At 56.9% G+C, this 57671-nt stretch carries 42 protein-coding genes and 5 pseudogenes (1 of these 47 running past the window's edge); 19 read left to right on the top strand and 28 right to left on the bottom strand.

Annotation, left to right across the window (positions count from 1 at the left end):
• The 6 genes from FGA82_RS22130 to FGA82_RS22110 all read right to left on the bottom strand — a co-directional run.
• Positions 1–70, bottom strand: the beginning of a protein-coding gene (locus FGA82_RS22130) for a MacB family efflux pump subunit (protein ID WP_212760552.1). The gene continues 1916 nt to the left of window position 1, outside the view; only the first 70 of its 1986 coding nucleotides appear in the window; it begins with the start codon at positions 68–70; its stop codon lies off the left edge, out of view.
• A 38-nt stretch (positions 71–108) separates the two neighbouring features.
• Positions 109–1242: an efflux RND transporter periplasmic adaptor subunit gene (locus FGA82_RS22125; protein ID WP_171057340.1), complete on the bottom strand. Its 1134-nt coding sequence runs from the start codon at positions 1240–1242 to the stop codon at positions 109–111.
• 17 nt (positions 1243–1259) lie between these two features.
• Complete coding sequence (locus tag FGA82_RS22120; RefSeq protein WP_141128757.1) at positions 1260–3389, bottom strand: peptidase domain-containing ABC transporter; 2130 nt, start codon at positions 3387–3389, stop codon at positions 1260–1262.
• 3 nt (positions 3390–3392) lie between these two features.
• Positions 3393–4322, bottom strand: a complete 930-nt coding sequence (locus FGA82_RS22115) for a hypothetical protein (protein WP_141128756.1) — start codon at positions 4320–4322, stop codon at positions 3393–3395.
• Positions 4323–4838: 516 nt separating this feature from the next.
• On the bottom strand, positions 4839–4961 hold the full coding sequence (locus FGA82_RS32700; protein WP_283242339.1) for a hypothetical protein: 123 nt from the start codon (positions 4959–4961) through the stop codon (positions 4839–4841).
• Between the two features lie 850 nt (positions 4962–5811).
• A complete protein-coding gene (locus FGA82_RS22110; protein ID WP_141128755.1) occupies positions 5812–5997 on the bottom strand; it encodes a hypothetical protein in 186 nt (61 codons plus the stop codon).
• Positions 5998–7512: 1515 nt separating this feature from the next.
• On the opposite strand from FGA82_RS22110, the gene FGA82_RS22105 reads away from it, so the two are divergent.
• Positions 7513–9717 (top strand): hypothetical protein, encoded by a 2205-nt coding sequence (locus tag FGA82_RS22105; RefSeq protein WP_141128754.1) that lies wholly within the window; start codon positions 7513–7515, stop codon positions 9715–9717.
• Between the two features lie 207 nt (positions 9718–9924).
• On the opposite strand, the pseudogene FGA82_RS32960 reads toward FGA82_RS22105, so the two are convergent.
• Together FGA82_RS32960 and FGA82_RS32695 are read right to left on the bottom strand one after the other, a co-directional pair.
• Positions 9925–10839, bottom strand: a pseudogene (locus tag FGA82_RS32960) (zinc-dependent alcohol dehydrogenase family protein); the annotation flags it as partial.
• 316 nt (positions 10840–11155) lie between these two features.
• The gene (locus FGA82_RS32695) at positions 11156–14047 is read right to left on the bottom strand and encodes an autotransporter outer membrane beta-barrel domain-containing protein (RefSeq protein WP_141128753.1); all 2892 of its coding nucleotides are present in this window, start codon (positions 14045–14047) and stop codon (positions 11156–11158) included.
• A gap of 1346 nt (positions 14048–15393) precedes the next feature.
• On the opposite strand from FGA82_RS32695, the gene FGA82_RS22090 reads away from it, so the two are divergent.
• Both FGA82_RS22090 and FGA82_RS22085 read left to right on the top strand, forming a co-directional pair.
• Positions 15394–16638 carry an NAD(P)/FAD-dependent oxidoreductase gene (locus tag FGA82_RS22090; protein ID WP_141128752.1) on the top strand — a complete coding sequence of 415 codons (1245 nt, stop codon included), beginning with the start codon at positions 15394–15396 and terminating at the stop codon, positions 16636–16638.
• Between the two features lie 593 nt (positions 16639–17231).
• On the top strand, positions 17232–17528 hold the full coding sequence (locus tag FGA82_RS22085; protein WP_141128751.1) for a hypothetical protein: 297 nt from the start codon (positions 17232–17234) through the stop codon (positions 17526–17528).
• A gap of 530 nt (positions 17529–18058) precedes the next feature.
• On the opposite strand, the gene FGA82_RS22080 is transcribed toward FGA82_RS22085, so the two are convergent.
• Positions 18059–18433: a hypothetical protein gene (locus tag FGA82_RS22080; protein WP_141128750.1), complete on the bottom strand. Its 375-nt coding sequence runs from the start codon at positions 18431–18433 to the stop codon at positions 18059–18061.
• A gap of 36 nt (positions 18434–18469) precedes the next feature.
• Between FGA82_RS22080 and FGA82_RS22075 the strand changes: the two genes are divergently transcribed.
• The 3 genes from FGA82_RS22075 (at position 18470) to sodC (ending at position 20087) form a co-directional block, all read left to right on the top strand.
• The gene (locus FGA82_RS22075) at positions 18470–19147 is read left to right on the top strand and encodes a Fic family protein (RefSeq protein ID WP_141128749.1); all 678 of its coding nucleotides are present in this window, start codon (positions 18470–18472) and stop codon (positions 19145–19147) included.
• A 101-nt stretch (positions 19148–19248) separates the two neighbouring features.
• Complete coding sequence (locus FGA82_RS32180; RefSeq protein WP_171057339.1) at positions 19249–19389, top strand: hypothetical protein; 141 nt, start codon at positions 19249–19251, stop codon at positions 19387–19389.
• A gap of 176 nt (positions 19390–19565) precedes the next feature.
• Entirely contained in the window at positions 19566–20087 is a 522-nt protein-coding gene (gene sodC, locus FGA82_RS22070) for a superoxide dismutase family protein (protein WP_141128748.1), read from the top strand.
• Between the two features lie 302 nt (positions 20088–20389).
• Here sodC and FGA82_RS22065 read toward each other — a convergent pair whose 3' ends face one another.
• From FGA82_RS22065 to FGA82_RS32770, 4 genes and pseudogenes are all read right to left on the bottom strand, one after another.
• Complete coding sequence (locus tag FGA82_RS22065) at positions 20390–20623, bottom strand: hypothetical protein (RefSeq protein ID WP_141128747.1); 234 nt, start codon at positions 20621–20623, stop codon at positions 20390–20392.
• A 379-nt stretch (positions 20624–21002) separates the two neighbouring features.
• Positions 21003–21227, bottom strand: a pseudogene (locus tag FGA82_RS32955) (MarR family transcriptional regulator); the annotation flags it as partial.
• Between the two features lie 1101 nt (positions 21228–22328).
• Positions 22329–23561 (bottom strand): hypothetical protein, encoded by a 1233-nt coding sequence (locus FGA82_RS22055; RefSeq protein ID WP_141128745.1) that lies wholly within the window; start codon positions 23559–23561, stop codon positions 22329–22331.
• A 530-nt stretch (positions 23562–24091) separates the two neighbouring features.
• Positions 24092–24466 carry a hypothetical protein gene (locus tag FGA82_RS32770; protein ID WP_141128744.1) on the bottom strand — a complete coding sequence of 125 codons (375 nt, stop codon included), beginning with the start codon at positions 24464–24466 and terminating at the stop codon, positions 24092–24094.
• Here FGA82_RS32770 and FGA82_RS22045 point away from each other — a divergent pair.
• Positions 24465–24692: pseudogene (locus FGA82_RS22045) on the top strand (CopG family ribbon-helix-helix protein). The gene FGA82_RS32770 and the pseudogene FGA82_RS22045 sit on opposite strands and share 2 nt — an antisense overlap.
• Before the next feature lie 327 nt (positions 24693–25019).
• Here FGA82_RS22045 and FGA82_RS22040 read toward each other — a convergent pair.
• The 3 genes from FGA82_RS22040 to FGA82_RS22030 form a co-directional block, all read right to left on the bottom strand.
• Complete coding sequence (locus FGA82_RS22040; protein WP_141128743.1) at positions 25020–25559, bottom strand: bactofilin family protein; 540 nt, start codon at positions 25557–25559, stop codon at positions 25020–25022.
• A complete protein-coding gene (locus tag FGA82_RS22035) occupies positions 25481–26461 on the bottom strand; it encodes a M23 family metallopeptidase (protein ID WP_141128742.1) in 981 nt (326 codons plus the stop codon). Before FGA82_RS22035 ends, FGA82_RS22040 begins: the two co-directional genes overlap by 79 nt.
• A gap of 557 nt (positions 26462–27018) precedes the next feature.
• Positions 27019–28125: an acyltransferase family protein gene (locus tag FGA82_RS22030; RefSeq protein WP_141128741.1), complete on the bottom strand. Its 1107-nt coding sequence runs from the start codon at positions 28123–28125 to the stop codon at positions 27019–27021.
• 423 nt (positions 28126–28548) lie between these two features.
• Here FGA82_RS22030 and FGA82_RS22025 point away from each other — a divergent pair, with 423 nt between their 5' ends.
• From FGA82_RS22025 to FGA82_RS22010, 4 genes and pseudogenes are all read left to right on the top strand, one after another.
• On the top strand, positions 28549–29043 hold the full coding sequence (locus FGA82_RS22025) for a hypothetical protein (RefSeq protein ID WP_141128740.1): 495 nt from the start codon (positions 28549–28551) through the stop codon (positions 29041–29043).
• 194 nt (positions 29044–29237) lie between these two features.
• A pseudogene (locus tag FGA82_RS32525) lies at positions 29238–29627 on the top strand (RHS repeat-associated core domain-containing protein); the annotation flags it as partial.
• A gap of 85 nt (positions 29628–29712) precedes the next feature.
• Positions 29713–30105: a hypothetical protein gene (locus FGA82_RS22015; RefSeq protein WP_141128738.1), complete on the top strand. Its 393-nt coding sequence runs from the start codon at positions 29713–29715 to the stop codon at positions 30103–30105.
• Complete coding sequence (locus tag FGA82_RS22010; protein ID WP_141128737.1) at positions 30089–30370, top strand: hypothetical protein; 282 nt, start codon at positions 30089–30091, stop codon at positions 30368–30370. Before FGA82_RS22015 ends, FGA82_RS22010 begins: the two co-directional genes overlap by 17 nt.
• A 131-nt stretch (positions 30371–30501) precedes the next feature.
• On the opposite strand, the gene FGA82_RS22005 is transcribed toward FGA82_RS22010, so the two are convergent.
• Both FGA82_RS22005 and FGA82_RS22000 read right to left on the bottom strand, forming a co-directional pair.
• On the bottom strand, positions 30502–30972 hold the full coding sequence (locus tag FGA82_RS22005; RefSeq protein ID WP_212760551.1) for a DUF1353 domain-containing protein: 471 nt from the start codon (positions 30970–30972) through the stop codon (positions 30502–30504).
• Positions 30973–31649: 677 nt separating this feature from the next.
• On the bottom strand, positions 31650–32144 hold the full coding sequence (locus FGA82_RS22000; RefSeq protein ID WP_141128736.1) for a glycoside hydrolase family 24 protein: 495 nt from the start codon (positions 32142–32144) through the stop codon (positions 31650–31652).
• A gap of 1172 nt (positions 32145–33316) precedes the next feature.
• Here FGA82_RS22000 and FGA82_RS21995 point away from each other — a divergent pair.
• Together FGA82_RS21995 and FGA82_RS21990 are read left to right on the top strand one after the other, a co-directional pair.
• Complete coding sequence (locus tag FGA82_RS21995) at positions 33317–33952, top strand: response regulator (RefSeq protein WP_171057338.1); 636 nt, start codon at positions 33317–33319, stop codon at positions 33950–33952.
• A 43-nt stretch (positions 33953–33995) separates the two neighbouring features.
• On the top strand, positions 33996–37643 hold the full coding sequence (locus tag FGA82_RS21990) for an ATP-binding protein (RefSeq protein ID WP_171057337.1): 3648 nt from the start codon (positions 33996–33998) through the stop codon (positions 37641–37643).
• Between the two features lie 127 nt (positions 37644–37770).
• Here FGA82_RS21990 and FGA82_RS21985 read toward each other — a convergent pair whose 3' ends face one another.
• On the bottom strand, positions 37771–38565 hold the full coding sequence (locus FGA82_RS21985; protein ID WP_141128733.1) for a response regulator transcription factor: 795 nt from the start codon (positions 38563–38565) through the stop codon (positions 37771–37773).
• A 219-nt stretch (positions 38566–38784) separates the two neighbouring features.
• Here FGA82_RS21985 and FGA82_RS21980 point away from each other — a divergent pair.
• Positions 38785–40214: pseudogene (locus FGA82_RS21980) on the top strand (IS3 family transposase).
• 404 nt (positions 40215–40618) lie between these two features.
• On the opposite strand, the gene FGA82_RS21975 reads toward FGA82_RS21980, so the two are convergent.
• From FGA82_RS21975 to FGA82_RS21960, 5 genes are all read right to left on the bottom strand, one after another.
• Entirely contained in the window at positions 40619–42031 is a 1413-nt protein-coding gene (locus tag FGA82_RS21975) for an efflux transporter outer membrane subunit (RefSeq protein ID WP_171057336.1), read from the bottom strand.
• A gap of 10 nt (positions 42032–42041) precedes the next feature.
• The gene (locus FGA82_RS21970; RefSeq protein WP_141128731.1) at positions 42042–43010 is read right to left on the bottom strand and encodes a hypothetical protein; all 969 of its coding nucleotides are present in this window, start codon (positions 43008–43010) and stop codon (positions 42042–42044) included.
• A gap of 67 nt (positions 43011–43077) precedes the next feature.
• Positions 43078–44514 carry an ATP-binding cassette domain-containing protein gene (locus tag FGA82_RS21965; RefSeq protein WP_249384276.1) on the bottom strand — a complete coding sequence of 479 codons (1437 nt, stop codon included), beginning with the start codon at positions 44512–44514 and terminating at the stop codon, positions 43078–43080.
• Positions 44475–45104: a cysteine peptidase family C39 domain-containing protein gene (locus FGA82_RS32520; RefSeq protein WP_249384272.1), complete on the bottom strand. Its 630-nt coding sequence runs from the start codon at positions 45102–45104 to the stop codon at positions 44475–44477. The genes FGA82_RS21965 and FGA82_RS32520 overlap by 40 nt, the downstream gene beginning before the upstream one ends.
• Before the next feature lie 110 nt (positions 45105–45214).
• Positions 45215–46423 carry an HlyD family secretion protein gene (locus FGA82_RS21960; protein WP_141128730.1) on the bottom strand — a complete coding sequence of 403 codons (1209 nt, stop codon included), beginning with the start codon at positions 46421–46423 and terminating at the stop codon, positions 45215–45217.
• A 946-nt stretch (positions 46424–47369) separates the two neighbouring features.
• On the opposite strand from FGA82_RS21960, the gene FGA82_RS21955 reads away from it, so the two are divergent.
• Positions 47370–47576, top strand: coding sequence for a hypothetical protein (locus tag FGA82_RS21955; RefSeq protein WP_141128729.1), 207 nt, complete (start codon positions 47370–47372; stop codon positions 47574–47576).
• Between the two features lie 1179 nt (positions 47577–48755).
• Positions 48756–49106 (top strand): hypothetical protein, encoded by a 351-nt coding sequence (locus FGA82_RS21950; protein WP_141128728.1) that lies wholly within the window; start codon positions 48756–48758, stop codon positions 49104–49106.
• A gap of 241 nt (positions 49107–49347) precedes the next feature.
• Here FGA82_RS21950 and FGA82_RS21945 read toward each other — a convergent pair whose 3' ends face one another.
• On the bottom strand, positions 49348–49704 hold the full coding sequence (locus FGA82_RS21945) for a histone-like nucleoid-structuring protein, MvaT/MvaU family (RefSeq protein WP_141128727.1): 357 nt from the start codon (positions 49702–49704) through the stop codon (positions 49348–49350).
• Positions 49705–50371: 667 nt separating this feature from the next.
• Between FGA82_RS21945 and FGA82_RS21940 the strand changes: the two genes are divergently transcribed.
• Complete coding sequence (locus FGA82_RS21940) at positions 50372–50869, top strand: Panacea domain-containing protein (protein ID WP_141128726.1); 498 nt, start codon at positions 50372–50374, stop codon at positions 50867–50869.
• Positions 50870–51065: 196 nt separating this feature from the next.
• On the opposite strand, the gene FGA82_RS21935 is transcribed toward FGA82_RS21940, so the two are convergent.
• On the bottom strand, positions 51066–52259 hold the full coding sequence (locus tag FGA82_RS21935; RefSeq protein WP_141128725.1) for a hypothetical protein: 1194 nt from the start codon (positions 52257–52259) through the stop codon (positions 51066–51068).
• 322 nt (positions 52260–52581) lie between these two features.
• Here FGA82_RS21935 and FGA82_RS21930 point away from each other — a divergent pair, with 322 nt between their 5' ends.
• The gene (locus FGA82_RS21930) at positions 52582–53034 is read left to right on the top strand and encodes a cupin domain-containing protein (RefSeq protein WP_141128724.1); all 453 of its coding nucleotides are present in this window, start codon (positions 52582–52584) and stop codon (positions 53032–53034) included.
• A 116-nt stretch (positions 53035–53150) separates the two neighbouring features.
• On the opposite strand, the gene FGA82_RS21925 is transcribed toward FGA82_RS21930, so the two are convergent.
• Entirely contained in the window at positions 53151–53702 is a 552-nt protein-coding gene (locus FGA82_RS21925; protein ID WP_141128723.1) for a glycoside hydrolase family 19 protein, read from the bottom strand.
• A 213-nt stretch (positions 53703–53915) separates the two neighbouring features.
• Positions 53916–54236: a phage holin family protein gene (locus FGA82_RS21920; RefSeq protein WP_141128722.1), complete on the bottom strand. Its 321-nt coding sequence runs from the start codon at positions 54234–54236 to the stop codon at positions 53916–53918.
• 1171 nt (positions 54237–55407) lie between these two features.
• Here FGA82_RS21920 and FGA82_RS21915 point away from each other — a divergent pair.
• A complete protein-coding gene (locus FGA82_RS21915) occupies positions 55408–56052 on the top strand; it encodes a helix-turn-helix domain-containing protein (protein WP_171057335.1) in 645 nt (214 codons plus the stop codon).
• The last annotated feature ends 1619 nt before the right edge of the window (positions 56053–57671 follow it).

The following is a 57671-nucleotide window of genomic DNA, read 5'->3' as shown; positions in this document are numbered from 1 at the left end:
AGCGGCTGACATTGATCAACTTGAGCAGCGGTTCACCGTCCGGCGCGCGGTTCGTCGGTGAACGCTCCACGCGCGCGGCCTCCCCTCCCGCCGGCGGCTGATGAGGACTCATTCGAGAATGACCCGATCATCCAGCTCAAGCCCGGAGAGGACCTGCGCCTGGGTTGTGCTGCGCAGACCGAGGGTGACGACCGTCGGCACGACTTCCCCGGTCGCGGATAGGCGGCGCACTTCAAACTGATGGCTCTCGGACTGTTTTTGTCCAAGCGCCGCAATCGGGATGACGAGGGTTTGCAGGGCACGCGCCTGGATGATTTTGATATTGGCGGTCATCAGGGGCTTGAGCACCCGTTCGGGGTTGTCAATTTCAAAAATGGCGTTGTAGTAGACCGGCGCCGTGGAGGCCACACTGGATCCTGGCGGCACGTTGCTTTCCGTCACCGCGGATTCGGGCAGCAGCTCGACCGCGCCAATGGTCGACTTGAACACCCGATCCGGCGCGCCGGTGACGCTGAACTCCACCGCCTGGCCGACGCTCACGCGCACGATATCGGCTTCCGACACCCGCGCCTTGACGGTCATGCGGTCCATGTTGCCCATGATCAAGATGGTCGGTGAGGCCTGCGCCGACACAATGGTCTGCCCCTCCTTGGTCACAATGGCCATGATTTCGCCGTCGGCCGGGGCCTTGATCTGGGTGTAGCCCAGGTTGGTCACGGCGCTGTCCATCTCCAGCTGCGCCAACAGTATCTGGCTCTCCAGCGCCGAAACTTCCGCCCGGGCGGCCTCCAGATCCACTTCGGCTTGTTCAACGTCGCTTTGGGCGCTGGCGTTGGCCGCGTACAGCGCTTGCTGACGCGCAAAGACCTGTTCGGCGCGTTTGAGCAGGGTGGTCTTGGCCTTTTGTTGCGCCAGCAGCAGCCCGCGATTGGCCCGCGCCTTGCTCAAGGCGTTCTCTTGCAGCTGCGGATCGATCTCGGCCAACAACTGGCCCTTTTTAACCCGCTCCCCCAGGCGCACATGGATCGCTTTGACCTGACCATTGACCTGGGCACCGATGTTGAGCAGATGGGTCGCTTCGATCGGGCCGGTGGCCAGCACCACACTTTCAAGGTCCATTCGCCGGACGGCGGCGGTAATGTGCTGGACATCGGGTGTACGGCCAAACAGCACGTAGAGCAGTGCGAACAGGGCCAGTACGGCCGCGATCGAACAGACGAGCCATTTGAAGCGCAAGAGCATGAGCCCACCCCGAATGGTCATTGAGTCGACGCCGCTGGGCCGAGACGGGAGGAAGCGTCGCCCAAACAGGAGCCGGGGGGCTGGATCTGGCCATCGGACAGGCTGATGACCTGATCAAAATAGTTGAGCAGGCTGTGATCATGCAACGCCATGATCACCGTCTTGGGACTGGCCAAGATGATCTTGAGCGTGTGCTGGGCGCACGCGTGATCCAGATTCGCCGTCGGCTCATCGAGCACCATGATCGGTCGGGTGTTGGCCAGCGCCCTGGCCACCAGCAAGCGCTGACGTTGTCCCGACGACATCAGCGGATTGGCTTCGCAGATGAGCGTGTTCCAGCCATGGGGCAAGCCCTGGATGCAGTCGGTCAGGTTCAGTTGCTCAGCCAGGTGCTCCAGGCGCACCTGCGGGTCGGCCGTGCCAAACAGCGAGAGGTTGTCCCTGACCGACGCCTTGAACAGGATGGCATTGGCCGGCTGATAAAAGGCCAGCGAGCCCAGATTACGGGCGCCCGCCGCCTGGCCGTCGATCGACACCCCCCCGCTCTTGGCCGCATACACCCCGGCCAGCAATTTGATCAGCGTGCTTTTGCCACTGCCAGATCCACCGATAACCGCCACCTTCTCCCCGGGCCTGATGGCCAGCGAGATGTTGTTGACGACCACCTCGGACCCCGCGTACGCAAACTCGACCTGGCTTAATTTAAGCTGGTGCTCAAATCGTACCGGTTCGGTGACCGGCGCAGCGTGTTGGGCCGTCTCTTGAACAATGTCCAGTGCCCGCTCACTGGTAATATCGTTAGCCCGGATCGCCATCAACGCCATGTAGAACTCGGTAGAAGCGCTCAGGGCCACTTGTTTGACAAAGAAAAACGCAAAAAACGTTCCCAGGCTCAACCGGTCGATGGAGAACAGGTACATGGCAATGGCCAGCGCCAGAATGGTTTCCACTCCGCCAATGAACTTGTACCAAACCCGCTGGCGTACCTCCATGAGGCTGAGATCGCACGAAACTGCGAGGAAGCTGGCGTGCTTTTGCGAAAAGTGGGTGAGGCGCTGAACAAACAGGTTGGCCGAGCGGATCACTTCGATGCCCTGGATGGTTTCAAACACCAACGCGTTACGGTCACTGGACAGCTCTTGCACCCGGTGCAGCAGCGCCGTACGAAGGCTGCTGTAGTAGGCGCTGATCAGGCCATAACCGCCAATGGTCGCCACGACCAGGGCGCCCAGCCAGGGGTGAATCCACAGCAGGGCCGCGGTGGCCGTCACGCACACGCTGGCCGACACATAGAGCCCTACCCGGACACCCGACAGATCCCGCACCGCCTGGGCAAAGGACAGCAACCGCTGCGAGATGTCCGCCATCGCGCGCTGTTCAAAAAAGGGGGCGGGATTGCGGGTCATCCTGGCAAACAGTTGCGGGATCCATTGCATGGACAAACCGTTGCCGATCCGCAGTTGCACCTTGGCCAGGTACAACTCGGTCACGCAGGCCATCAGGGTCAGGGCACCCGCTGCGCCCAGTAAAGACAGCATCTCCCCGGGCGGCAAATTCGCCCCACCATCGATAAATCTGGATAACAGCGCCGGCAACAAAAAGCCGGTGGCGCCAATCAGCGAGTTGACGATCAGCATCAGGGGCAAGCGCGGTATTGTCATCGCCCGCAGCGACAGCCACGACGGCTTGGCCTGCGGTGGCATGCCGCGATCGTTCCCCTGCACGGGCATGTCCTGATCGGGCTCCAACAAAATCGCAAATCCGCTCAAATGCGCGCTCAGCGATTTTTCGCTAAAGACGCCACTGCCGGTGGCCGGGTTCAACAGCCGGACATGACGCTGGTAGGCGTCGGCCGCCACCACGAAATGATTGCCGCCGTAATGCAGGATCGCCGGCATCGGCAAATCCGCGACCGACGCTTGCTCGAACTGCACGGGGTAGGCTTTGATGCCGTACGCCTGGAGCATCTCCACCAACTTGGCCAGGGAAGCTCCCGCCGTCGAGACCGCGAAGCGCTCGCGCAACTCGGCCAGTTCGATGTGTTTGCCCACCGACTGGGCGAGCATGGCAACGCAGGCCAGACCACAGTCGGCCACCTCACCTTGGAAGACCATGTGCGGTGAGTGCAAAGAGGACGGTTTGGGCATGGCTTAAGGTTCTGAGGGGTTAAAATAGAACAGCGAGGGCGAGTGCCATAACAACCACTGCTCGGCGTGTTGGCGTATCGCCGCTTCGATCACCCGCGGGCCCTGCTCGGGGAGCTGCTCGGCGGGCACCGATGCCAGAATGTCGATGTCCAGCTGACCGCCCTGCTCAATCAGGCAAAAAAACAAGGCGGTCGCCCCCGCCAGGCGTGCAATGTCATTCAGCCCGCTGTGCAGCTTGGCAGGACGTCCAAAGAGCGAGCAGTCAAAGGTGCGCATGGACTTGCGGTTCAGCCGGTAGGTGATTTCCGGCAGGATGTCTGGAAATACCACAAAATGGGTACGGTCTTGTTTGATGGCCTGAATCGCCGCCTTGAACTCACCGGAGTTGAGAGTCAGTGGATCCAGTTGGGTGAGATTAAGGTTCAGCCCCTTCAGGCTGTCGGCTTCAAAGGGGCCCAACGCGACGCCCTGGCCATGCGAAGAAATGACGGTGGCATGGCTGCATCCCAGATTCATCGAGGCCACCACCAGAACCGGAATGACGTCTGACACGATATGCAGGGGGGCAAATATGATGGGCCGACCACCGAGTCGAATCTGTGCCGCCGCGCGCTCTAGTTTTTGCGCACAGGCCCTGAGTTCGCGTACGTGTTTGGCGCGGTGAAGGTAGATGGATTTTTCCAGATAGTCTTTCTGGCGCCACAGGCTTTTGGGTGAGTAGCGAGCCGCGGTCGGCACCAGTTGCTGAACATTGGCGACGGCATACCGGTCAGTGCGCGTTTCGCACACGCGATCCAGCCACGCAGGCATCCCATAAACCAAACCACCACACACCCGCTGAAACGCGTGAATACAGCCATTGCGTGCCCTTTGCAACGCGCGTCTCGCGGCCTGCCGGGTGCTCGAAAGATGGGCCCGATAAATCAGCTCCATTCGCAGGCAGCCACTTCTGAGGGCGTTATCGCTCAAGAGCGTGATGGGTTTTGATCGATCGAAGAATGGGCGCATAAAGTTGTAAAGATCGTCACGTTAATAAAAACACACATGGGTTCATAAAAAATGAGCGCAACGAACAGTGTATTGATTGAGAGAGAATCGCTCGTCACCTGCCGTACCCGCGGATCAACTTACGAAGGGGCGCCCGACTCTATTTACTGCACCTGACAGCGCACGGGATCATTTAGGCTTTTCGCTGCCCTAGCGTGCCACGCAATATATGGCCGGTATAATCAAGCGGGGTTGCCTTAATGGGGATGGTGTGGCCTACAATTTGTTGACCTTCTGGGCAGCGAAGGCCCGTATCGAATAACAACAACGTTCAGCATCAGTAATGCACAGCAAGCTTTAAGGTGACAAAGGCCTTTCGATTATTGCGCGGGCATGTCGCTACCCACCGCAGCAACGACGGCTCGCTATTAATGCAAACACCGTCGGCAGCGGGCCAGGTCGCTATTTGGTTTTTTTAACTTTTGACTTGGGGCAGGGAAGCAACTGATTTTGCGGGTAATAACAAAGTTGTTCCGCGCCACCCACGACGTGCTGAGCTTTCTGTGCATCAATTTTCTTGAACATATTTTTTCTCCCGGTTCATCATCAAAGTTATTAACACTCACGCCGCTGACACTCCACTCTTGGCGAGGGAAGTGATCGCTGTATGGCGAGCCACAACATTGTCGCTTCGTAATCGAAGCCGCTTCTGAAGGATTCGAAACCGTCAAAACACATTATCTATTCGAAGCGAGCACTACTGATGAGGCGTGCGCTAACCCTAGGGACAGCGGCGGCTCACTATTAATACAGCCTTATGGCAAACTACCTACAAGTTCTGTCAAATGGATTGGCCGCTTTCTGAGTCTGGTGCAGATGCAGTGTGGAGCATGCATGGCGCCTATCCACGCGCACCAGGCACATCGGTCATGTGGGTCAACCGGCTCAACGTCGCCACTGGCGTTAATGCAGCCGACAATACAGACTATTTTGCTCGTTTTTTCACTGGCAAAGCACAGCTCTGCTTGTGGCCGCGTACATCAACGCAATGACCGCCCGAGTTGATCCTGCCGCCGACGACTTGTTTAGCTTTCTGTGTATCAATTTTGTTAAACATGTTTTTCCTCAAGGATTCAATCAATCAATCAATCAATCGCTCGCTCATGACTCATTTTTTTGACGAATCGCTCGGTGAGCAGAGCGGCCGCTGCGCAGACTCATCAACAATTATTCCAATGGTCAATGACCGCCGCGCACGTTTCACCGCGAGCCACTACTGGCCATTTAGACAATCGCAACTTGACGCTCCCATCCATGAACGAGGTAATTTTTAATGTTACACAGTCATGCCCACGCCATCAGGCGTGCCAGGCAACAACCATCACCTAGCTCAGATTAAAGGGGCGTACCTTAATACAGTCCCGACACCGCGGCGTTATTTACGCTGACCACTCCCCTTGCCCCGACCCACTTCCCAAGCGCCGGTACGGCTGTTGGTGCAGCCCGCCGAGTTGGGTTTGGTGTCCCAGTACTCCGTGCCCTGCGCAGTGTAGCATTTGTAAATATAAGGATTGCCACCGACAACTTGTTCGGCTTTGTGCATCGCGATTTTACTGAACATGATCGACTCCTGAATAACACATCAATTTTTACATCTTTTACAGCCACTCTCGATTCTGAAATGAATCGCTGCTCGCAAGTTAGAGCGCCTGCGGTAGGTGAGGGAAGATTAAATAAGGTACGTTTTCGTGATTCGATTGAAGATCCCCTCACGACTCATACGCGACAAACATCACTTGGCGTGAAAGACATGTTGCACACCCGATGGTAGTAACACGCTATCCAGCGCTCAGCGGACTCTCTATTGATGCAACCTGCATACTGGTTTCCCCACAAGGGGTCTTAACCTAAACGCAGCCACACTTTCAAATCAGGTTTTCCTGCAACGGGTATGTAGGGTGATGGTTGGGACACTGCGTGAACTCAAGGCTACGAGTGTGCACTCGGCGAACCCACAACCTTGCGAGAAGCCTGAACCGTTGCAGCATTCTGCCCCAGAAAAATGCATTTAACTATGCAGGGTCTGAATTTGGACTGCTGACAAAGCATTGCCGGTCGGTGCCTACCAGGCTCTACTGCTGAACTCTACGATGGAGGCTATCGCGGGATCCGAGCTTCCATTTGCGTCTTTTGAAGCGTCCGGCCCATTTTGGGAAGGGCCAGCCAACGTAGCGCCTATCCACCTCAGCGCCACACAGAGCCTTGTAAAGACAAGCACACGATTGAGCAGGCCAAGCGCTCTTATCGTGACCGCGTCTGGGGCTCGCTCTGCAATCAACACAGACTGATAGCGGGGATACTGATTGTAGGGCGCGCGCGCTCAGTCCACCCCGGCAGCTGGATCCCTGAAAGCAGGTTCAATGGCCGCAGCCTGGAACGAGACTCTTGGAGCGAACTCTGCCGATGTCCTGCTTACGCAACTAAATACGGCCAGCAGGCGAACGGGGGGCCATGTTCCGCGCCGCCATTAGGCGCCCTTATCCCGGATCTTTCCGTTAGTCACGTGGCCACTGCATAACGCGGGCGGAAGTCGTCGCAGAACCGGCGTCCACTGGTGCGCGTCGCCAGAGCGCAACCTCAATGCTCGAGCCCGGCAATGTAGCGCCCTCAAGAACTTTCCCAGTCCTGTCATGTCGCGCCCGCGCTCATTTCAAGCACTCATTATGAACACGAATCTCAAGCCCCCAACCCTGTCGACACCCTAAAATATGATTTCAGACTTAGGGTTTGCGCTCGTATGTTCTTACTTTATAAGCGTTCAATAGGAAGCGTTTTTTAAACTGGCAAAGCCCTCTATCGTTTTATAGGCGTCACGACAATTGAAACTACCCATTCTGAGCGGCATTCATTTAATTGAAAATCCCCAGCCACCCCCGTTCGGTCGAGTAAAACCATAAACACGGCTCACGCGCCTGTTGGATGAACGATCGTCATGTAGCCTACCCAAAATGACGACGCTCAGTGCTCAGGCCCTGCATGTCATCAAGTCGCTCGAACATTCATCACCTATCAGGCGTTCACTTCAGCGCGCGCAAACGCCCCCCGTCGTACTTTTCTGAGGAACAGGAATAACAGCATGGCACTTGGTATAACCGCAACCGTTACTGTCGCTGACAGGTTGATCGCGGATTTTGGGGGCACTGTGGTCGACGGCGGTGAAATCGCAGCCAGCGCGGGGAAAATTGCGTTCGCTGTCGCGAAGCCCAAAGGAATGGAGCTGACTTACGTCACAACGGACGCCCCCTCCGCCATTCACTACAATAACGTGACGTATGTCTTCAGCCTCAGCAGTGGCTCACTCCAGTACTCTACCTGGAATGAAACCAGCTGGTCGGCCAGTACTGGGGTGGGGGTGGGCGGCCTCATCCTCACACCCTTATCAGAACCCACCGCCTTCACGCCGGCGGTTGGACCTGGTGCGGTGGTGTTCAACGGCCTGTTATATGTTTTCTATCAGGGCACGCCGTCAGGGAGCAAGACGCCGGGACTCTATTACAGCGCGTTCAATGGCACTGCCTGGTGTGAGGCGGCACGCGTGAAAACCGTGGGCATTTCCTGTTCGCCATGCGCCGTCGTGTTCAACGACCGGCTTTACGTCCTCCATCAGGGCGTAGGGTACAAAGGGCAACTGTGGTACAGCACCTTCGACGGCCACCGCTGGGCAGCCGCTAAGCAGCTACCCCACGCCTCAATGTCGGGGTCGCCCGCCGCCGCGGTGTATGTCAACAAACTGTTTGTGCTGTACCAGGACGGCGGCCACAACGGGCAGTTGCTGTACAACACGCTGGGGGAAAACTGGAGCAGCCCCCTTAACACGAACAGCCGTGCCGGCATCCGCGCCGAACCCTGCGCCATCGTCAGCGACGGTGAACTGCTGGTGTTTCATCAAGGCGCTGGGCATTCGCTGAACCTCCATGTAAACACCTTCAACGCCAGCAGTTGGAGCGGCGACGCCCAGTTGGCCGCGATACAACGTACAGACGCTCCGCCCCCCACCAGCGTCAACAACGCGCTGGATGGCTTCGGGCAAGGGGCATTCAACGAAGAGCGCCCCTGCAGCCCGAGCACCGTCGAGTTCAACCATCAGCTCTACGACATGTACCATGGACCCAGCGCAGATGAAGTGCTTGACCAAAGCGAAGACAGCGTTCAATCGAGCGGGGCCTCGCCTGGCGCTGCCCCTGCGCTCCATCTGTGCAGGTCACCGTCTGTCGTTGCTGTGTCCCCCACCCTGCTCTACGCCTTCTTTCAGCAAGACGCAAAGCTTTGTTATGCCACCTGCGACACGACCTGGGATCGCTGGACGTCGCCTTACCTGGTCGCCTGGCCGTCAGCGACCACCCAGTCCAACACCATCGACCTGCTGTACACCCCCTCGGCGGTCTTGTTCACACCCGCCGGGGCGTCGGCGGCCCAGATCTACCTCTTTTATCACGCCATCGATGACACGCTCTGCGCACAGCTGTGGTACGTCATCTTCGATCCGGCCACGGCCAGTTGCTCACCGCCCGTCCAGGTGGCCAACGCCTGCCTGGCGTACTCCCCTGCGGCGGTGGTCTTCAATAACGAGCTCTACGTTTTTTACCAAGGCGCAGCGGGTAGTAAAGGCAACAGCGCCCTGCTCTACGACTGCCTGTCGCCGGCTGGGACCTGGTCTGGCAGCAGGCACGTCCCAGGTGTGGGGATGTCCTTCGCCCCGGCCCCTGTGATCTACAACGACCATTTCTATGTTTTTTTTCAGGGTGAATCCGCCAACCAACCCGATGGGAATCTCTACTACGCCTGCCTGTCGAGCGACGGCACCTGGTCTGGCGCCTCCCAGCTCAGAGGGATTAACCTTTCGTACTCGCCTGCCGTGATCGTTTATAACGAACAGGTCGATGTCTTCTTCCAGGGTCTGGCCAGTGGCAAGCCGGATGGCACTGTCTATTGTGCGTGGCTGACGAGTTCGGGAACCACCTCGTTCCTGGATGATCCGGCGGTCTTTAACCTACCGGTGACACCCTTGTCTCTTGCCTCCTGGGATACGCAGGTCCCAGGGATGCCTATCACCTACTCTCCCGCGGCTGCGGTGTGCCAGGAGGGTATGAACAACGAAAAACTTTATGTCCTGCATCAAGGGGGCAACGGTAATGGGCAGCTCTGGTTCGGCGTATTTGACGGCACCACCTGGAGCGGTGACCTTCAGGTGACCCCGCAGGTCCTGCCCGCAACGCCGCGTGCGGTGGACGTTGGCAACATGATCCACAGCTTTTACAAACAAACGGGTCAGCTGTGGTGAACGGCAACGCGGGTGGGGCGCAGGTCGGGTCACCGTGGATGTCGAATTGACGCCAGTCGCCTAGGGCCAGCGTTAAAAGGGCAGGCGTCTCACTGGTTTTTTGGGGAGCATCTTTTCAACCCCATCGCCCCTGCCGCTCACCGGCTTGGTGCGGCCTGGAGCCATACCCTTCCCCTGCCCGCGCCGATACACGCGTATTAGGACATTCACTACCTTGCCGATCTGCTGATGGGCTTTCCAGAAAGCGAAGAGCCTCCTGAATCTGCTCCAGAGCAAACGTCTTGGCAATCACGGGGCGCAGCGCTCCCGTTTTCAATCCCTCCAGAATAAAAGCCTTGGCCCGGGCGAGGATCTGCTGGTCCGAGACGATTTCCGCGTAGAGGTAGCCTTTGAGCGTCAGGCTTTTCCCCAATACGGTAAACAACGGGAAGGGGGTTGGCTCAGAGCTGAGCGCACCGTATTCCAGCAAAATGCCGCCTCGGGCGGTGATGGCCATGAGACGTTCGGCGATGTCTTCATCATCGCTGACGATCACATCGGCAGCGCCGGCCTCAAGGAGTGCCTGGTTCTTTGCGTGGGTTCGGGTGATGGTGATCGCGTCGCTCCCACCCTCCGTTGCCATCTGTAAGGTCGTCGGGCCGCCGGGCCGACACTGCTCGATGCCGCTGTCACCACGACAACATCGCCCGGGTTCAGTTTCGCCTGCTCAATCAGGGCGCCCCACGCAGTGATGTACTGCATCCAGGAAGCGGCGGCTTCCAAAAGACAGGTTTTTCGGCGTTTGAACCACCACGTGAGCAGGCACCTTCGCCAGTTCCCCATAGGTGCCCCAGCGCGCGATATTCAAAGGAGGGATTCAGGCCAACTGCATCACCCCACCTTGACGGCGGACACCGCGCTCCCGACGGCCACGATGACACCTGCGGCCTCATAATCCAGACGACTGGGAAACTGCGCTTGCTGCAAGTAGGCATGATTGCGGAACATGACTTCAGCACGATTGAGGCCAATGGCTTTGCCTTCAATTTTTACCTCGTCTGCCGCAGGGGGCACAGACCTTTAATTCTTCCAGCGTCAGGACGCTGGCATCACCCTATTATGAATCCGGACAATACGTGCCATGGTTAAAGCCTTGTTCAAGTGAGGCCGATGCAGGGCAAGTGGCCACATTCAGTAGATCCCGATCTGCTTCAGAGAGAACTTGCAACATCCGGGCGGTTCAGTGCTTGGCCTTGACGTTTAGGTCGATCTGTTTAAAGACGCAACGACGCCAAAACAGGGGGCGTTCATCAGTGTGAACGTCTCGCTTACAGCGAACTGGGGCTCGGCCCCGAGTCATACGTCGAAGGCATATGACTCGGGGTCATTCAGTCCCGGTTTGACCAGCGGTATTCGATGACCCGTACAGCGGTCTCGATCAGCATTCTGGCGTCAGCGCTTACCACTTGACCCGCACCCCCATCGAGCCCTGCACCGCGGTGCTGACGTCGCTGTCTCCGCCGGCAGCCCACTGCTTGCCCACTTCGGCGTACACATCGGTGCTGTCGTTGAGCTTGAGGGTCGCGCCACCGGCCAGTTCGCTGGAGAGATAACCGGTACTGCTGTCGATCGCCGTCGTCGCCTGGGCGCTCGCAAAACGTGTCCGGTCGGTGCCGTTGGCCGCGCGGTACAGGTTCACCCGGGTATAGGGCTGCAGCAGGCCGACGCCCGTGGCAAAGTCGCCCTCAAGGCGCGTGCCCAGACGGGCCAACCACTGCTGCTGGGTGTCCTGGCTGACCCGGGTGCTGCCCAGGTGTTCATCGTCGACGCTCAGGTGCTGATGCACCAGCTGCACCTGCGGCTCGATCCGCCACGGGCCACCCAGGGCAAAGGGCTTGCCCATTTCCACGGAGGCTAGCCAGCTGTCGGCCTTACCCGAGATCTTCTGATCATCGGAGTGCGCCTTGTACTGATGACGGCCGTTTTGCAGGACGCTGTCGACGTACAGGCCCGAGGCGTCCGTCCAAGTAGCATAACCACCCAGGTACTGGCTAGTCAGGTCGTTGTCGCCCACCGACAGGTGGTTAACGCCGCGGGCAAAACCCTTGACGTCCTGATGGCCCTTGAGCTGACCGGCAAACACCCCGGCTCGCCAGCTGTCGTCCGCGTACAGGTCGGTGCCTGTCTGAAAACCACTCAGGTGGCCGCTGCTGCTCTGGTTGACCGTGCCGTGCTGCGCGATGCTCAGGTCGGTGCCCAGCGCACGGCCCCAGGCATGACGCTGATCGGGCGCCTTGTCATCCGCCATGCTCGACGCACCCGAGTTCGGGTTGGCGCCAAAACGCTGGTGCAGGTTACCGAGCATGGCCAGGTCGCCCTGACGCAGTTGCTCAGGCAGCCCCGCCAGCAACGGCACTTCGGTGCGGTAGGTCGGTTTTCCGGGTTGACCCGGGATTCCCGTAGTCCCCGGCGCAGGCGTAGGCGCCAGGCTTGAGCGCAAGTACCAGTTTTCCCCGGCGCCCTTGGCGTCCGCCGCGTACAGACGGTACTCGTACGCACCGGCATCGACATGGCCACCGGCCAGGCTAAACGCATCCTTGCTGGTCTGCGCCGTGGTGGTGGCGCCACTCAGAGCACTGACCACGGTGATCCCGTCACCCGCGGTCAAGGCCCCGAGACCCTGCTGGTTGACGACCTGCAGCGCCGTTTGGCCGCTGGCCGTGGCACCGGGGCCGCTGAGCACCAGGCGGTCGCTCGCGCCGCTGCTGTCGCTCAATGCTGTGCCCAGGCGCAGTACACCGTTCTGCCCCACATAGGGACCGGTGACGGTCAGCGTGCTGCCCGGTGCACTGCCCACCAGCGACACTGTGCCGCTGTTGGTCAAACCGGCCACGCTCTGGTTGAAGCCGGCCGTGTCCAGCGTGGCGCCGCTGGCCACGGTGTGCGCCGAGGACGCACTCAAGGTGTTGAACGCATTGGCCTCCAGTGTGCCGGCGGCCACGTGCGTGGCGCCGCTGTAGGTGTTGGCACCGCTCAGGGCCAGAACACCGGCGCCCGTTTTACTCAGTGCGCCCGCGCCCGAGATCGCCCCGCTCATGGCGGTGGTGATGCTCGGGGCGGTGTTGACGGTCCCCCCGTTCGCCCCCAGGGTCACCGCACGGCCAACGGAGAGACTGGTGGTGCTTTGCAGTATGCCGCCGTTAAGCGTCAGGGCACCGCCGGGGGCGCCGAGGTTATTGTCCGACGAGATAGCCAGGGTGCCGCCGAGCACGGACCAAGGAGTGACCGCGGTGGTCGTGCCGGTCAAGGTGTAGGTATTGGTGCCGATCTTCTGGAAGTCGGTGAAATTGCGGTATTGCGCTGCGCTACCGATCTGCGAAGTGTCGAAACTGTCGTCGACCGTCCCGCCCAGGGCCAGGGTGTTGCTGGCGCCGGCAGCGCCCATGACGTTACCGACGATGGTCGAGCCCTTGCGCACCTCCAGAGTGTTGGCCGTGCCCGTGAATTCGATGGCGTTGGCGCGTACCGGCGTCGCATCACCGGAGAGGCCGCCGGTGATGGAGCCGCTGTTGATTACTTGGGTGGCGCCGGTGATGCCTGCGCCGCCGGTGCCAGGGCGGGCCGCCGCGGCAACCTTTGCTGTCCCGCCTTTGCCCCCCTCGATATGACCGTCATTGACTACAGTCAACCCAGCCCCCGACAAACCCGCACCGCCCCCCCCAGCGAAAGAGTCACCGTCCCCGCCATTACCTCCGCGTAATACGCCGCTATTGGTGTTGGTCACCGTATGGCCGGCCGAACTGACGGTCAGGCCATTGCCACCACCGCCACCGTTCCCAATACCTCCGCCTTTGCCTCCTGTCGCCACCAAGGTGTTGGTGGTATCGCTGTCCGTGACAAAGCCGTCACCGCCGCCGCCACCGCCACCCGCAAATCCAAAACTGCCCGCGTCGCCACCATTGCCGCCGGTCGGAGCCGTCGACGTACCACTGGCACCGCCACCGCCACCGCCACCGCCACCGCCAAAACTACCTTGACCACCTTGACCACCGTTTCCCCCAGGGGCTACGCCAGCGGCACCTCCGAAAGCATTTACACCCGTCCCCGCCTGACCCGCGACCCCCGTCGCTCCGCCATTGCCGCTGCCATTGAATCCAGCTCCACCGGGGGCTGCCCAAACGGACCCGCTGGCCGTAGCCAATGCCAGCAGGCAGATCATCGCCAGTCCTGATTTTTGTGGCAGTACAATACCCGTACCGGCTCCACTGCCCTGCGATTTACTGCCCAGTTCGGAGACCACCTGGCACAGCCCGGTGGAGGAGTTGAAGACAAGACGATAGATATGGTTCATAGGATTACTCGTGGTATTTCTTTTAAAATCCCAACACCCTTCCCATGACCCAAATCAAAAGCTGTCAATTTCATACATTGACAGTTCTCTTCACCCCAGAAAAAAAGCCGCGGTCATGATCGAACCGTCGCGCGCAACAGCGCGCCTATGGGAATGTTTGAAATGGCGCGCAAGGCTCAAGGGCGCGGATTGACAACCAAGGCAGTTCGAGCGACACCCCAGCCGGCGTGGCTGTACAGGGTGCATCTATGCCTCAGCCAGCAGGCAGGATCCACCCGCGCTCCGAGCTGTTGCCGGATCAATTGATGTTTTTAATCTGGCCAAAACTCGCCCCGAGTCCGTGCGGACTTCGCCCCATTTCTCCTTGACACTCTCGGATTGAATACACAGGGAAGCCTGGCCAAATGCGCGCCCTCTTCAGGTCGCTGCAGCAGGCAAAACGTCGTTACCCCCGGCATTTGAACGCCTTGCACCTGCCTGCCCAGCGCGAGCCAGGACGGGAACCGCGACGGTACCGGGATCCGTTTACCCAGCTCCATCACTCTGCCCTTGCCCCTCGCCCGGCTCTCGAGCTTTGATCCTGCCGGCCGTTCAGCGCGCCATTGATCGTGCAAGTGATGCCTGCTAACGCATTCGGCGCCAGCAAAGCCTGCCTTCAGAGGCCGCGCCCTTACCCCATCGTCAGGTGAGTATTCACGCTCATGCACCGATACCCCCAGGCCATTCAGACCTGCTGATCGTCGGGTGATAACGATCAGCGTTGTGTTGTCATGCGCCCCCCCCTGCAACGCATCCGCCGAGGCTGCCGTTTGCCTGCGACAGGGCCAACCGCCCGTGGACCGTGCGCCGGCAAGGGTGCACTTCACGATCATTTCGCCGGTGTGTGTTCAGCCTCTATAAGCCCCAACACGCCATCCCACCCGGGCGGGCGCGCAACCACATCCCCTCAAGCCCCCTCGGCGAAGATCGCGCTTGAGCGACGCTCCGCCATAGCCAGACGTTGAATCAGGTCCACCGCACCTTACTTAAGAAACCCCCTACATACGCGCCCGATCGCGTGGCATTTACTGAGCGCTGGCACACACAGTGAATCCACCACCTCATGCCATGTGCAATGGGCTGGTGGATTCGCCAGTGCTTCTTTTTTTCCATGACGTCACTTCACGCAGGCCTGTACTGGCGAAGCCTAGGCCGTTGAGCATTCGTGGAGGCCGCACCTGCCCAACTCCCATTAGCCACCTCGTGACTCTGTCACGTCCGTGCTCTGCGGCCTTTCGGCATGGAGACAAAAACGGGGTGAGTCTTTCGCGGCACATCCCCTTACCGACAACCACAAGGAACAACCTATGAGCGATCAACACCTGGGCCAGTCCTACCAAGGCGACATCGTGGTGATAGGCGGCGGTACTGCGGGTATTGCCTTCGTTGCCAGCCTGCTCAAGCGCGCCCCCGGCTTGAACATCACGGTGATTGAGCCCAACGCCTATCACTATTACCAGGCGGCCTGGACCCTGGTCGGCGGCGGTGTCTATGAGTTGGAAAACACCGTACGACCGATGTCCGAGGTGATGCCAAGCCAGGCTAAATGGCTGCAGGCCGCCGTCAACCACATCGATCCGCAGAACCGTCTGCTGATTCTGGATAACGGGCGCAGCGTGACCTACCAGAACCTGATCGTCTGCCCGGGTTTACGCCTGGCGTGGGAAAAAATCGAAGGCCTGCAAGCCACTCTGGGACAGCACGGCGTCACGTCCAACTACAGCTATCAGCATGCGGCTTACACGTGGCATCGGGTTCAGAACCTGCGCACCGGCAAGGCGATCTTCACCCAGCCCGGCATGCCGATCAAATGCGCCGGAGCCCCGCAAAAAGCGCTGTACCTGTCCTGTGATCACTGGCTGCGACAGGACGTACTGAAGAACCTCGATGTCGAATTCAACCTCGCCGGTGCCGTGCTGTTTGGTGTCCCGACCTTTGTGGCGCCGCTGATGAAGTACATCGAGAAATACCGCGCACGGCTGGCGTTCAACTCGCAGTTGGTGAAGGTCGATGGGCCGTCGCAAACGGCCTGGTTCGAGGTCAGGAACGCCGCAGGGGAAGTCACGCTGCACGCGAAAAAATTCGATTTTTTGCACGTGGTCCCACCGCAGGTCCCGCCGGACTTCATCCGTCACAGTGCGTTGGCCAACGCCGATGGCTGGTGCGAAGTGGACGCTCACAGCTTGCAGCATGTGCGTTATCCGGACGTGTTTGCCTTGGGCGATATCTGCTCCACCGGCAACGCCAAGACCGCGGCGGCAGTACGCAAGCAAGTGGTGGTGGTGGCTGAGAACCTGCTGGCGCTGCGCAAACAGCAGCCCTTTGTGCGCCAATACGATGGTTATGGCGCCTGTCCACTGACGGTGGAGCGAGGCAAGGTGATACTCGCCGAGTTCGGTTATGCCGGTAAATTGCTGCCGACATTTCCTCTGGAACCGACAGTCGCACGCCGGCTGGCCTGGTATCTGAAGGCGAACTTTCTACCGTGGTTCTACTGGAACGGGATGCTCAAAGGTCGTGAGTGGCTGACGCGAACCTCCAAGGTCGACTGACACCTCCCTGCGGGCCGGGGATGGGCCGTGACCAGCCAGCATGCGCTGGTCATGGTTTGGAACCATGCCAACACCGGCTCACTCCCCAGTCCGAACTCGGACTGCAGGTTGCATGCCACGAAAGCTTGGGTTCAAATAAACCAACGGGACAGGTTTTAATTCTAATAACACCAAAAGTCGTTCTGACTTTGTCCAGGCTATTGCCAGCCGCCTCGAAACTGACTGAACAATCGACTGTGCCCCACATGTTCGTGGAGCAGCTGTCTGTGCAGTGACTTTTAACCGGTCAATGAATGGCGGTTAGATGGCGCATTATTCAACGAGCGTCATCCCCTCCTGTTTCGCCGAAAACTTTATCTTACTTGCACACATCGACCTGGGCGTCTGGATGAACAGGCGTTTGTCTGTCGTTGGCAGTCGCTATGGCAGTGTCAATGAAGCGCGTGGGTATTCCCTTCGCCCGAGGCGACCGCTGCCCGTCCACTTATTATTAAATTTCACGAGGCATAAACAACGAGTCAATAGTGCGCACTTCAATCCGACCAGCCCTATTTATTAACGTTTTAATTCAAACCCAACACGGACGTCTTTCAATGCCTAACACTGCTCAAGGTCCCCTTGTCCAACGCATTACACGTTTACTGCAAGAAACCGGATTTACCAACAACTCGACCCTCGCCAATCTGTTGGCCAGTGCCAATAGATTGGTGTTGCAAAGGCCGCCGACTGAACGCGACGTTCTGGCTTTGCTCCAGTTTATCGACAGTCTTTCTTTTTTTATTGAAGAGCAGACCTTTGAATCTGCCCAGACTTATCGCCCTGTACTCAATGGGCTGTGGAGCATCGCGCACAGCCTGTCCGGTGCGCAGGCTCAAGCCCATGTCTGTTAATACAAGCGGACGTTATTGGCCCGATTGACTCCCCTGCCGGTCATAGAACCCACGGACGCCACCGCAACAGCGCCGCCGGCGGATCAGTTGTCCTGCTCCATTTTGAATCCCGCCGTGTTTATTGGTGAGTACATCAACGCCGGGATCCGTCGTCACGAACAGCAAACCGGTCGAGCAACCTATTTGTCACCCGACAGCAATGTCAGCGTGATTTACCACCCCAGCACCTACGACCCGACCCTGATCCCCCCGCATGTCCGTGCACCGAGCAGCTTAACGGTACGCGTACCACTTCGGGACGTCGTGACGGGGCACTATCTCTATGCTTTCAAGCAAGCCCGGGACTCGCTGGGCCGTCAGTACTCCTACCCACTCACCACGTTTGAACCCAGTGACCTCATCCAGTCCCTGACGCAGGACAACCTGCAAACAGTGATGGAAAGTGCATTGTCGACATACCGCGACACACCCGCCAACCGAACTGGCTTGACGGCGCAGTATCAGAACCTGATCAGGCTGCGTTGCCTGGCTTATCTGGATGCCCCAGGCTCCCTGCTGGCGTACCGCCAGACGGTGGAGAGCTTTCTGGCCGGGACTGTCCAGGCCCAGGAGGTGTCCTTTGATGGCGTCAAGGTCAACGGCGTATTCCTGATCCCTGCCAGCGCAACCAGCGGCGTGGTGTTCAACCCAATGGCTGCAAGGGTCAGAATGACCTTGGCCACCTCCAGCAGATGCCCGGTGGTCTGCTCCCACGAGCTGAACACCAGATAGTCGATGTCGGCAGCCAGACGACTCATCAGGCTGTCAAACAACCGGTTGGCCAGATCACGCTGGCTTTGACTGGCGGTGAAGGTCACCGGGCGCAGCACGGACGATGACGGCACCGCTTGCGTACGATCGGTCATCACCTGGGTGCAGAAAATTGAAACAGGGCTGTCTTTGTGCGTTTGCGCAATCGTTCGCTGGGCACCGCCAGAACCCGTTTCGCCTGGGGTGCGTTGGCCTTTGAACAAGCGCAGGTTGAGCGTCGGCGGCTGTCGGACCTGACACGCATGAGCGCAGCAAACAACCACGTTCAAAAGCTGCTGGACTTCCCCCCGGCCGTGCCTCGACAAATCGTGGCGGGCGTTCCTGAACAGGCGGCCGTCAACTGGAACACCGGCAATAGCCGTTCTGATACCGATCCCGAGCCCGTGAATGCATTGCAGGGGCGTATCCGCAGCGCGCTGTCACTCAATCGCCAGGCCGACCTGTTTGATATCCAGACCATCATTCGCCTGCACGATGGGGTCTATCAACCGGCGGTCGGGCAAGTGGAGCGGGTGTTCCGTTCGAGCAGCGATCCGTTGTTCATGGGCTCGGATGTGGCACGCGTCGGTTTTATCAAGGCGCTGGATGCGATCAAAACCAAGGTACAGGCCAGGCAGGTGGATGCAGGTGAGGCGCTCTTCGGCGCCCTGGTTCGCTACCACCCTTTTGGTGATGGCAACGGTCGAACCGCCCGCACTCTGTATGCCCTGGCGCAGTTGAATAAACAGGAGGCAACATTCAAGGCATTGACCCCACTGGCCGAAGACCTGCTCAGCGGGCTTGCCCCCTGGGCATTGACCACGGCCTGAGTAAGGGCCCGGCCTTGCCGGGCCCAATCACCTGCGTTCAAAAGCACGGCGCGGAGGGAACACGCGCCGTTGCCTCACCTGGCCGTGCGCGCCATGAGCCCATGACCGATGAGTGGGTGCGCCTCAGCCTCCTCGCGGACAACCAGGCCGCCTCGATTGTCTATCACGCACCGGCACAGGAGGCCAGCTTGCCTCATCAAGGCTCCACCGCCAGTGGACCTGATCACGACAACAACACCTGAGACCTGCCTTGTATTCAATAGCCCTTTTCTATCGTCGATCGTCCATTTTTTGGTTTGCTCAGAGGGTCATGTTTTTTCTACGCTGGTCCACGGCATCAACGACGTCTAGTTGCTCAGCCGTTCATGTCAGTCCACGTTCATTTTTCGAACGTTCATGCAATGTCAGGAAACCACTTATGAAACACCGTTTATTCTTGAGTTTGGTCGGTACGCTTGCCATGGGCACAGTTCACGCCGCCTCCCTGGAGGTTCCTATGCAGCGGGTGAGCGCCAATGGTGCTTCCCAGAAGATAGGCACGATTACGGTCGATGCGACGCCCTATGGCCTGCTGTTCACTCCCCATCTCCAATCCTTGCCGCCTGGCCTGCATGGTTTTCATGTGCATGAAAACGGCAGTTGTGAAGCCGGTATGAAAGATGGGGTGAACGTCGCAGCAATGGCCGCAGGTGGCCACTTTGACCCGCAAAAAACCGGCGAGCATTTGGGCCCTTACGCCGAGGGGCACCTGGGCGACCTGCCGGCGCTCTACGTGACGGCCGACGGCATTGCCAACTATCCGGTGCTGGCCCCACGCCTGAGGAACGTCGCGCAGATTAAAGGCCACGCCCTGATGATCCACGCTGGCAGCGACAACCATTCGGAAAGGCCCAAAGCGCTGGGAGGGGGTGGTGAGCGTGTTGCTTGCGGCGTGAACTAAACATACGACTCGCCCCTTTCTGAGTCGCTCTTTTCTGGGCCGACAAAGACGGTAGCGTTTGTCTCCCAAACAGGCTGCCAAGTGCCCGCTCAGCCATCCGAGCGGCGATCCTTGTGCAGACGGTCGCGCCCTGGCAGGGCGCGACATCCAGCGCGCCGACAGAGAGGCAAAAATGGCTAACACCAGAAGGGGGCGCAGTCCCTTCCGTGACCAGAAGGGACATTCAGAATCTGAAGAGGAGTAAGCGCATAAACAACCCGCGTCCGAAGTCGGGTTGTTTAAAGCAGAGGAGAAGCCAACGTCTACCTACCCCGAAGTTGTGAGGCCTCATCAACGGTGGCAGTAATCAAGGGGTTTACACAATCAAGTGTCAGCCGCATCAGCCTGAAGGCTCGTCTCAGATTCTCCTTCTCAACGTCGGCCAGATCGTTGGGTATGCCGTGTTGTAAATTCTCGATGGCCAAGTCACCAAATGCGTTGATGGTCTTGCAAGTCATCAAGACATTTTCCAATACACTGTGCGCTTCAGCGTGCATGGAACACTCCCTAATTCGATTTTTATCCTGCGGTTATTCCTCCTGGAAGTTGGCTCCTGAGGATGAAGTAAAGCTGGCGTTACTTCCGCCGACAAGAATCGTTCCCGTGGATTTTTAGATCATTTTTGAATAGGAAAAATCGCCAAACAATGACGTTTTCCACCCTGCCAAGGAATGCACAAAACACGTGTGCGACGGCTGCCGAGGCGACTGCTCACCTTAACGTCGACCGCCGCTCTGACCAGGTACCGGTCGTGGATGGCGGGCTCGTGGAGAGGCGGTGCACAGGTGTGAGCATGGGCCAAGGCGGCCTTGGCGTCGGGCGAGGATACTGTCCCGCCAGGTTGGCTGCGCAAGGTTCGTCAGCGCTCATGGTGGGTCCTATACGCTGAAGCGTGATCGGATCCCGCGCCACCGACAAGATCTTCTTGAGCAGATATTCCAGGGCTTTTAGCTCGTACGGGGTAAGGGCTGTGGCCAGTTCGTTCATCGCATCCGCGCCGTTGTAGGGCAGCCGTCCAACCAGTCGCTGGCCGTGCTCGGTGAACGTCAAATGGATCTGACGACCGTCGATCTGGCTGCGGTGGCGGATCAGAACATTTTTATTTCTCCAGTCGATCCCATCGATTAGGGTTGCCAACGGGCATCGGTAACGCCACAAAGTGGCCGCCGCAGGGAACGATACCGATCATGCCCTACGCTCCCTGGCTGTGATGGGCAACTGGCAACCCGGCTGCGGCCGGTCCTGCAAGGCAACGGGCCGGCGACCCTGGCCAGTTGCTTCAGTTCGGTCGGTGGCAAATATGGCTCCCAGGCGCAGCGCCTGGCCAATTCGCTGGGGCGCTCGGTGACCGGGTTCAGCGGCTATACCCACCCTGGCACCTCGCTCAAAGGCGCCACGGTGTTCTACCCGCAAACGGGCGTGTCAGCCGCCACCACGTACACGGTCAACAATGCGGGAGCCTTTTTCATGAAAGCGTTCCTGTATGGGGTGCGATGACAGGCTGCTACGGGCGGTATCCTGTTCGCATGCTCGGTAGTTAAGGGCAAGGGGGACCGCTCAGGATAAGCGGTCCGAAATAGTGGATGCCGTTTTCCACGCTGTGCTTGAGTCCTGTAAGGCATAGGACTCAGGCCGCTTGAGGGGCGCCGGAGGGGTGAAACGCCGTCGTATCGGTATGCCTTCAGCCCAGTGTCACGTATCAGCGTTCGAGCCCCAAACACACTTTCCATCCGTCACAAACTCAATCGTCCAGCACACGCGCACGCGTTTTGGCGCCCGACCATTCAAGCGAAATGGCGCGGATGAAATTGGTCATTTTTTGTGAGGCAAGCCTCCTCCTGCCTGTCTGGTCGTTCGAGCAATGTCGGATTTCGCAGGATGTCACACAGCATAACGCAGACGAGAAGGCAGCTCCGCCTCTCGCCTGCGCTGTAACACATTGGAATGGGGAATCAGGACTTGAGTGCCCTTGCCTGACGGTTGAGACCTGCAGCCTCCGCGCGGATAGCTGCAGGCCAATTTCAAGGTGGCATTAGGCCATGACAAGGTGCAACCTTTCTAACCTGCGTCTGTGACACTCCTCAAAAACGGGAGCGACGCCCAGGGCGTGCTTATAGATTACATACGCAGCCGAGTGTCGCTCCGCCCTCCTGTACGTAAACGTCAGAATATCGTAGCCAACTGCATTCTGTGTACCGATGATTACCAACCCTTGATTATTCCTTGGATTGAACCATTGGAGTTCGTTGCTATAACGCCACCTTTATCGCGCCTAGCGCGCTCGCCCTCATACGTCAAATCGGAAAAAGGCAGTAGTTGAACCCATTGCGTATCAAACACTGAGTAATACATGAACAGATCTACACGTTTCCCCGTCAGCGTTACTTCAACGTCGACGCAGACGCCTCCCTTCTCATCGGTTCCAACCCGGATGGAGCCGATACTGTAAGTCCCACCTCTATAGACATTGGATAACGAAAGTGAAAACGGATTAGACCGGGAAGTATTGGGCTCGGCACAAAGCGTTAAAACGAACCGCTGTCCGCCAGTTGCCACGATATATACCTGAGCATAGGCTTGTTCCTTTGAATCCTCCTGCGCCGTAGTAAAACGGGGCCCGACTCTCATGATCTGCTTCCAAACGGTGGTCGATGTCATCAAATCGGTTGACAACGTCCTGCGTTGAAAAGCACTGGTCGACACCCCCAATTGGTTGTTGGTGACTTGCAATGTGGAATCGTAGTTGACACCTACCCCCCCACTGCCAACGACGATCGCCCTGGTTGCGTTGGCCGTCACCCCGATACCGGCGGTGTCGACGCTGATGCCATTGCCCGGCTGAATGGCCAGACCATTGACTCCGACGCTCAGCCCCTTGTTAGCTTCGACTTTGACCCCCACCCCCATATCGCCCAACTGAATGCCGTCACCCGGCTGAACGGCCAAGCCATTGGCCCCCACCACCAGCCCCATGCCCGCCTCAGTCGTGATTCCCACCCCGGCTTTGGTGAGATTGATGCCGCTACCTGCCCGGATGGCCAAGCCCTCGGCGGTGATGCTCAGTCCTTTATTGGGTCTGAGCTTGACGTCCACGCCCATGCCGCCGACACTAATACCACTCCCTGCTTGAAGGGCCAGGCCAGCGGCGCCCAGCACGAGTCCCTTGTCCGCCTCGACAGTAATGCCGACCCCCGTGCCATTGACATTGAGTCCACCGGCAGGTTGGGGCAGGACCGCCAGCTTGAGGTGTTCATCCAACTGCAGGCCTTGCCCTTGGCCGGGAAGTTGATCAGGTGACAGGCCGACCGCCTTTCGTCCCACATCGGCGACGTCGATCAGGTCGGAAAAATGTGAGGCCAGTGGCACTTTTTGAGGACCGAATCGGTCCTTGAGCGTTTCTGTTGAAGAACCTACGGACATAGTGGTTTTTGTCACGTCATTACCCTCTTTGGGATGGATGTAATTCAAGGCCGCGCTAATTTCTAAGCGTAAGTAGCGGATGGGCGCGCATCAATTACTTTTACAGTCTGAAATTGGACACCTACCCATTCTCAGCGCGGCACACCGCCCCCTCTCTTCTTTTTAGAACACGTACTCAAGTTGCTCAGCGCTTGCAATAACGCCCCAAACCCCTGCCCAAGTAAAAACTTCCCAACCTCAGCATCCAAAAATTTAAGCAACAACTCCGCCACCGGATTCTCGCGCGGAAGGCTCGGCTCACACGTTAAGATCAATAGCTGAAACGATATAGCCCGTCAGAGACTGCGGTATGTTTGCCGAACATTCACATAACATCCCCACAGACTAACTCTTGAACTGGCGTGCAACTTCGTCAAGCCTCCTTATTGAGTAATCTCAAGCATTGCACTTTTTCGAGAGGTTTTAACCTAATCACATGCTCTTGACGAAGTCGGCGTTCATAGTCCACGCCTTAACGGGGAGCCCACAGAGTTCGGAAAGAAACGCTAAGGTTTTGCGACCTGCCGTAGCGGCCTGAACTTCCCGTCTTTCAGTTTGCGGCTCTGCTGCCAGACGTAATCGCCGGTCAGGTTGTTGTGTTCCCTGCCCAACGGCGCAGGTATTGGAACAGGCGGTGTTCTCCGGCCTTGCGGCGTGATTACCAGCGGTTTCCAGCGCGGCTTGATGAAGGCGGTCGGTGCCTCCGACGGCACCTTGCCTGACATCAGGATAGGGTATAGCCCAAACTGACAATAGAAATAATTAAGATCAGCGCGAAGTAAATCACCATGTATCAACCCATGAACCATTCCAGCCATTTCCGTTGCAGGATCCGGCGACATCAAATTCAAGAAGTAACGGTCAGGAGTAACTCTCATCATGGCAACCACCGCGAAAACCCGATCTATCACAGCTCACGTCCCTGAACAACTTGCCCAAAAGGTCGATTTGATGGCCGAGCGTCTGGAACGCTCCAAAAACCGGATCGTCAAACAAGCTCTGCCCGCCTGGATAGACTAGAAAGAAGAGCGCAGTAGCCTGACCCGTGAGGCCTTGGCCGATGTTGACGCTGGCCGCGTTATTGACCACCAGGCTGTCCAGGCCTAGGCTAATAGCCTCAGCACCGACACTCCGTTGCCGGTGCCGCGCTGATGCAATTGAAGTGGGCAAACAAGGCGCTTTCCGACATTACCCGACTGTACGCGTTGCTGACTAATCCACGCCTTGGCGAACGTGCCCATGGGCCGCGTCGGTTTGCTCATTGCCTGGGGAAACCTACGGCCAGCGTGTGCTTCTCACGGTCCAATGACGCACCACCATGCGATGGCTTGCACAGGGCTCGGGGCCGGTCATAAAAGATCGAAGCGTGCAACGACCCGCCTGTTCCAGCTCCTATTCATGGCCCGCACGCGAGTCCGATCACATGCTCAGGCATCACGATTGTGCAGGAGCCCCCGAGCCGTCAGCCGGGCTTGGCTTGGAGGGGGATACGGTCTTGTCGATTTCAGCGACCGGCGTACCCTTTGGACTGGCGGACTCGGGGCTGGCCTGCACCTTTGACTCCAGCGCCCGAACAGGTCGGCGCGTGTCAGGGGGTAACGGAATCGGCTTGACGCCGGCCCCCGTCACCGCCGCAGAAGCCCCCAGAAAAAAGCCGCCGCGTTCGATGATCAACTGATCGGTCTGAATGGTGCCCTGGACTTTCCCGCCTGCCAGGATCTCCACGACTTCGGCCCACACCTCACCCTCCATCAGGCCGGAGACGGTCAAATGGCGCCCCTTGACCGTGCCCCGCACAGCGCCTGTGACGCCAATCGAGACACTGTTCTGACTGATGAGCGTCCCATCCATGAAACCTGCGACCAATATATTGCCCTCGACGGACAAATCGCCCTTTACCGTACAGCCTTCGGCGAGAATGGTAAGCTGGCCATTTGGGACCATTGATGACTTTGTTTTATTAAAGACGCCCATGGGATCTCCTTTTCTTTTGTGAAAATGCTTTCAAAGTTCTGATTGGACCAGCGTGCGAAATTGATCGGGTCGAGCGTTTTGCCCCGATACAACACTTCATAATGCAGGTGAGGGCCGGTACTGCGCCCGGAGTTTCCGGTCAGTCCCAGCAAGGTGCCCTGGGCGACATGCTCTCCGGACTTGATCGACACTTGGCTCAGGTGCGCGTAGCGGCTGGAAAACCCCAGACCATGCTGAACCAGCACTTGCCGGCCATACCCTCCTCTGCTGGTGGTATTGACCCGGCTGACCACGCCACCCGCCGTGGCGTAAACGGGGGTCCCGATGCTGGCGACAAAATCAATGCCCTTGTGGCTGCGTATACGACGCAAAATCGGGTGTGTACGCAAGCCAAAATAAGAGCTGATCTTCGCGGCTTTTTTGAACGGAGTGCCATTGGGGATCATGCCCAGCAACAGCGTGCGCTCGCTCAGTTTGGGCAGCACCGAATTGCGTGGCACCAGCAGGATATCGGCTACACGCGCAGGGCGCTCAGTCGAGCGAATGCTCTGGTTTTTGGGCAGCGCACGCTCAATTTTTTCCTCAGTTACCGGCGGGCTGAGCGGTTTCTCCTCAGGGGGCGGCTGGGTGGGGGCTTTTGCAGCGGAGACCTTCTCCTGCAGCGTTTGTTGCAGTTCATCGGCACGCTGTTTCTGAAGAAGGTGGCCTTCCTGGAGGGCGGACAGTTGAGCCTGAGCCTGAGCAAGCGAGGCGCGGGTCAAGACGACCGTGACGCCCATCACCGCCATCGTGCCCAGCAGTGCCGCACCTGCCACCCCCACCCCCAGCTTGGCTTTCCAGGTGACGACAATATCGCGTGAACCGCCGAGGCTCGACAGTGTAATAACCAGTTCATCCTTCATCGTGCCCGATAGCCTCTGTGTAAACGAGCGCTGATCCGGGAGAAACGTCTCACACAGATCGCCACCGATGGATGTGCAGGGACACGGATACGCTACAGATGCCCAGCTGGCTGCGCAGGGCTGAAACTTCGAGCACGTGTCAATAAGTACAGATGTTGATCGGGTATCAACGGGCAAAACGCAGGGTTGTTTTGCCGTCGATACCGATGTGACATCAGGCCGATGCTGGCCAGTGTGGGGCCGCTCGTGGCGCCTGACTGATCGCGTGTCCTCAATACAGGCAGCGCGACCACCATGGGCAGGCGCGCCTCCAAGCTTGCGGCGCACACCTGCAGGCCCTGATCTCACACGATGACGCTGGGGTGATTATCGCCATCCTGCCCGAACGAAGAGGTCATCCATTCCCTCAAAGGGTGTAGGAAAATCCTGCAGGGCAGGAAAAAACCCCACACTCGCCAACAACTCAGCAGAACGCTATCGACGGGCTCAGAAAGCGCCCACCCACGCCGTGCTCTTTGAGCAGCGGCTAAACGGGTCATGCGGGAACCGTCAGCCGTTCAGCGCCCGGGCGGTGAGGCGGATGAGCCTAGGAATCGGCTGCAGTAGTGCGCAAACGGCTTTTCCACGAACCAGTGACAAAAGAAGGCCACGATCAGGGCCAGGACAAAGGACAGCCCCCCTACAAGGCCCACCTGCCAGACACTCGCCTGCCCGCTGAGCCATCCCTGCCAGATCTGGCTACACCACCCGAGCGTGAGGGCGTAGGACAGCAGCAGCGAATAGGACAGGTCACCGATGCCTTTGAGCGCGACAGGCACGTTGACTTTTCGCCTCGTCTCCTGCAATGCCAAAAACGCCAGGAGCAGTGCGGTGCCTGCGCCGATACCCATCGCACGCGGCCAGGACATCAAGCCCGCCACACTGGTGTACCCCACGACCTCATGAGTCAGCGTATAGCCAATACTGCCCAGGCCCAGCACCAGCATCAACGGCTCGGCCATCACCGTCCCTGGCGAACGCTTGCCGAGCCTGAGGAAAACGACCCCGGTCAGGGCGCCAAAAATGAACTCGAGTGATGACGCGTGAACCATGACGTGTCCGTAAGGGTTGTGCGGCGCAGGGAGCCAGGCGATTGCGTAAAGCACCAAAGCGGCCCAGCAGGACAACGCCACCACCAACGCTTTGAGGTTCAAGCGCAAGAAGGCGGCCAACACCAGGTAGCACCACAGCAGCTGCGTCAGCGTCCACGCCTGGTTGAACATGGGGACCGGGGCGTAAGGCAACAGCAAGAGCGAGGCGATCAAATCGACCCCATCACTGGGCGCCCGATGGGTCGGGCCCGGCTCAAGGCGCAGCAGTACAAAGACCGCCACAAAATAGGCCCAGTAAAGGGGATAAACGCGCAAAAAACGCCGCTTCAAAAATGTCCAGGCCTGGCCCTTGGCACCGAACTGACAATGCTCGGACAGCACCAGGGAGAATCCGCTTAAGACAAATAACAGATCCCACCCCACTTCACCCAGGTGGGCCATTTCCATAGCCCCGGGCGACGCGTTCATGTACTGGGCACTGAGCGACGAGACATGGCCGGCGACGATAATAAACGCGGCCAGACCTCGTACGGCTTGCAACGACAAATAGGGCTGCATAATAAAATCACGCAAGTCAATAGCTTAAAAGATGACAGAGTGGGATTGCCGATCATACAAACATACCGGCGCGGCCCTGGCTGTAGGGAAATCCTGCACCGCACGCCCAAGTCCCCCCCAGTTCGAATGCTCTCCTTCCCGACAGGGTATCGACGCGCTACAGCGGGTTGAATACCGCGTTTGAGGGGCGGCTGTTGTTAAACAGCGATTAAAGGCCCCACACCAAATATTTCGCAACACTCCACCGTTGACCCGTCATACGCGTGGCCTAACACTTTAATCTTCAACGAAAACAAGGACGTAGTATTGGACCAGTTAGAAAAGCTCCTTTCGGACGACGTCAATCCTGAAAAATAGTGGACGCCGTTAAAACCATGGACATGACACGGCACGTCAGAGACCTGTTCGACGCCCTGCCCGTCCATGGAAAAACCGCTCTTGTTCGCGACTAACGCCCAGTCGTTCACGGTCGACCTGTACAGCGTCTTCGACGATCACCTCGTATTCAAAGACCGTGCGGTGGTGCGCGAAGGCCAGCCGCTGCTGATTGAAGGAAGGCATACGCTTTTCGACTGTCCTCCCTGCCCCCAGAACCCCTCAGCCGTGATTGGCAGCCTCAATTGGCCAGACCGCACAGTCGACGTCAGAGTCTTTGATCGTGAGTCGTTGCGAAAAATCGCCTGGTTTCCCCACAACGAGAGTGCGGCACGGTTTCTCGTCAGCCTCCAGCTGCTGGAGGCGACCCAGGATCCCGGCCTTGGCAAGATCGCTGAAGAGCTGATCTATCATCATCACCCCGCCGTTGCGTGGAAGGTCTTTCAGGTCATTGAGCACCTCAGCCCGCAGGCCGCCGCCCACTACGTGCCGCTGCTGCGTCAGTTGGACAACCGCCGTCTGGATGGCTTGCTCGACCAATGGAGTCAGGCGGCATGAACCTTCAGACCTTCATTGAGTGCATGGCCACCTATCACCTGCAACACGACCGCGCGCGCATCATCGATGATTTAAGGTAACTGGCGACCCAGCGTACATTACTGAGCGATCATCTCAACGGTGATATCCAACAGCATGGATTCAGTACGCGCAGCCTCCACCGAAGAGGAGCTGCAGATGCTGCACCTCACAATAGCGGCCGTCAGCAGGTACGACTGCTGCACTGGGTCACCGGCCAGCCGAGCGACCTCCCCAATGACCAGGTGCGCGCCAGTCTGGACAACCAGATTGGCTCGAGTGTGCTGGAGCTGGATGAAAACGCCCATGTGTTGACCCAGGAAGAGTACTACCCGTTCGGCGGCACGGCGGTGTGGTCGGGCAAGAACAGCAGCGAAACGAAGTACAAGTTTTTGCGTTATTCAGGCAAGGAGCGCGATGCCACCGGGCTGTATTACTACGGTTTGCGTTATTACGTTCCGGGGCCGGGGCGCTGGATCAACCCCGATCCGGCCGACATGGTAGACGGACTGAACCTGTTTCGGATGGTGCGAAATAATCCCGTCAATTATGTGGATAAGCCCGGACTCATGGGTATCCGGTACGACCCTGGCACCAATACCTTTGCCTCTGATGGGGGTACGTCCTGGCTCACACTTGAACGTGAGAGTTTTGACGGATCTGATCACGGACATCATCAGCACCACGCCCCTCAATGATGCGGAACAGTTGCTTCTTACGACACACGATCCTAAAAGCCAAGGCAACGCGCGCAAGATTGCCCAAGCCATGAAAAGCAAAAAGTTTTTGTCGACCTACAACTGCGCCGCCTGCCACAAAATCCCGTATTCGTCGATGGAGAAAAGCTTTCTGAAACTGGTTCAAACCAATCCCGCGCCGCGCGCCTCGGGCCGGGTCTCATCTGGAATCACTGCTGCAAGGCTACACGGGCCAGGGTTTGCAGTTACCGCTGCACAGGAAGTGGCTTCACTAAAAAAATCTCGCGTCTCTGAAGGGCAAGCCCCAAGTAGTCCTGGACGTCAATCTGATGCTGAACGCTTTTGATAGCTCGACCGACAACTTGTATGTCGGCTTCGCTCAGACCAATTCAAGCATCGGTGACCAGATCGACAAGCACTATGACGTCCTTTCGCCCGGTGCCGCCCCTATTACGGCAACACCCTGCGGCGCGAATCTGGAGCAATTGCTGAATCATTTGCAGGTAAGCCTAGGGCTGGGGAAAACAGGCCCCATACAGCATGTCATCAAGAGAGTGAGGTGGGAGGAGTCCAGCAGTGTCAGCCAGATTGGCTGGGTGAGCGTCGTGTAACCCGGCGCAGACGTTGATTCAGGCGGCGGGTCTGCGCATGCAGCCACCGCCAGACTTGAGCGCATTGCGGATGGGGCTACCCGATCAGGTGGCCCTCTCTGGATCGCGTAGAAGCACTGCCACGCGGCCTTTCAACCGCTCCAATTGGCTTCCAGTGCTCGCTTCTTGGGCGTACTGCTGGGTCGTTGCACCCCCGACAAGCGTCGATAGGCATTGACGCCCAATTCAATGATTCGCCGCTTGTAGGCCGGTACGCCGAGCACCGCCATGGCCTCGAACAAGATGTCGTCACACGCCTTGCGCGTAATCGTACGCGGCATGCCGTTTACCGTGATGCTTAGGTATTCACACACGATGTCGTGAACCACTGCGGCCTGGCCATAAGCTCCCCAGGGTGGCAGCAACGACCAGAACAGGCGCGGCACGCTGGCGCCATCGGTGAGGTAGCCGGCAGGCACATACACCCATTCCTCACCGTCCTCATGACGAAGATAATAGCGAAATCCTTGGGTCACTCGCCAATAATCCTTGCCGAGTATTTTACTGGCCAGGGCATCAAATTGTGTATTTAACGGCGCACTAAACTCCGTGAAACTGCTCATGCAATCTCCTGATCATAATTGGATACATGTCAAGTTCCGATCACCGCGCCCCGCACACGGGTCGCGTTAAAACCAGCCCCCTGAATAACGAAAGTTTTATGGCTCACACTCTTTTATATGTTGCATGGCCACTGTGACAAACACGAACAACCGACCTGGGCCGGGCTTCACTCAGGCAAAAACGAAGTCGCAGTTCATAAACTGCCGACATTCATAAAACCGACCAACGTTGAAACAACGTTAGAAAAAAACTGCGTCAAGCCTCGCGGCATAACAAGTACGATTTCAGACGCGAACACTCATCTCGGTTACAGTGACACCGGCACCTCTAAGTCAAGTTGATCAGGTTCATCGTGGGTAACACGCTGGCGTCCTCGTTGAACGGAGGCGTGAATAATCCTCGCATCAACGTCGCTGCGGTGGCGTAGCGGATGACTTTTTCCAACAAGCAACGGTTTGCGACGCACAACGCAGACCTCCTCTGCCGCCGTTTAGCATTTCACGGCATGCGCACCTGTGGTGATCCGTTGGTTCGTGCACGGCGGCCTGCCGCCACCACGTGAACAGGTGAACAGGTGAACGCCCCCCCACACACACCCCGCAAACATAGTCAAGCCGCGGTTGAATGATGAGCGCGCCCTTCGACAAGACGTCAATCCCTATCCCCGACAGCCGGCCTACGCATCACTCAAGACACCACCGGCACTCACGTAGTAAGCAATCAAGTCCTCTATATCGTGCTCATATTGACCATAGCCCGCCCCCGGCAAACTGGCCCAGATGTTGTTGCACCTGGCAATCGCGCCGGCCACTCGGCCAGCCTTAATATCGTTCAGCGCGCCTTGCTCACGGATTTGCTGAATGGCCACCCGATCCTGGTTCTCCGGCGTAAAACCTTCTTTGAGTTTGAGCGAGGCACAATAGGCGTCCCAGTACTTTGAAAGCAGCTGGTAACGACCGGCGGCTGTGGACTTAATACCCAATCTGGATAGCGACACCAATTGACGCGGGTGGTCATTGTAGTCTGCAAACAGCTGCCCCCCGACCATCACATCATAGCCGACGTCTCGGGTCGGTTGTTTGCCATTATGCGTACCTTCAGACCAGGCCAGCATATCCAGAAAGGCCAATACATTTCGCCCGCCGGCTTCTTTTTCGCTGATTTTAGCCATGATGTTTCCTCCACTGCCTTTTCGGCGTGAATAATTTGAGTTTAAGTTTCAATATTTAACGGCCACTCATTCAGGTACTGTCAGAACTTGATATTTTCATCCGGCTGAATTTGTTGAAAGGCGCAATTGTCGGCATGCATCCGAACGCCTGTTAATCCGGGTGCGCAAGGGGATGATCCGTATCAGCTCAACTGTTCTATTCATGAACGCAGACGTGTGTGCCATGCCGATTAATCAGGTACGGTTACAGTAGCTAGCGCGGTACAGTGAAGCAATTATGAGTCCAAATTCGGACTAACTTTGTCGTCCCCTGAATGCACTAACGCGGCTTCATGTAAACATCACACTCGCGCAGGGAAAAAACCGGTCATACCGGGTGATAAGCGCTGTGTTGTTGCTTACCAGTTGCAGTCAGACGAAACCGGCGGGCGTGAACCATGCCAGTGGACACCACGCCTGCGCGCGCGCTCGATGCTCTTTGAGTAAAACCTGGCGAGGTGGTAGCCATTGGGTCGAGTGAGGAACCCGCGCCGCTCGAGCCCTTCCCCCCGACCAGAACGGTCACGGGCAACCTCTCTGGGCGATTCGCGCGAATTGACGATACCTGGCAGGATCGGTGCCGGGGGAGGACGTTGCCTCGAACAAGTTAGGGATTTCCCTACGGTGTGTTGGGCATTTGCTGGGTATAACCCATTGCGCACCTGGACAATAATGACTGCGCGGTTTATCGGCTGCGAGAGTAATTGACAAAACGCAGTCCGTGTCCAGTTAGCCCCCATCATAGCGATCAATGGGATGGAGGGATGGGGGGATAATGTAGCAGGGCAGTGGCCGGCCAAGGTTGACGCGAACATGGGGGTGTTCACCTCAATGATTAACCCTATATTGGGTCTTTGTTTATCGCTTTTGGGGAGCGGCGATCAACCCGTTGTGAAGCGGGTCCGGCCACATCGCCCCGTTCAACGGTGGTCACCTTCCCCCTCTTGAGCGTGCGACCCGGATCCTCCCTCCCCAGCCCCTCGAGTCCTCGCGCCTGGCGGGATAACCGCCAGTCCTCTCCCACAACCACGTCGACCACCGCGTCAGGCGCCGTCCTTTTGCCAAGGTACTGACGGGTCAAACAGGACAGGGTCAGCCGAGAGACCCTCCACGTGTAGATGAAGGTCATTGCTATGAAAAGAAGCGAACATCAAACATGGGAGGGTGATCCCGAAGCCAAACACCGAATTCTTATTGGCGATGACCATCCGGCGATACGGGCCATGCTGACCCTAGGACTGGTCAGTCATGAGTTCACGGTGGTGGGACAAGCCAGCAATGGCGTTGAAACCTTGCGCCTGGCCCAGAGCTGCGCGCCCTCTCTGATCCTTCTGGATCTGGATATGCCGTTAATGGAAGGCCTCTCGACCCTGCGCCAACTGCAAAAGACCCATCCACACCTGCCGGTGGTCGTCTACAGCATGCTCAACGCCCGCGTCTACAGCTATCGCTGCCTGCGTCTGGGGGCCAGGGGGTTCATCAGCAAAGGCGCCGGGTTCTCCTTGATCCTCAACGCGGTCCGGCAAGTGCTGCAGGGGCAGATGCTGTTTCCCAGTCATCCGATGCTCGCCCCTTCAGAAGATTTATCCGACGGCGAGATTGTCGCACTACGCTGTTTGGTACGGGGGGGAGACCTCGACAGCATTGCCTCGGCACTGATGATCAGTTCGGCGCACGCGGCGCAGCTCAATCAACGACTTAACACCAAACTGGGCATGTCCACGAATAAAGAGTTGATTCGTTTTGGCAAGAGTTTGACGTTAAGCTGAGCCAGAGGCCGGCGGCCCTTTATTCATGGACAAAGGAGTTGTCATGTCAAGCCATCAACCTATCGCTCAACAAGGAAGACGCGGCCTGAGGGACTACCGGGCCCTGGCGTGGCGCACCTTGCTGGTGCTGCTGCTGTGCCCTGTGTACAGTCAGCACGCTCACGCCCAGGGGCCGTTGCAACTGGCCCCCCAGGCCGGCCTGCCGCAGGTCAAGCCGGTGCTGGCGCCCTATGAATGGAGCTGGTTGCAGGCACGTCCCGTGCTGCGCCTGGGGGTGGCCGAGCAGGACTATGGCCCGCTGTCCCTGCTGCGCAACCACACACTTAAAGGGTTGATGGCGGACTACCTGTCGATTATTGCCAACAGCCTGGGCCTGAGGGTCGAGGTGACGGTCTACCCCAGCTGGCCGCAGGCCCTGCAGGGCCTGCGCGCGGGCGAAGTGGACGTCCTGGGCCTGGGGTCCTCTTATGAAGCGCAGCTTCCAGGTCTTCTGCTCTCCCTCCCTTATACCGTCAATCAACCGGTGCTGGTTGGACGCGACAGCCAGTCCGAGCCTTCGTTTTTAAGCTCACGCCTAGCCACGGTGCAAGGTTATGCCTCGGCGGCCGAATTGCAGGCCCTATTCCCCGACGCTCAGGTTCAGGTCTATCCCACGGTGCACCAGGCACTGCACGCTGTGGCGTACAAGCACGCCGACTGGGCGGTGTGCGATGCCCTGACCGCCGTCTACCAACTGGGACTGGGGGAGTTGTCCAACTTGCGCATGCGTTCATTGAACCTGCCCTACCCGGGTTACAGCTTTGTATTGCGCAAGTCCGACTCGCTGCTGCAGGCCTTGTTCAATCGGGTGCTCGCCGACATCACGCCGGTCGCTCAAGCCAATATCCGCGCGTATTGGGCAGGCGGGGTGTATGTGCATGCTGCTCAGGAATCGCCCTATAACGCCGAACAACAGGCCTGGCTCGCCACCCAGCCGCAGATACAGGTGGTGGCCAACGGGGCCATGCCGCCCTACAGCTTTTTTGACGACGAAGGACACTACAGCGGGCTGGTGGCGGATCTGTTGAGTGAAATCAGCCTGCGCAGCGGTTTGCGGTTTAACGTGCTCGAGCGTGCGTCGACCAAGGAGGTAGTCCTGGCCCTCCAGAGCGGTGAGGCGCAACTGTCGCCGTTTATGCTGATGACGCCTGAACACCCGGCAATCCTCAACTTTACCGAGCCTTTTGGCGTCAGTACCTTCGCGCTGGTCGGGCGGCAAGGTGCGACCTTCAAAGATCTCAAAGACTTGCGCAACAAGCGAGTGGCCCTGACCTACGGCTCACCGGCCATCGCCTTGTTGCGCGACAGCGAGCCTGACATCGAGGTGGTTGAAACCAACAACCCCCTGGACAGCCTACGAGCCGTTACCAGTGGTTACGCGCAGGCGGCCGTGATCTTGCTGCCGATTGCCCGCTACCTGGTGGATCAGGACTTTTCCAAACAATTGACGATTCTGACCTCGTTGCCGGCCCTGCAAGCCAACTTGGCCTTTTCCGTGACCAAGGAACAAGCACTGCTTTTGCAGGTCATCAATACCACACTCTCTCGAATGGAGCCGCGCATGGCGGGCAATCTTCTGGAGCGATGGCAGGACGGTCGGTCTCAAGGGCACGTCTGGGGGCGTCATGAAGGGCGACTGCGCTGGGTGGTTCTGAGCATCGGGACGCTCATGGGCATGCTGCTGATGGGAATCTTCTACACCCTTTATCGACGTATTCAGGCCCATACCGAACAAGGCCGTCAGGCGTTTCGCAGTGCACTGTTGGGCGGCCTTCCTCAGCCGGTGGTCATGCGCGACCTCAACGGCGTGTTCTTGCTGTGCAATGACGCGTTCTACACCGTGTTTGGCTTGTCCCCCGCCGATGTCATTGGCCGCACCTGGGAGGAGGTGAAGGGGCTGCGGGGGGTGCAGACGAGCGATCAGAAACGCGCCTATCAGGCGCTGTTGTGGGCCAACGAGCCCGACGTGCGCCTGGTTAATTTCTCCCTCCATGGCGTGGTGCGCAGCTATCGCCAATGGTCGGTACCGCACCGGGAAACCAATGGCCGCTGTGTGGGCCTGCTGATGGGCTGGATTGACATGTCCGACACCGAGCGATTGTTGCAGCAGCTGTATGCGGTACGTGATCAGGCAGTGCAAGCCAGCGAGGCGAAGACCCGTTTCCTGACCGTCATGAGCCATGAGATTCGTACGCCCCTGAACGTCATCATCGGCTTGCTGGAGCTGACCCTGGCGCGCGTCGACAAGGGCGAAGGCTGGGACCGCTCGGCGATCGAAGTGGCGCACGCCTCCTCCAGCGCCCTGATGGTGTTGATCGGTGAAATTCTTGACCTGTCCAAAATCGAGTCGGGCAAACTGACCCTGGAGTCCCAACGCCACAACCCCCGCGACATTGTGGAAACGGTACGGCAGATATTCCACGAGGTTGCCCGTCAAAAGGGGCTGTACCTGATCGTGCAGGTACAGCTCGACAGCGAAAAGGATGCCATGATGGATGGAGTGCGTCTGAAGCAGGTGCTGTTCAATCTGTTGAGCAATGCGATCAAGTTCACCGACCAGGGCGGCATCCACCTCTCCTTGCATGCTCAGCAAGTCGGTGCGGATCTGTGCATGGAGTTTGTCCTGGAAGACACCGGTATCGGCATCTCGCCGGAGCAACTGCAATTGCTCTTTCAACCGTTTACCCAGCTCAGCGGGCCGGCCAGCGGGCGAGGTGGAACGGGGCTGGGGCTGGTCATCTGCCAACAACTGGTCGAGTTGATGAAAGGCCACCTGCAACTGACAAGCACCCCGCAGCAAGGCACACGCGTTACGTTGACGCTGAACGCGCCGGCGCTGGAAGCGGCCGCTGCGCAATCGCCCCCCAGCCCGCCTGCCCAACCGGCCTCCCCGCTGCGCGTTCTGCTGGTGGACGATCATCCCTCCAATCGCCTGCTGCTCTGGCGGCAGCTGGTTTTTCTCGGCCACACCGTCCAAGAAACCGAGGACGGCCAGCAGGCCTTCGACTTGATCAGGGAGCAGGTGTTTGATGTCGTGATCACGGACTGCAGCATGCCGGTGATGGACGGCTATGAACTCACCCGCCTGATTCGCGCGCGTGAACGAGAAGAACAGCGCACAGCCAGCCTGGTGATCGGGTTTACAGCCAACGCCCAGGCGTCGGAGCGACAACGGTGCCTGGCGGCGGGCATGAATGGCTGCCTGTTCAAACCGGTCAGCCTGGACATGCTCAGAACCTGCCTGAGCGAAGCCACCGCGGGCAATCATCGAGTCGCCCCCAGCGCCTCCCCTGCTGCCACCGCCTCGGCGGTCTTTGACCTGGAGATCTTCAACTCGCTGACTGGCAGTGACCCGCACCTGGAGCAATTGCTGCTGGACAGTCTGTACACCACCAATTGCCTTGACCTGCAACAATTTGACGAGCTTGTGTCAGCCCGCCAATGGTATGAGCTGGTTCGCCTGATCCACCGGATCAAGGGCGCGGCCCGTATGGTCGGGGCGCAGGTGTTGATTGACGCAGCCCAGACCTATGCCCAGCACGAGCACGAGCACGAGGAGTTGAGCGAGGAGCAGATGATCCAAAATGCCGTTGAGGTTCGCCGGGCCATCGTGCAATTGCAGCAGGCCGTGGCCGAACGATTGGGCAGTTAGCGGCGCGCCTGCGCTCACCTCATTCACCCGCCTCAGCCGTGCGTCCTGTCACCCGACGCGTGGGCGGCTGAGCCCACCGGGCGTGCGGTGCTGATTGCCAGGATCAGGGCGCAAGCGCGCAGACTGTTCAGGACGTACGGTTGAGCAGCTCCAGCAGACTGCTGGCATTGAGTTTTTTGAGCGAGCGGCTTTTGAACGTACTGATGGTCTTGCTGCTCAATTGCATACGTGCCGCCACCTGCTTGTTGGACAGCCCTTGAGTCAGCAGCCGCAGGACTTGACGCTCGCGCCATGACAGCAGGTCCATCGGATCGGCGCAGGCGCACGTGCGTGGGCTTGACTGCACCCAATCGGGAAAAAACGTCAGACCCGATCGTACGGTCTGCAGCGCCCGCAGCAGCACCTCCAGCTCTTGTGCCTTGCTGACAAAACCGTCGGCCCCGGCCTGAAGACAATTGATGATCGAAAACCGGGAGGTCTGAGCAGAGAAGACGATGACCTTGATCGGCAGCTCCAGCAGCTTGATACGGTCGATAATCACTAAACCACTCAGACGAGGAAGATCGAGCTCCAGGATCACGATGTGCGGCGCATGCTGGTGAATGCACTGCATCGCGTCGACGCCATTGCGGGCTTCGGCCACCACCGTAAAATGATTGTCTTTGAGCCACATGGTCAGTGCCAGACGAGTGATGGGGTGTTCCTCAACGATAAGCACTTTATTGTTCATGGATTTACTCAGGTCTGAGGCTGGAAAACGCATGACTGGTGGGGCCCCCACCACCAAGGTGCTCGAACCGGTGCGCTCTGTGAGCCCTTGCATCAGCCACACGCCGTGATGAACCCTTCTGGCGCCTGTAAAAGTCGCACGCATCATGTCAGAAGATGAGGGGCTGCCGAGCTTGGGTTTTGCGACACGCAAGCGTTATTGCCAGACACGCATCTGGCCGGACTGGCCTTGACTCTACGCGCAGTGCGATGGCCCGGCTGTAGGGCGTTCCTGATTCTGGCCAGCGCGCTCGTTTACACTCAGCAAGCCCCCAGACAACAATGGAACCACGCCCTCCGTGTCAGGCTATCTGTCGCCCTTATTGATTGACTCAAATAATCAAGAGGGCGAAGGTGCATAACCATGTCCAAAATGGGCAAACGCTACGACAATGACTTCAAAGACTGGGTCGTTCTGCAAATGATGCCGCCCCTCAATCGATCAGTGGCGGAACTTGCCGCTGCACTCAATCTCACGCCACAGTCACTGCGAAACTGGAGACAAATGGCTAGAGATAAAGGCTTGATCGTTCCGGGAAACGGCAAGACCAGTGACCAATGGTCTAGCGCCGATAAATTCAATGCCGTCATGGAAACCGCGCCGTTGAGCGAGGTCGAGATCTCTCAATATTGCCGAATCAAAGGCATTTACCCTGAGCAAATCCAACAGTGGCGAGTGGCATGCCAAAACGCTAATCCCGTTGTTGATCTCACCTCTCGAACTTCAAAAACGGCCGAGCAACGGCGCATCAAAATACTTGAGCGCCAACTGATTCAGTCTGATGCCAGTCGTGCAGAGGCGGTGGCGTTGCTGGAGCTCAGAAAAAAAGCAATGCGATCTGGGGCAAGGACAAGGAAGACTGATCAACGCCTCTGATCGTACGCAAGCCATGAAGTTGATTGCCGACGCAGTGCTGAATGGCGCTCGTCGATACCGCGCTTGCAATGAACTGGGGCTGAGCCTGCGCACAGTTCAACGCTGGCAACACACTGAATGTGACGGGCGACAGTTGGCTCAACGTGCAGCTCCGGCTAACAAGCTCAATGATACGGAGCGTCAAGCGGTGCTGGATGCTGCCAATCAGGCTGGCTACGCCAGCCTGCCCCCTCACCAAATCGTGCCTAAGCTGGCTGACGAAGGCATTTATCTAGCTTCTGAATCGACGTTTTATCGTATGTTGAAAGCCGCCAATCAAAACGTCCGTCGCGGCCGGGCCAAAGCCCCAAAACTCAGAGTACTGACGACGCATCGCGCTGATGGCCCCAATCAGGTGTGGTGCTGGGATATCACCTGGTTGCCGAGCACAGTGAAGGGCCGTTTTTTCTACTGGTACATGGTCAAGGACGTCTACAGCCGCAAACTGGTCGCCAATGAAGTTCACGAAGTGGAGAGCGCCGAACACGCCTGTGAACTGCTCAGAAAGGGATGTTTACGCGAACAGACGGCAGGTCGTCCGCTGGTGTTGCACTCAGATAACGGACACGTGATGAGAGGTTCTTTGTTGCGTGAAAGCATGGTCGCGCTGGGCGTAGAACCTTCTTTTAGTCGGCCAAGGGTGAGCAATGACAATGCTTACGCCGAAGCACTTTTTCGCACCGCAAAGTATTGCCCTGAAATACGTCACGCCAAACCAACGGCACGAGGGCAAAGCAACCGCCCTATTACAAGCCCGGGCAGAGCTTTATGAGGATGCCAGGCGAACTAACCCAAGCCGGTGGAGCACTCGCACACGCAACTGGAAGCTGGCAGATGCCGTTTACTTAAATCCTGAGCGCCCTGAAATTAAGGGCGCAATGGACTAGCAACCGTAAGACCAAGGCGACAGTTACCTTGACACGTACCGCACGACCGAAAAAATCATTGAGTGCCGCGCATGGAGTGCAGGCCGGAGCCTGCGAACAATCAGCAGCCCAATGCCATTAAGCCGGGTTGCAGCAGGCCGCGCTGTGGGGCTTTTTAAAGGCGCGACCAGGCCGGTACCCGATCAGATGGCGGGCGCAGCACGCTGCGCATCCCCTGTCTGTTTTTACCCTGTCACTTTCCCGTTTCCCATTTCCCTTATTTCGTGTGCCTGCAACCCACTCGCCTTGGCTGCGTCAAGGTGATCGTCCCCCGAGCCACATCGAGATCACGCGACGTGGACAAGTGCGTGAGGAGGCGAAACAGCATGGCGTACCCGAGTGGCGATTGCCGCCTTGCCAAACGCCTATTGAAGGCTGTCCGCTTCTGTCCAGCCGCCGCCCAAGCCTTTGTACAACGCAATACGATTGGTCAGTTGCAATAGCCGGGTCTTGATCAAACTCTGTTGTGCCGTCAGAAATTGGCGCTGCGCATCCAGAACATCCAGATAACTATTGACGCCGTCCCGGTAAAGCGACTCGGCCAACTGGACGCGTCGCGCCTCACTCGCACTCCATTGTTGCTCCACATTCAGCTCATCGCCAATCGTTTTGCTGGAGTCCAGCGCATCGGCCACCTCACGAAAAGCGCCTTGGATCGCCTTTTCATATTCGGAGATGGCGGTCTTATTTTGAGCCCACACCAAATCCAGATGCGCCATATTGCGTCCGGCGTCGAAAAGGGGTAACTGCAAGTTCGGGGTGAAGGACCAGCTTCGCGCACTGCCCTGCGTTAGAGCGCTCAGTTGAGGACTGCTCAAGCCCAATAATCCAGTCAACGAAATTTGAGGGAGAAAAGCAGCTCGGGCGGCGCCAATATTGGCATTCGACGCTTTGAGTCTGGCCTCCAACGCTCGAATATCAGGGCGGCGCACCAGCAGGCTTGAAGGCAAGCCTGGAGCAATCGAGGCGGTGATGCCCGCATCGTCCAGGGAACCCGCGCGCAACTGGGCTTGATCCACCTGAGTACCGACTAAAAATTCCAGCTTATTGAATGCAACGTTGCATTGACGAATGGCGGTGGCCTGTTCTGCCTCGGTGGAAAGCACCAAGCTTTGTGCCTGTTGCACTTCCAACTGACTAGACACACCGAGCAAACGGCGCTGTCTCACCAGTTCGTGCGAACGACGGGCCATGGCCACTGCCGTCTCATTGTGGCGCTGCAGTTCCACACACGCCAAAGCTTCGACGTAAGCGCGCGCTACCTCTGCAATCAGATTGGATTTAACGCTGAGCGCCTCCTCCACACTGGCGTTGTAAAGCTCATTCGCAGCCCCTTTGAGATTACGCAAACGCCCCCATACGTCGAGTTCATAGGCATTCAGACTCAGTCCCAATTGCCCGTGTTCGGAGACGCGCCCTGCCCCGTAGGGCGCATCGGCGTCAGATAGCCTTTGTCGTTGGGCTTGAGCGGCAAGCGAGAGGGTTGGATACACATCAGCTCGCTGGATTTGATACTGGGCACGCGCCTCGTCCATGCGGTTGACTGCAATGCGCAGGTCTCGGTTGTATTGCAGTGAGGTGCTGATTAAGGACTGAAGATAGGCCCCTTGAAACACTGACCGCCACTCAAGAGCGGCTGAGCTTTCTTGATCGGTGATCGAGCCTGCTCGCCATGCCTGCGCCACAGGCAACGCAGGACGTACGTATGCAGGCTCAAATGAACAACCGCTGAGTACCAGGCAGCACACCGTTATGCTTCGGGAAAATCCGAGGTTCATATTCTTCGACTCAATAACGGATCTGACGTTGGGCCTGCAACGCATTAGGCATTTTGACGGGCATTTCACTTGCCGATCGTTGGCGATGGAAAAAGGCCTCCATGCGTGTCAGGTAAAACCAGTTTTCTGGCGAGTGACGGATAAAGCGCTCCAAGGCGACAACGCACTGTTCACTCATGTATTCGGGGCTGTGCGCCTCAATCCAGTCGAACAGATGAAATTCGCTGGGCTGCCCCAGCACCACGCGATGGCCTGCCAAAAGCACACTGAACCGCAGCTTGGACGCAAAAAATAAAGGCCCCTTCACAAACAGTGCATCGCGCCCTAAAAAACGCGCCGAGACGGAGGCGCCGAAACGCGTCGCGCCAATGCTCACGGGAAGATCGAAGAAGATGACGATGCGTTTACCTTGGCGAGCGCCCCGCAGAATGGCCAAGGCGAGCGTCGGGTCGTTGACATCCCTCACTTCCATAGTGTGACCAAAGGCCTCAAGACTTTTCATCGAACGCATCGTCAGCTCATCGGCGTAAGCCAGGATCGGAATGATGAAATGTGTGGCGACCGGCGTGCGCTCGACAATGCTTGCAACCGCCATCCAGTACTCCCCGGTGTGGGTCAATAACACCAGGCAAGGCTCGTTCTGCGAACGCTGAAACAGATTCTTTGGATCGACCCAACGAATACGGTTGAGGCGCCTGCGTAACCGAGTGGGCTCACAAGCTTCATACAGGTATTTATTGATCTGACGTTGAAACTGTATGGCGACATAACCCCGGGCAACAGCGTCACACTGCCCGTCATCGAAATCAAACAGGGTAAGGTTTTGCCGGCACAAGCTGTAATCTGATCCACGCCAGCTTGGTGGCAGACAGGCCAGGGCACCGGGCATTGCTCGATAAAGCCACTGCATCGCACCGACTCTAAAAAGCGGAGCCATGCATTTGATGAGCCGTTGGCCGATCAGGTATTTACACCTCATTCGAACCCTCCAGCCCCGCCCAACCCAACTCCGATTTTCCGCCATCACGTCCTCCTCAATCACTCGCTTAGAGGCGGTGAAGCTCGCCGTCGATCATTTGATAGCCGATGTCACACGCCTGCAGCATCACCGGGTCATGCGTCACGATGACGCACAGAATGGACAGCTGTTTAAGGCTGCGGATCACCACATCACGCGCTTCGTGATCCAGATGCGAGGTCGGCTCATCCAGCAGTAAAACGTCCGGCTTGCGGTACAACGCCCTGGCAATGAGCAAGCGCTGTTTCTGGCCGGAGGACAGCTGCACACCCGCGGTGCCTAATAGCGTGTTAAACCCATTGCTGAGCTGAAGAATGCTATCGATTAGCCCGACACACTCGACACACGTCTGAAGGTGCTCGCCGTCGATGTGGTCCGCGTCCATCAGGATGTTGTCAATGACTGTGCCGTCGATAATTTCATCCGTCGCGGTGACATAGGCAGTACTGGCTCGGTACCGGCGTAAACCAAAGTTGGAGATCGCCATGCCATTAATCTTCAGTTCGCCGGATTCCAGCGCATAGAACCCTGCCAGCACTTTTAGCAAGGTGCTTTTGCCAAATCCCGAGCCGCCATAGATGGCCACTTTTTGCGAACTGTTGACCTGCAGTTGTAACGACTTCAGCACCGGGCGCTCGAACGAGCCGTAGCGAAACACCCCAGCTTGAACCTCGATGTGACGAATGGTTTCGCGCTGCGGGAGCGCGTTGGACGCATACACATTCGCCCCTACTTCCTCGGGCTTTTCATCGATAATATTTTCAGCCCGGTCGAGTTCAACCTTGATCAAACGCAGCGACATGTAGCGATCCACCGCCTTCAGGATCGAGTCCATAAAAAGGTCTTTGTACAACACAAAGGCAAACAGATCGCCAATACTGTTAACCCCCTTAAGCACGGCCAAGGCCCCCAATCCGCTCACCAGCAGAGACTGGGTGTGCGAAACCCCGGTATGAACGACCAGGTTCATTTCCTGCATGCGGCTGACATCGGCTCGGGCAATTTCAGTGTCGGCTTGGCGGTTGCTCCATAACGCCAATTTTGCCGCCTCGTAGCCATAGAGCTTCATCGATTGCACCGCCCCCAGCACATCGAACAGCACGGCATTGCGCGCGGTTTCGGCTTCGATGGAACTTTGGTGTTTCTTTTCGATAAGGGGCAGCATCACCAGGCGAAACACACAAAAGGCCAGGCACAGCGCCAGGGAAAAACCCGCCAGTTGCAGGTTGATCAACCCCATTAACACCACAAAGACTACGGCAAACATGAAATCAATGGCCATGTCTACAGTGCCCGCCGTGAACTGTATGTAAGCCTGATCAACCGCTTGGGTGCGGCGCAAAATATCGACCGGTGAGCGACGCTCAAAAAAAGGCACCGGTAATCGCAGCAACCAGGCGATAACCCCGGTCGACAGGTCCTGAGTCAAGGCCACGCGCATGCGTGCATTGAGTGAGGTACGCAGCCAAGTGGCAACTGTCTTAAAAAGAACAGACCGGAAAAAATATAGAGAATCAGGTAAAGAAAATCCGGATCATTCTTGGCCACCACCTGATCAATCGTCAGGGAAAACAGTTTGGGCGCGGCGATCGCGCCCAATTGAATGACAATGGCCAACAACGCCATTGGAATAAGATAGCGATACAGCCAGGCGTTATTTTTAAGGATGCTGGTAAAACTCAGCCGAGGGGCCACCTTGCCTTCATCGACGGGCTGAAAGCTCAGGCCCGGCACCACTTCCAACGCAAAATTACTGAATAAGGGCAGCGCCGCCTCCCAACTGTAGAAACGTCGCCCTACCGCCGGATCGACAATGTGAATGCCTTTGCGCGTGACCGACTCCAGTACCACAAAGTGCATGCTGTTCCAGAACAAAATGGCCGGCGTTTTGAGTTCCTTGACGTAGTCGAGCGTGAGTTTCAAAGGCCGGGCAGCCAGCCCCAGTGTTTCCGAGACTTTGGTGATCTGATAGAGCGACATGCCGCCCAGCGCGACACTGTAGTCCTGGCGCATCTGCCGCAGCGTGGTCGGGCGCCCGTAGTAGTTGGCAATCATGGCGATCGAAGCCAGACCGCACTCGGCAATCTCATCTTGCAGAATCACGGGAATGCGTTTGGCAAAAAATCGCGACGCAACGCTAGGCTTACGCTGATCATTACGCTCTGTCATTTGAGCTCATCCACCGGCACTTTATGAAATTCGGCTAAATAGTCCGGGTTGCGCTGCATGCCTCTCAACACGGGTAAAAACAACCATTCAAACAAACTCAAGTCTTCCTGCTTGAGTGAGGCTCTGACGGTCATGCCGTCACGTAACCAGTCCTGCTGAATGTTGGTCGAGCCCTTGGCAAACTCGAGTTGCGCTTCGACCAGGTAGGTCGGCGCGGCATTTTGCTCGGTATGAGGACCGCCCAAAGGAGTATCGACAAACGTACTGGCGGGCGTTGTGAGGATGTGGCCCTTGATGACGCCGTAACGCTCATAAGGAAAAGAGTCGATACGAAGCACCACCTCCGTACCGGGTTCAGCGAAGCCAATGGATGAGGCTTTAACATCCAGCACTACGGTGGGGGCCAGCGCTTCGCTGGTCCGCGTACGAATGAGCATAAGCGCATTGCCCGCCTCGGCACGCGTACCTGCAAACACCGAAATGGCATCCACCACGCCGTCGACGGGAGAAAGCAGCACATACTCTTGCGCCTTCTTTAAAGCATCGAGCCGTTCTGCCAACTCTTGTTTACGGCTGGCCAGATCACTCAACCGTGTGGTGCGCGAATAATCTGCATCACTGATCAGTTGTTTTAACTGCAGCATTTTTTGCTGTGCATTGCTCTGATCAAGCTCATTGCTCACCAGCTCCTGAACCGTCGATTCGTGGCGGGTGATCGCCTCATGCAACGCCGCTTCAGACACGGCGCCTTGCCTGGCGAGATGCTCGTAGCGTTGGCGCTCCTGGGCGAGGATCGCTACACGGTCTTGAATCGATTGATGGATCTTGTTATTGAGCTCCAGACTCTTGGTCACCTGATCAACTTGCAGGTCGAGTGAGCTTTTCTCGTCATCGTAAGCAGCCTGAACTTTTTGTTCATCAACCCCCACTTCCAACAGCAGGGCTTCGACACTGGCTACATTATCTGTTGAGCCCGACATGCCGCCCTGTTCACTTAACGAATCCGGGGCCACATTACGAATGCGCAGCAAGGGTTGATTTTTCAGGATCGTCGTCCCGGGCGGAGCCAAGACCGCGTCAACATAACCCGCACGATCACTGCTGATTCTGACCACGTTGCGGGTGACCACTCGCCCCATCACTTCCTCTTTTTCAGCGTACCGTCCCATGAACAAGATGATCAACGCCGTAAAAAAAACGCGCACACAATCCATGCAAAGAAAAGAGGTGAAAATGCCGAGCGCGGCGCCACCTTGCCAATGTCAAGCATAAATGTTCCATCGATGATTATTAGGTGAAGGAGGCAATATGCAGACCTGCGCAAGGACGGCAGGCCAGGCCACCAACTCCCTACGGTGCAAGGGTTGTGAATTAACGTCGAACTGACAACAAAATAACCTCGCGATCATAGTTAAGCAGCCGCACTCAATCGACGTGACGGTGCGTTTTTTATCATGCGCCTCAATGCTCGTGTGGCAAGGCGCCATTTAACGCCAGCGACTCGTAGCCGCTCTCGACACGTAAAAGGAAGATCCGGTCAGCGCGAGAGATGACCTTAATGAGACTATCTTTACAACTGACTTGTTGCACAGATAGGTTTATCACGAAAAGATACTCTCACGCGCCCCCAAGAAAAACCCTTAAAAGTTATCAAATAAACACAAAATCATCACTGCGCTGGCTTACTGGAACTGCCATCACCAAACCCTTCACACGCCTCCCGAGTAAGGCGCTCCACTAAAGTATTTTGTCGCTCTTTACCGAGCGATACCAACACCTTCTGCATATACCTTCTCAGCCACCCCCCCTAACAGCTCACACAACCTCAGGTAACCTTATCAAACCACCCCAAGCGCACAGCCAGCGCTGCGAATTAACGCCCCACCCCAAAAGACGTGACAGGCAAGACACCACCAAGCCGACACACAATATTTAATATAGATTTGCAGCCGCCCCAAGCAAACCTCAAGAGCTCGTACAGCCTCAATAATTTAAATTAACATCATCAATGCACCTCCAATAACAATTATTCTTTATATAACTCAACAAACCCGCCTAATCATTTGACACACCACACAACTTTCGATAAGTTTAAGCGGCACTGAGCGTCGACGCGCAGACAAAATCACTAATCCAATTAAGGAAACTCACATGCAACAAGTCATTGCCCAAGAAGCTGACATTAAAGAAATTACTATTCAAGAAGCCGAAACGGTTGTCGGCGGCACTGCTGGTTCAATCTGGATCGCCTCAGTCGGCGGCACTGCTGGTTCAATCTGGCTCGGCTCAGTCGGCGCTAACCTGCCGTTTTGTGGCATCAGGCACGATCCAAACCCTGGCCACTGTAATTTTTCCTAAGAACTGAATTCACCTTGGTTTATGGTTGGCTGGGGATCCCCCCGCCAACTATTGCAGGAAGACAAATGCAAGCCAATCACCAACTAGTGCCCTGAGCGGTAATTAATATCTTTTTTTACTCGCCCCCTGCTCTACGTTATCCTGGAAAGCCGCCACTCTTCAGCCGAAGAGGCGGTTCCTCCGTCTTCTCAATTTACTGTCAAGCATCAATAGCCGTGCAAACGCCATCTGTTCATGACCATTTGTCATCATGATCTTGAATCTGGATTTCCTCTTTAACCGCCAGTTTCTTCCGTTATCGGCAAGAGTGAGAGGCCGCCCCCCCTTTCGTCAAGAGCGCCTATATAGCCATCCAACCGGCCCACCATAGCCCACCGCCTTATCCGAATCTTCACGACAATCGCTTGAATTCACATACGAACCCGGTGAAGGGTGAAACCGTAGTCCTGGCGACCTGTCACCGGACCCACCCCCCCTTCGGCGTGCGAAGAGACCGGTATGAGGTAATGCCTGCTCCTTTAGCTCAGAATGTCCGTGATATCCCGACACGAGACCCGATTCTGTTGATAGATATGTGATTTCGGTTGCGGCTACAGCGCACTTGGATAAACCGCCTGAGCTCAGACCTCTCCTGACATGCAAAAAAACCCCGTACATCCGGAACGGAGTACGGGGTCAAGGGGCTTTACATGGGAAACCAAGGCTGAAGCTGCTCACTCACCCTAAGCGAGCAAACTGTCAGCCATCCAATGCTTGGCATAAGGTCCACATGCTTACCTTGACGCATCACCGGGTCTTTTTCTGTAGGGAAATACTGATTTTGGGGGCGCAAGCCATGGCGTTCGCTGCGTTGAGTTCGCCTGGGTTTGACAGTACGGCGCCCCGCCGGCATCCGCTGTCCCTTCATTTTCATCCTTTCATCTTCTGCTGCGAAGCCGTCTCGGAGTTCCGTCACGCTCTCGCCCCAGGGCAGGACCATACTCGCCTGGCGCGTGACAGGAATTTCAGTATTCACCTACAGCCAGGCAGACCGGCACTGTATTTAATGCGGGCAGGAGTGCTGATTGTCGATGCGGAGGGCCAGGGACGGTCGATCAAAACGCGCCTCCCCCCTCAGCGTCCCAATACCGCGATAAACGCTTTCATCCGTCACAGCAAGAAGCCCCACAGGAACACTCCGTGATTTTCGACTCAAAACCGCATCCTCGCGACGCGCTAGCAACAGAATTGGAACAGCAGATCGAAGCGTTCGTGGCCGCCGGACATCGCATTCAGCAAATCCAGAGCGGTATCAGCGGACAGGTCTATACGGACATGGCGGCTGCCCGTCAGTATCAATTGAAGAAAGAGCGGGCCAGACTGGCACCCGCCCTCCTAAGACAGGCCCAAGCCGGCAGATACCTGGCCCAGGCGGCCAGCAACCTGAAAATCAGTTGCGCCCGCGCGCGACTGATTGCCAAAGAGCATGACATCGAATTCGGCGAAAACCTGTCGTTGCTAGAGTCTTGTTCAGGTACCCACAACCAATGATGCCTGGGGCATCGCCCTGCACGCAGGGCCCCAGATTTGGGGGATACGCCGGCTTTTGCACAGGCCGGCCTGGCGCCGTGCTCAAGGTCGTCTCAGGGACGCCTAATATCCCAAGCACCGTCCAGACCTTTTCGCTTGCATCGGCGGCCGAAAGCAGCCCACCTTTTTAACGAGCAGCGGCTCGCCAACGCAGCACACGGTCCGGCTCACCACATTTCGCAAGACATCCGGTAGGGGGGGCTTACCGGTCCAGCCAGCTTTCCACGGTCTGGGCGCCGTACTGCTGCTTCCAGGCCTTGAGGAGTCGATGATTGCCCCCTTTGGTTTCCACCACTTCACCGGAATCGGGATGGCGGTAAACCTTGACGGCGCGACGCTTGCGTTTGGATGTAGTCTCTGCGGCCGGCATGTCTCTCTCAGGAGCCAGCAGTTTGATAATGTCGCGCAGACTTTTACTGTACTCCCCCATTAACGCTCGCAGCCGCTCTTCAAATTCCATCTCGGTGAGTAATGCCGGATCATCTGCCATGACCTCTAACTTTCGTTGCAATTGCTTGATGGCGTCTTCAGTGGCGCGGTATTCAATAATTAAAGACATAAACACTCCATGGATTCGCACTCTCAACTTTGAAAGTGCACAAAAATACTAGCACGCCCTGAAGTTCTGCGAACAGGCGCCTCCGTCATCACGACCGAGGCCCCTTCGAAGTCACAACTTGTGCCAAGTGCCGGCACGCTCCCGCTGACCGCCTCGTCAGGGTCCCCGTTCATGTGACAAGTTCGTCTTGAGGCCCCCTCTCATTCCAGCAAGGCGTCAGAATCACGCCCCTGTCCGGATAAGGAGGTGCGGTTCAGCCAACTTTAAGGAACCCCCTACAGCCCCCTCTCCCTACTTCGCTTAATGTTTCGCGTACGGGCTGGCAGGGTGCTTGGAAGGAAGCACTTCATCCGTTGATACCGCCTGGCGGTACTGCCAGCCCCCTTTTACCCAGCGGCTGTCAGCCGTACCTGGTTAGCGAGCTTTTTATCCTGACAGGTATTGGTCACACTTAAAACTCAAGTCGGCCAAACACAAAAAATGTACACCCCGCAATAGACGAAGGGCAGCGAACCTGGCCCCCCCTGCGTCCTGCCGAGTCAAGGATCAACCGCGTCCTCTTCATTGAGCCGGTGACGCCGGCAGACTTGGCTTCAGGCCAGTCACCGGCCGATCAGGTGCGATGAAAGGTGTGTCGCTTTAAATTTAATGGATCGAGAGTCGTAACATGTTTAGTGCCAAATCGATTGCCAATTATTTTCTTGAGCTGGCCGAGAGCAGTGACCAAAGTTTGAGCTCGTTGAAACTTCAGGCTCTGGTTTATTACGCGCATGGGTGGCACGCAGGGTACACCGGCCGCGCCCTGCTCAACGAGAAAGTGCAGGCCGGGCCCTATGGGCTGGTCATTGCCTCGCTCTACCGTGAATTCAACCGATTTGGCGCAGACCCCATTACCCGTAAAGCGCTGGACTACGATGCACACGGAGCACATGTGGCCTCGCCGCCCAAGGACACGGAGACCCAGACCCTTCTGCGCACCGTGTTTCGCCACTACGCGGCGTATTCCGATCTCCAGCTCACGCAAATGGTCCATGGCAAGGATACCCCGTGGGACATAACCTGGCGCGAATCCAAGGGCATGCACGGGGTCAACATCCCCCTGTCCAGAACGGTTGCCTATTTCAAGGCCGCCGTGCACTCCACTGGGCAGCAGGCCGAGGAGTGAACAAGCGTATCGCGACTCAGGCTCGCTGCAGGTGCCTACCGAGGCCGTCCATCGAGTCGTGCCAATGACCGATGACCGATCAGGCGCAAGCATCGTTATCGCCTAGCAGAAAAGAGCCCGTGAGGCCTCTGGCGGTATTGACGAACGAGACGTCCAGACCTACCCGATCATGACAGCCTCAAGCATGCACAGGCGTCTAGACGCGATGCCACTGGGTCACGTTGACAGCCCCGGGCACCTTGATTTCCAGGGTGCCGCCAAAGGGCTCGTCGATCGCCGTGAGCAAGCGCTCAGCCGCCGTACGTCCCAACATGATCGGCTTGAGTCCGGAACTGGCGACCATGAGCGCCTTAAGGTCTTTGAGCGGCCCTCGGATGGCTTTGGCCGTCGACAGATCCTTGGTGTGCAGCAAATCCGGCGAAGCGAAAAGCTCTGCATCGCTCAGACCGGCCGCCGCCATCTGCTCCAGGTCGTCCGGATCGATTTCGGCGTAATGGGTGGCTGCGGCGAGAAACTTTCGCTGAGCCACCTTGCCGTCGACGGCCAGGAGAAAAAAGGTAAACGCGGTATTGCCCAGACGCACCCAGTCATCCTGATTGGTGTTGCTGCCTTGGGTTCTTTGCAGGGTTTTGATGTGACGGTGTACCAGCTCAAAGTTGGACGAGATCGTGTTGAACGCCGGCGGACCGTCGGCTGACGAGGTGTAGTGGCGCAGCGTGAATTTCATGTGCGCGACTTTTTCCAGCACCGCCTGACTGGCCTGCGGGCTGGTGAAGTTCAACTGGCCTTGCGTGACCGCGTGCATGATTTCAAACGGCTGACGCCGATCCTGGGGTTGGTAGGTAGCCTGATAAGTTTCATAGATGTGCTGCGCTGATCCAGGCTTTGACGAAGAAGACGCGGCCTCAGGGGGAGAGACCGTACAGCCCCCCTCGTGATAGGTGCGGCACAGGGCGCAGGGCCTGGGAATGGCGAACGGGACCGGTTTGGCCGCCTTCGCGGGCACGCTTGGGGCCGAGGGGACCAAGGTGCTGGGGACAAACGCCTGGGCATTTTCAGTCGGGGAGAAAACCTTGCCGCTGGCATGTCGTTGAGACGCTGGCGGCGTGTTGGGCCTGGCGGGCGATGGAACACTGGGCATGGGGCCCCGGCCGATATTGGCTCCGGAGTTTTTCATCACAAGGGTCAGTCCTTTGTCGAAACGGTACGTAATCGCGTGCTCATGAAGCTCGCCGGCGTTATAACCGAAAACGGCAAAAAATTTGTTCGCCAATTGTGAGGAGGCATTTCCGGCGCCCGCGACAGGCAGTGTGCTAAACCGGATCTGCGCTGGTGGGCGACGACCTGATCGAGGAGGATCAAGGTCGAAAGCACGGATCTGACGCTGCACGTAGCATGCGCCGCGCATCAGGCGGCCTGACTGATGGCTCGATTGACGGGCAATTAAATGAGGGGGTCATGAACAAACTGCAACGGCCCGTACGGACGGCTAACAATCAACCAGGCAAGCCCGAACGGTGACGAGCGGCCGGCTACTAATCTGCAAAATCGGCGACTCGGTTACTCGGTTACTCGGTTACTTTCTTAAATAATGTGCTTATGGAGAGCAGGATAAACATTGAAATATAATTAAGCGCTCGCCCAAATAAGCGACTGTCGTCGTTAGCTAGCCTCATTCTATACAACTTTAATTATTCGAAGGAGTTCGATTTATGTCCTGTCACCTCTCCACACGTGCGTGTTTTGCCCTTCTGATCGCCGCCTTGCCGTTGTTGGCCACCGCCGACACGTCCATGCCTGTCACTGCGACAAAGTCCAAGACTGTCATCACCGAGCTGCTCAAAACAACAAAATCCTGGGATGGTGTTGAATACCGTGCGTACCCCAATGGCCAGCCTGAAGTGTCCGTCATGCGCTATACGATTGCGCCCCACAGTGCTCTGCCGTGGCATCTCCACCGGGTAGTCAACGCTGCGTATGTACTGTCCGGCCACCTGACGGTCGAACGCAAGAGCGACGGAAAATCGTTGGTGATCGGCCCAGGTGACGTATTGCCAGAAATGGTCGACGCGGCGCATCGCGGCGTAACCGGTGATGAGTCGGCTGAGCTGATTGTATTTTATGCCGGCACCCCCGGCGTGCCGCTCGTGGTCAAGGTCGAGTAGGCTCAGCCTCCACCCGCAGATCGCGCCCTGCCCTGGGCGCCGATCTGCGATGGTCCTCAATCATGACTTTCTGGCAAAGGGCGCTCTGCGCCCCCGTCTTTGTAACGGGTCGCCTCTTATTTCAATACCGACAACGCCAACTGATACAAGGCCCATCGCTGCGTTTGTCCATCAAGATGACCTTTGATCCGCCGCGTGATCGCGTCCAGCTCGCCCCGGTCGGCCAATCGGTTCAAGTCCTTGCGATGCCAATACCAGGCCGCCGACAGATAGGCATAATCGGGTTGCTCCAGGCGTTGCGGGTGATTGACCAGATCAAGCCCCAAGGCCGCGCCGCAATGCCGATAATGGCTTAATCCTGCGATCTGAATCAGGCCACGCCCCCCCCCATACAGCGGCAGGACAGGCGCCATTGCAGCCGGATCGCCAAGCCGGTCAGAGAGCCCCCTTGCTCCCCTGTCGCCAAGCCCGCTGTCGACCTCACGCAAATTACGCAGCTCGCCCGATTCGTAGCCGACTTGAGCGATAAAAGCAGCAATACGCGGCCGGGTATTGATCTCGTAACGGTGCATCGCCTTATTCAGCAACGGCGTAAACCATTTGGCGGCCGCGCCGGAGCGGGAAAGAATGTCGATACTTGCAACTCGGAAACAATCACAAAACCTCATGATAAATCACAGGACTGAACAACCCCAAATATCGGTCAGCACTCGATGTTTACTACGATCATCCTGGGACGTGAGACAAGCCCCTCCTTTTTCCTGGCCAGGCCGCAAATCCTGACTCGTACCCAGACACCTTGCAACCCGGCACCTTGTCACGCGGCATCCAGTGAACGCGGCTAAAAGGTGGCGATTGGCTCGCCTCACCGGCGTTGGATATTACTGATCCTTGGGCGGGTCATCATGGGGGGCAATAATCCTGATCTTTTTGTAAATGTAATCCTGCAATAACATCAGCGTGGCATCGGCTCCTAACCAGCCGCACAAGCCGATGATCAAACCTGACATATCGGGGGGTATAGCCAGGGAACGACATCCCAAGAGCACCAGGTAACCCGCAAAGGCGGCGCCGACACCTTGCAAAAGTGTCTCACCCACTTTAATGGGTTGTTGAGACCCCAGTCGGCGCATCATATGACCCAATGCGCCGCCAATCGCTGCAATCATGATATACATCCACGAACGTATAAATTCATCCATTTTCTCCTCCCTTCCAAACGTCAAATCTCCAGCTCGCACTATATTTTTAACCAGCCCCGCTCACTGAAAAGCAAAAGTGCTAATTAAATTAAAGTCGGGGGTCAGGCAGGCGTCACGACCTCATCTGTCATTTGATATGATGAGTAAACACTGTTCACTCCCGTCCCACCCCTGCTAAGTACAACTGACTTATAACTAACGTCCTCTGCCACTGGCAAGCCGCAAGTCTGATAGCGGAATTGGTCAATGAACAATGTTTCGGGGTGTAACATCACATAGACCGTCCCCGGGCCATGCCTCGGAAGAGCTCGGCTACAGACGTGGCAAAGTGTACAGCAGGGCGGCGGCGGCCCGCGCAGAGCAAAGTAACTACAGGCATAGCCCCACAGCCTCCGAAAAGGTCTGAATACAGAGCTCCACTTTGCCGAGGCGCTGCGGACGAGAAGTGCCTATGACTTTGGCGATCGTCGCCATGTAAGCATGAATGAAGATGAAACACTTAAGTTAACTAATCAGAAACCCCCTACGCGGCAAACGCCTATTCCCCCTTGACAACCGTCTGCCATCCAGAACGTCAATATCGCTTGACAGCCAACTTAGCGTGTGACCGATTGCCCCCCCGGACGTCCTATAAAGGGCACGACGTGAGGTGCGTTTGAACACCCAATTTCTGAAGCCATTATCCACTTTATTGTGGCCGGTGCTGAAGCCGCTTTAATCTTCCTTTAATAATGGAGTGCGTCGTGCCCAGATTAATCAGTTGTCCCGCCTGGATTTATTTACGGCTTCACCTGCGCGCCACGTCTCCAAAATTGTAAAAAAAATTATCAATAAAAATAAACTATCCATGCGCATGCAAAAAAAGCCCATACGATCCGCAAACGGCAGGCGAGTCGACAAAGAAGTGGGGGGCAGCAAGCCATCGCCGCCCCATAGAGGTTATGCATTAGCGTTCAAACAACGAAACTGTTATTTGGCGCCACAGGGTGAGTCCTATATCAGACTTTCCTTGAATTTTTAAATGTTTTTCGCATATTAATAAACCTGCGTTGCAGTTGTGCATAACGCCCAGCGACAACGGAGAAAGGGGGGAGGGAAACACTTGAGGGACCGTGCCTATTTGCAATTGCACTAAGCCGGCCTCCATCACGACAAGGGAATGATAACAATTATGTCCAGCTCTCAAAAATCAAACTCTGACGCAGCGCCAACGCCTAATGATGTGATGGTGTATTTACGAACTTGGATAAGCAAACTCGGAACATTGAGGTGGGCAGACGAGGGGACGGCCATAGCTAGTATAGATGTCAAGGCAATTGTCTACGTTGAAGACGGTGCATGGCAGATGCTGGTGGGGGGCCGAAAAACCATTAACTTCGTGAGCGCTGGAGGCATCGTCTGGCTTGAAAAGCCTCCGCTGGATCATGCAGAGGAGGCCACCCAGTACAAAATCATATCAAGCACAAAGTATTACGAACTCCCCATCAACTCAATATCACTATCCACGCTTGACCCGTGCTTTATCGATGGTGTATTTGAGTTTATCAGCCGACATCTAAGAGAGCTCTCCACCAAATGGTTAATCCAGTGCACCAATGACAGCTACGAAAAAATAAAAACCTCTCTGGAGTGGATCGACTCCTTACCCGCTGTCATCAAAACAAAATTCACACTTATATGTTTTGTCAATACAACAACAGGCGTCTCCCGATCCCACGCGCTAGCCATCGTAAAAGCACTGAAAGAAGGTGAATATATAGAAATGGAGAGAGGGTACCTTGTGCGTATTATAAAAAAACTGCCATGCTCGTATTGAAGCAGCTAGCCCCTCGAGTGATTAGATCCAGATTGACTTAAACACGGCGCATTCGCACCGTTCCAGCTCCAAGGAGCGCGCGATGCGCCATTTTACGCCACTGAACTTAACCGCAATAAACGACCTTTGCCTCCCTCACTCGAGACAGGACGACCACCCCACTTAGTCCCTGGCCGGATCAATTAGGAATAAATAGGTTTGTCACGTACCGGTGTCCACCCTTTCTCATCTGAAGTCGTCCAATAACGTCCTGCAACACCCAACCCCCACACGGCGAGCACTCGCCTCCATACAGACAATAACGTTTACACAATCATTTGACTCCTCACCGTCCCAAAATTGATATAAACGCCTTTCGCATATGCCCACAACACCATCAAACATCGACAGCTGTCGAGAAAATATTATTGTGGAGCTTTTATTTTGTTCCGACTTTATTAGTCAGTACCTGGCTGAACGAAGCAATTGATTAACACAATGCCGGGTACAGTACCGTGTCGTCGTTTTTGTCGTAGATTAGTATAAATAGCAAAGCGAAACTTACCATCCAACAATGGTAGACGTACCAATATCTTAACAAACGCGCAGACGACACGGGTGGTGACAGCGCAAGCCATCAAAGTCCAGTCTTTTGTCACCAACACCGAAAATGTGACGACCTCAACGATGAACTATCCGGACAGATCACAAAGAAGGTCAGCGCAATAATTGAGCACCCTGTGCAGTTGATATACGAATCAAATCTAATTAACTTACCCTACTTTACACCCCACGAAAGATATGGGTCACGTCCGGCTGGTATAGAATGTCAACGCCCCCCCCTATAATTTATTCGCGGACTGCAACTGAAGTGCGCGTAAACAATATGGCATCTGTGAGATCCATGACTTGGTATACAACTAAAACGGGCCTGGAAGTATCGGCGGCCTCATCACGAAAATATGGTTTGACGTGAATCCAGAATATGTTGGACACCCTAACCCCCTTGCGGCGCCCAAATGCCTCTGTCGGCTCGCCTGCGGTGATCGCCCGCGCATCAACGTGCCCTGATAATTAGCCGAGCCCAAGCTGATAAGCTGGCTTACAGTGATTAGTCAGTTATCTAAAAATGATATTGTTGACACAAAGGCGATGTGAAGTCGACCCACGGTGTTCGATGTCATTTGTCTCGCTAGCAATCGAGCGGACACTGATATTGCACTGTCCGTTTAAGGTTCATCGTCCGCAAAAACACATGCTTGCTGCTTCAAAATAGTCAGTTTTTGCGACAGGTTGATACAAACTCGAGTAAAAAGCCAAGCATCTGGTTAACGGCGTCGGCGCGATCATGAGTCAATCATCAGAAGAACACGACGCGCAAAGGTTAAAAAAAATTGCGGGTTGATGCAGTTAGCGTTGAGCTGGCAAGAGAACCAATGCAGCGCAGGCTCCATCGCCACCGTCCAGGCAGAAAAATGCGACGAATCAATCATTGGCGTTGAAAACCAAATATCCTGCGAAAGCGTCGCCCTCGCAGGATATCACCGGTGATCACCTCCTTAGCCCATCAGAAAACGGTATTTGAAAAACCACGATCTGAAGGAACCCTACATATGTACTCAATCAAGGGGGGAATAACC

Source organism: Pseudomonas fluorescens (assembly GCF_005938625.1).
Lineage (GTDB): Bacteria > Pseudomonadota > Gammaproteobacteria > Pseudomonadales > Pseudomonadaceae > Aquipseudomonas > Aquipseudomonas fluorescens_BD.
This window is presented reverse-complemented; position numbering and strand designations above follow the sequence as displayed.

What these genes read in the sequence shown, in the direction of transcription:
- FGA82_RS22125 (WP_171057340.1), bottom strand. Translation starts at nt 1,242, where the DNA reads ATGCTCTTGCGCTTCAAATGGCTCGTCTGTTCGATCGCGGCCGTACTG.
- FGA82_RS22120 (WP_141128757.1), bottom strand. Translation starts at nt 3,389, where the DNA reads ATGCCCAAACCGTCCTCTTTGCACTCACCGCACATGGTCTTCCAAGGT.
- FGA82_RS22115 (WP_141128756.1), bottom strand. Translation starts at nt 4,322, where the DNA reads ATGGAGCTGATTTATCGGGCCCATCTTTCGAGCACCCGGCAGGCCGCG.
- FGA82_RS32700 (WP_283242339.1), bottom strand. Translation starts at nt 4,961, where the DNA reads ATGTTCAAGAAAATTGATGCACAGAAAGCTCAGCACGTCGTGGGTGGC.
- FGA82_RS22110 (WP_141128755.1), bottom strand. Translation starts at nt 5,997, where the DNA reads ATGTTCAGTAAAATCGCGATGCACAAAGCCGAACAAGTTGTCGGTGGC.
- FGA82_RS22105 (WP_141128754.1), top strand. Translation starts at nt 7,513, where the DNA reads ATGGCACTTGGTATAACCGCAACCGTTACTGTCGCTGACAGGTTGATC.
- FGA82_RS32695 (WP_141128753.1), bottom strand. Translation starts at nt 14,047, where the DNA reads ATGAACCATATCTATCGTCTTGTCTTCAACTCCTCCACCGGGCTGTGC.
- FGA82_RS22090 (WP_141128752.1), top strand. Translation starts at nt 15,394, where the DNA reads ATGAGCGATCAACACCTGGGCCAGTCCTACCAAGGCGACATCGTGGTG.
- FGA82_RS22085 (WP_141128751.1), top strand. Translation starts at nt 17,232, where the DNA reads ATGCCTAACACTGCTCAAGGTCCCCTTGTCCAACGCATTACACGTTTA.
- FGA82_RS22080 (WP_141128750.1), bottom strand. Translation starts at nt 18,433, where the DNA reads ATGACCGATCGTACGCAAGCGGTGCCGTCATCGTCCGTGCTGCGCCCG.
- FGA82_RS32180 (WP_171057339.1), top strand. Translation starts at nt 19,249, where the DNA reads ATGACCGATGAGTGGGTGCGCCTCAGCCTCCTCGCGGACAACCAGGCC.
- sodC (WP_141128748.1), top strand. Translation starts at nt 19,566, where the DNA reads ATGAAACACCGTTTATTCTTGAGTTTGGTCGGTACGCTTGCCATGGGC.
- FGA82_RS22065 (WP_141128747.1), bottom strand. Translation starts at nt 20,623, where the DNA reads ATGCACGCTGAAGCGCACAGTGTATTGGAAAATGTCTTGATGACTTGC.
- FGA82_RS32770 (WP_141128744.1), bottom strand. Translation starts at nt 24,466, where the DNA reads ATGATGAGAGTTACTCCTGACCGTTACTTCTTGAATTTGATGTCGCCG.
- FGA82_RS22040 (WP_141128743.1), bottom strand. Translation starts at nt 25,559, where the DNA reads ATGGGCGTCTTTAATAAAACAAAGTCATCAATGGTCCCAAATGGCCAG.
- FGA82_RS22035 (WP_141128742.1), bottom strand. Translation starts at nt 26,461, where the DNA reads ATGAAGGATGAACTGGTTATTACACTGTCGAGCCTCGGCGGTTCACGC.
- FGA82_RS22010 (WP_141128737.1), top strand. Translation starts at nt 30,089, where the DNA reads ATGCTGAACGCTTTTGATAGCTCGACCGACAACTTGTATGTCGGCTTC.
- FGA82_RS22005 (WP_212760551.1), bottom strand. Translation starts at nt 30,972, where the DNA reads ATGAGCAGTTTCACGGAGTTTAGTGCGCCGTTAAATACACAATTTGAT.
- FGA82_RS22000 (WP_141128736.1), bottom strand. Translation starts at nt 32,144, where the DNA reads ATGGCTAAAATCAGCGAAAAAGAAGCCGGCGGGCGAAATGTATTGGCC.
- FGA82_RS21995 (WP_171057338.1), top strand. Translation starts at nt 33,317, where the DNA reads ATGAAAAGAAGCGAACATCAAACATGGGAGGGTGATCCCGAAGCCAAA.
- FGA82_RS21990 (WP_171057337.1), top strand. Translation starts at nt 33,996, where the DNA reads ATGTCAAGCCATCAACCTATCGCTCAACAAGGAAGACGCGGCCTGAGG.
- FGA82_RS21975 (WP_171057336.1), bottom strand. Translation starts at nt 42,031, where the DNA reads ATGAACCTCGGATTTTCCCGAAGCATAACGGTGTGCTGCCTGGTACTC.
- FGA82_RS21970 (WP_141128731.1), bottom strand. Translation starts at nt 43,010, where the DNA reads ATGAGGTGTAAATACCTGATCGGCCAACGGCTCATCAAATGCATGGCT.
- FGA82_RS32520 (WP_249384272.1), bottom strand. Translation starts at nt 45,104, where the DNA reads ATGATTGCCAACTACTACGGGCGCCCGACCACGCTGCGGCAGATGCGC.
- FGA82_RS21955 (WP_141128729.1), top strand. Translation starts at nt 47,370, where the DNA reads ATGCAACAAGTCATTGCCCAAGAAGCTGACATTAAAGAAATTACTATT.
- FGA82_RS21945 (WP_141128727.1), bottom strand. Translation starts at nt 49,704, where the DNA reads ATGTCTTTAATTATTGAATACCGCGCCACTGAAGACGCCATCAAGCAA.
- FGA82_RS21940 (WP_141128726.1), top strand. Translation starts at nt 50,372, where the DNA reads ATGTTTAGTGCCAAATCGATTGCCAATTATTTTCTTGAGCTGGCCGAG.
- FGA82_RS21930 (WP_141128724.1), top strand. Translation starts at nt 52,582, where the DNA reads ATGTCCTGTCACCTCTCCACACGTGCGTGTTTTGCCCTTCTGATCGCC.
- FGA82_RS21925 (WP_141128723.1), bottom strand. Translation starts at nt 53,702, where the DNA reads ATGAGGTTTTGTGATTGTTTCCGAGTTGCAAGTATCGACATTCTTTCC.
- FGA82_RS21920 (WP_141128722.1), bottom strand. Translation starts at nt 54,236, where the DNA reads ATGGATGAATTTATACGTTCGTGGATGTATATCATGATTGCAGCGATT.
- FGA82_RS21915 (WP_171057335.1), top strand. Translation starts at nt 55,408, where the DNA reads ATGTCCAGCTCTCAAAAATCAAACTCTGACGCAGCGCCAACGCCTAAT.